Here is a 54,827-nt window from a genome sequence, read left to right as displayed (position 1 = left end):
AAGTGACAGCGTAAACCGTCTTTCCATCTTCTCTCATGCGAGAAAAGAACGTATCCGGTATTAGCTCCGGTTTCCCGAAGTTATCCCAGTCTTATAGGCAGGTTGCCCACGTGTTACTCACCCGTCCGCCGCTAATCTCAGGGAGCAAGCTCCCATCGATTCGCTCGACTTGCATGTATTAGGCACGCCGCCAGCGTTCGTCCTGAGCCAGGATCAAACTCTCCGAAGAAATGTTTGACTTGCTCATTTGCTTTTTTGATAGTGTGTGCTCACTTAAAATTTAACGTTGGCGCTTTGTTTTGTTCAGTTTTCAAAGAGCAATGTCTTTCGGAACAGCTTATTAATAATAACATTTTCATCACTCTGAGTCAACAACTTTTTAAAACTTTTTTTAAAGTTTGTAATCCGTTTGCAACTCGTTCGTAACGACAGATATAAATATAACACCATTACGGTAACTGCGCAATACCTTTTATAAAGTTTTTTTGAGATAATGTTGTTTTTCTTTCCAACCCTAGAATCCAATCAATTAAATGACATGAAATTATAATTAAAAAACAAAAACCGAATTGAACTTACCGGGATCATGAGCTACACTCCTGAATCCCAGCCGTCCGAATTCGGCCCTGCAATCATAATTACCTTATATTATTAACGGTGTCTCATTAACGGGAATAACAGCACGTCACGTATAGAAGGAGAATTGGTCAATAGCATAACCAAACGGTCAACACCAATTCCCAATCCGCCAGTTGGCGGCATTCCGTATTCTAAAGCCTCCAAGAAATCTTCATCCATTTCATGAGCCTCATCATTACCTTGCTCTCGTTCTTTTAATTGTGCTTCAAAGCGTTGACGTTGATCAATAGGGTCATTAAGTTCCGTGAAGGCATTTGCATGCTCCCTACCCACAATGAATAACTCAAAACGATCGGTAAAACGGGAATCTTCCGGGTTTTTCTTTGCTAACGGAGAGATTTCCACTGGATGTCCATAAATGAATGTAGGTTGAATTAACTTATCTTCAACCTTCTGTTCAAAGAACTCATTTACAATATGACCAAATTCCATGGATTCCTTAACTTCAATTCCGTTATCTTTAGCAAGCTGTTGGGCTTCTTCTTTACTCATTTGAGTCCAGAAGTCCACACCTGTATATTCTTTTACAGCATCAACCATGTGAAGTCTTTTCCATTCCGGTTTTAACTCTATTTCATACTCCCCATACTGAATGGTAGTCGTCCCCAGAACTTCTTGTGCTATATGGGCAATCAGGTTTTCGGTTAAACTCATGATATCTTGGTAATCAGCATATGCCTCGTATAATTCAATCAATGTGAATTCCGGATTGTGTCTTGTAGATACTCCTTCATTCCTGAAAACCCGTCCTATTTCATAAACTTTCTCTAATCCGCCAACGATTAAGCGTTTTAGATGAAGCTCGATGGCAATCCTTAAATTCAAAGACATATCCAATGCATTATGATGAGTAAGGAAAGGGCGTGCAGCAGCTCCACCAGCAACAGAGTGCAATAGAGGCGTCTCTACTTCAAGGTATCCATGATCATCAAGATATCGTCTCATGGCTTGTACAATACGACTGCGCATAATCAACGTGTTTTTACTTTCCTCATTTGTAATTAAATCAACATAACGTTTCCGATAACGCTCTTCAACATCCTTTAGACCATGAAATTTATCAGGTAATGGGCGAAGCGCTTTAGCAAGGAACACATATTCTTTAGCTTTAATGGAAAGTTCCCCGACTTTCGTTTTGAAAATTACACCAGTGACCCCTACGATATCGCCCAGATCCGTTTGGTTGAAAATTTGGTAAGCATCTTCACCTATATTATCTAAACGGACGTAGATTTGGATTTGGCCGCTAATATCCTGAATATGGGCAAATCCCGCTTTCCCTTTTCCACGCTTAGTCATTACCCGGCCAGCGATCGTAACTTCAATTTCTTTTTCTTCAAGATCTTCTTTTTCTAATTCCCCATAAGCACTAACTATCTCTTGAGTGTTATGTGTGCGCTCGAATCTGCTCCCGAATGGGTCTTGTCCATTATCAATCATGGCCTGCATTTTATCGCGTCTCACTTGCAGTTGGTCATTCAATTCTTCATGACTCACGAAAATCATCTCCATCTTTATTAATAAAAGCTTTATATAATTTATCAGAAATTCTTTTGCATACGTATTTATTCTTACATAAAGTACGAGAATTCAACAGCTTTTTATCTTAAAAACTTCTTTATGTATATATAAAAACTGCCAGGTTTAATGGCAGTTTAAGATATGCGTATTATAGGAAAACAGGAAGGCGAAGTCAACATCAGACCATTTGAATGTTCATTTCCTTCGCTTCAATCTCATCGACCATTCCATAAAGAAGGCTCACGACATCTTCCCTTGTTTCACAATCGTTAATCCCTTTACGTGCCTTGGCATTCCCTTTAACACCTTTTAGGTACCAAGAAGCATGCTTACGCATTTCACGGACAGCGACGTTTTCGTTTTTCAGTGCAATCAGACGATCCATATGAAGTACACAAACATCCATCTTTTCACGAACTGTAGGTTCATCCATCAGTTGACCCGTTTCTAAATATTTTACAGTCCGGTAAATCATCCACGGGTTACCTAGAGCTGCACGGCCAATCATGACCCCGTCAACACCCGTTTCTTTAAGCATTCTTTCCGCATCCTGCGGAGTTTCCACATCACCGTTACCTATAAGAGGGATATTAATCGATTTCTTCACTTCACGAATGATATCCCAGTTAGCTTTTCCTTCATACATTTGAACCCGGGTTCTCCCATGCATGGAAACAGCTTTACCGCCTGCGCGTTCAACAGCCTGAGCATTTTCAATCGCAAACACATGCTCTTCATCCCAGCCAATGCGCATTTTAACCGTTACCGGCTTTTCAACTGCATCAACCACCGCTGAAACCATCTCATAAATTTTGTTTGGATCGAGAAGCCACTTCGCACCAGCATCACACTTCGTGATTTTCGGAACAGGGCACCCCATGTTGATATCAATGATATCAGCATTTGTATTTTTATCTACGAATTGAGCAGCTTTGACCAAGGATTTCTTTTCACCGCCAAAGATTTGCAAGCTTAACGGCTTTTCTCTTTCATCTATATAAAGCATATTCATCGTTCTAGCATTTTGTAAAACGATTCCCTTATCACTGACCATCTCCGCACAAACAAGACCAGCACCAAATTCCTTGACGGTCAAGCGGAACGCCGAGTTACAGACTCCCGCCATCGGTGCCAGAACTACCGGATTCTTCATTTCTATATCGCCAATTTTTAACACGTTGACCTCCTATAACATGCTTTCATTTATCGTCAGGTGGCTGAAGCTCCTCAATGGAAACATGAAGAATTTCCGCCACTTCCAGTAAAAATGCCTCTGAAGGGTTGCGGTTCCCTCGTTCTATTTCTCCCAGCAAGGAAACGGAAACACCTATTTCCCTCGCAAACCCTTCCTGGGTATAACCCTTTAACTTTCGAAAAGCGCGAATACGCCTTCCCCATTTTTCACCTTCCATAATCGAACTCCTTCTTTATCCGGAATCTGTTCAAGCAAGTCGCTCAAAGGTGCATGCATGTGCGGAAGCCTAATATCAGGGTCCACTTCCATTAAAGGCACGATAACAAAAGCCCTCTCGTGCATACGAGGGTGCGGGACTGAAAGAATCTCTGTCTCAATATTTTCATGATTATATAACAAAATGTCAAGGTCTAAAGTACGGGGACCCCACCTGATTTCCCTTTTTCTCCCTAAATCGGTTTCGATTTTCATACAGGCGCGAAGTAATTCCTCTGGTTCTAAATCAGTTTTCACTTTAAGGACAGCATTTAAAAAACAGTCCTGGTCGGCATATCCTATCGGGTCTGTTTCATATAAAGAAGAGCAGGCCGCCAACTGGATATGCGGGTCCTCAGACAATAATTGGAAAGCCGTTCGGAAAGTATCAAGGCGATCCCCTAAGTTCGATCCTATAGAAAGGTAAGCAATATTTACCACAATCAGCGTCCCCTTACAATTTCTATAGCTACCGAGTCATAGTGCCCCGCTATAGGGGGATCTGGTTTATATACCTTCACGGTGCATGTCTCGATGGAAGAATATTTAGTAAGTAGTTCAGAAGCAATTTTTTCAGCAACAGCTTCCACTAACTTAAAAGGTTCTCCTTCAACAACACTTTTACACACTTCATATAACTCGCCATAGTTGATTGAGTCTTCAAGGTTGTCACTCTTCCCAGCATTGGCTAAATCAGTCTGGACGATTAAATCCACTTTAAACCGCTGACCAAGCTTCGTTTCTTCCGGAAAAACTCCATGATAACCGTAAAACTCCATTTTATTCACATATATCTTATCCATTTCATTCACCTTTTCCTAAAAGAACATCCATCATCTTTGCAGTCCGTGCCATTTCCTTCACATCATGTACGCGAACCATTTGACAGCCTTGCTGAATGCCGTGGCAGATTGTAGCGGCGGTGCCTTCCATCCGCTCACTAGGCGGCAGGTCCAGAACATGTCCAATCATGGACTTTCTTGATGTCGCAAGCAGCACAGGATAACCTAATGATACCAGCTTATCAAGATTCCTCATCATTTCCAAATTTAACTTTAAATCTTTCGCAAATCCAATGCCTGGATCGAGAATGATGTTTTCGTCCTTGACTCCCGCATCCTTTACCAACATGATGCTTTCGAATAAATCTTGAAGTACATCCCGAACAAAATGTCCATAACCCATATTATCCCTGTTATGCATCAAGATAATCGGCACCTTATATTCCGCCGCAACCTTCGCCATCAAGGAATCGGCTTTTCCTCCCCAAATATCATTTAATATATGGGCTCCTGCTTTTACTGCCTCTTCCGCAACTCTTGATTTATACGTATCGACCGATATTGGTATCTCAATATTACGGGAAATGGCCTCAATAATCGGGGCTACTCTCTCAATCTCCTCCTCATCCGATATCCTCTCATAGTTAGGACGGGTGGACTCTCCGCCTACGTCCAAAATATCCGCTCCGTCGTTGACCATCTGTTCGGCATGCTTCAAAGCAGCATCTACCCGATTATATTTCCCGCCATCCGAAAAGGAGTCCGGCGTAACATTCAAAATCCCCATAATTAAGGTTTTCTTGCTATAATCCAAATCAAATGAACCGCATGTTATTTTTGATACCTCAGCTAATGACATCCAACGTTCTCCTTCGCCTAAAAAAATCTATATATACGAGTTTACCCATTTACATAGGTATAGTGCAACCCTCCGTGAAGATTAGAAATACTTCGCAGACTTTTCTACAAAAAGAAAAGCAAAGCCCATAAGGAACTTTGCTTCTCATTTAGTATCTGGTCTCACTCAAAGTTATATAATGGTGTACTCAAGTAACGTTCACCATTACTTGGTATGATAGCAAGGACTTTTTTGCCTTTTCCCAGTTTTTCAGCCACTTTAATAGCCGCAGCAATTGCGCCTCCAGAAGAAATTCCGCCAAGAATCCCTTCCTCTTTCGCTGCTCTACGGGCGTAATCGAACGATTCTTCTGTATTGACTTGAATGATTTCGTCATAGAGATCTGTATTTAAAATACTTGGAACGAAGCCTGCACCGATTCCTTGGATTTTATGGGGCCCCGGGGTCCCACCGGATAATACAGGAGAATCCGCAGGCTCAACAGCGTAAATTTTAATGTCAGGATACTTTTCACGCAGGACTTCACCAGCACCAGTAATGGTTCCGCCAGTACCGATTCCGGCAACGAATGCATCCAGACCTTCATCACCAAAGGCTTCAACGATTTCAGGGCCAGTAGTGTTACGATGAACTTCAGGGTTGGCTTCATTCTCGAATTGCTGCGGAATAAAGTAACCTTTTTCTTTAGACAGCTCAGTTGCCTTAGCGATTGCTCCCTTCATTCCTTCTGGACCAGGTGTAAGAACTAACTCTGCCCCATAAGCGCGAAGCAAGTTACGGCGTTCCAGGCTCATTGTCTCCGGCATGACCAGGATTGATTTATAGCCTTTGGCTGCCGCTACCATCGCTAGTCCTATTCCGGTATTTCCGCTTGTAGGTTCAATGATCGTATCACCTGGCTTAAGGTTACCGTTTTTTTCTGCTGCTTCGATCATCGCAAGGGCGATACGGTCTTTTACACTACTGCCTGGGTTAAAATACTCAAGTTTCAAATAAATATCTGCACTGTTTTCATTTTGAAGCTTGTTTAACTTCACAATAGGTGTTTGTCCAATTAAATCGATTACAGAATTAGCTATACGTGCCATTTTCTCCACTCCTTATCATTTCAATACCGAGTATGTTTATTGGTTTTATTAATTAAAGTTACCAGTTTTAATAGTTCATTGTCAATGATTATATACTATATTCTAAATTTTCACACAATCCATTGACCTACTTTTGTTCTTTCAATCCATAAAACCATTCTACATTAAATTCATCCCAGAAAATCTTCCCGGAGACCGGTGCCTGAATCTGTTCAAGAGCTATTTGGCGGTGAATCTTATCTTTAACTTCTTCATATTTATACTGCTTGCCCTCTATTTTTTCATGCAGATAGATAATGGCCCAACCATCTTCCGTTTGTATTGGATCACTCCACTTTTTAGCCTTCAATTTCTCGGCAGCGGTAATGTATTCCTTGGAGACTTGCTCATTATCCTGCGATATATAACCCATGTCGCCTCCCTGATTGGCAGTGAATTCATCAAGGGATTTTTCCATCGCTAAGACATTAAAGGAGACACCTTTCTCCAGTTCACGTATGATTTGGTCCGCCTGCTTTTTTGTAGACAAGGTAATATGGGAAATATGGAAAGTAGTAGGGATTCGGTAAATATCCTTATTATTATCATAGTAATTCTGCATTGCCGTTTCGGAAACCGAAACATCCTTTGTGAGGAGCTTTTCAAGGAGTAGACTAGACTGAATTTCCTGCCTCAATTGATCCGTACTTTTATTAAGAGTCTGACCGGCAGTTCCATACATTGTTTTCATCATTTTAAGTTCCCGATCGATCTCTTCATCCGAAGTTTTCACTTTGTATTTTTCCGCTGCCTGTTTCACTACCTCTTTATCGACCATTTCCTCAAGTACATCTTCCCCATACCTTTTTTCGAGTTCATTAATCCATGCTTCCCGGGAAATATCCTTGGAACCAACCTTTGCGACTGTTTCCTGCCCAATGACGGATTTTGAAATGATCAACGGTTTTATGACAAAGATTATGATGGTCAACAGGTTCAACAATGCAAGGCCGGCAATAATCGCCCGAAGCTTTTGTTTAGGCAAAACCCTTATCCCCCGTAAATTATTTTTTGGTTTCTGCTTCTAGTTCCTCGAGATCTTCCTTCGAGAATTGGTAGGTCTGATTACAAAAATGGCATTGTGCCTCCGCTTGTCCCTCTGTCTCAATAATATCCCGGATCTCATCTTGTCCAAGGCTAATCAATGCATTGGCAATTCTTTCCCTTGAACATTGACAGGAAAATGCAACATCCATTTTCTCTAAAATATTCACATTGCCCTCACCCAAAATCTCGGTTAGGATTTCTTCAGGAGTCAGACCTTTCTGGATCATCTTAGAAACAGGAGCTATTGTGCTTAGACGACTCTCGATTTTGGAAATCGTATCATCGGATGTGCCTGGCATCAATTGAATGATAAATCCACCTGCTGCAAGTATCGAATTATCCGGATTCACCAGGACCCCCACTCCTACAGAAGAAGGCACCTGTTCGGAAGTAGCGAAGTAATAGGTGAAATCTTCACCTAATTCCCCCGATACAAGCGGTACTTGACCTGAAAAATGATCACGGAGACCAATATCTTTCACTACAGTCAACACTCCGTCTGTCCCCACCGCTTTCCTGACATCCAGCTTTCCTTGTTCATTCAAATCAAAATGGGTTTGCGGGTGGGTCACATATCCGCGGACTTCTCCCTTCGCATTGCTGTCGACCAGGATGGATCCAATCGGGCCACCACCCTCGATTTTAATCGTCAGTTTTTCTTCACCTTTTAACATTCCGCCCATCATCACACCTGCCGTCATTGCACGCCCAAGGGCAGCGGAAGCAGTAGGCCATGTATAATGACGTCGTTGAGCTTCTCCTACGGTATCAGTTGTTGAAACAGCATATGCCCGTACCTGTCCTTCATAGCCTAACGCCTTTATTAGATAATCCTTCATTTGTTATGCTCCTTCCATGCTGTATAATTACTTCTTCACTTGTTCACGATTTCGTTTATAAATCAGCTGCAATCCCTTTAAAGTTAAAAATGGCTCAACAACGTCAATCACAGTAGACTCATTAGCAATTAAGGTAGCCAGTCCGCCTGTCGCTATTACCGTTGGCTCTAGATTACTTTGCGCCTTTATTCGATTAACGATTCCTTCAACCTGTCCAACATACCCAAACAAAATACCAGCCTGCATGGCGGATACCGTATTTTTGCCAATGATTCCTTCAGGTCGGCTGATTTCTATCCTTGGAAGTTTGGCCGCTTTTGAATAAAGTGCTTCTGTAGAAATATTTATGCCCGGAGCAATGGCTCCGCCCATGTATTGTTTATCCTCATTTATGTAGCAATATGTCGTTGCCGTGCCAAAATCCACGATAATGAGAGGGCTTCCATATTCCTGAATGCCTGCAACAGCATTAACGATCCGGTCCGCTCCCACCTCACGGGGATTTTCGTATTTAATATTCAATCCAGTTTTTATTCCAGGCCCCACTATAAGCGGCTTAATGCCAAAGTATTTTTTACACATACGTTCAAGCGCAAACATAATCGGCGGAACTACCGAAGAAATAATGATTCCATCAAACTGATCAAACGAAAGACCCTCATGTTGCAGTAAAGACTTTATGACCATTCCATACTCATCTTCTGTTTTATGACGGCTAGTCTCAATTCGCCAATGATATTTTAAAATATCTTCATCGTATACGCCTAATACAGTATTCGTATTCCCAACATCCAATACAAAAATCATCGTTTCATCACTCCGGTAAATTATTCTCCAACATCATACCACACTGTTATTTCCCACGCTATTAGTCGCGCTTTTCGTAAGGTAAAAAAATCCCAGCATCTTTTTCTTACGTCCAAAGTCATTTTAAGAGTTAGAAAAGGGTATTTCCGAGGCGGAAATACCCTTTTCTTATAGTCAACTTAAGACTTTTTATTGTCATCTTCGTTCGGGAAGGAAAGCGGCTGATCTTGAGGTGTGCCTTCTTTGATTGGAGGAGTATTCAATCCTTCCTCCGTTATTTCAAGGTCCTCAGGTCCTCTCTTATCCAATGGATCTAATAGGGCCTCTTTTTCTTCCTTCTTCGTATTGATGTTCACCTTGACATTCTCATCAGTAGTTAAATTCCCATTCAAAGCGGTATAATCCCGTTCTGGCAACTTACCGTTATGGAATAAACTTTTGATTTGTTCAGCATCAAGTGTTTCCACTTCAAGCAAGGTTTTTGCAACCAAATCAAGTTTTTCACGATTTTCAGTAAGAATCGTCTTACATCTTTCGTAAGCTTCCCTGATGATGCGTTGAATTTCAAGATCAATTTCATATGCTATTGCATCTGAGTAATTTTGATCATTGTTAAAATCGCGGCCTAGGAAGACCTGACCTTGAGAATTACCGAATTGAAGAGGTCCGAGCTTACTCATACCATACTCCATAACCATGCTTCGAGCTATGCCAGTTGCACGCTGGAAGTCATTATGCGCTCCGGTACTCACTTCTCCGAATGTAACTTCTTCGGATACTCGGCCACCCAAAAGTCCTACGATTTTATCTTTCAGTTCAGGCTCCGTCATGAAGAAACGATCTTCTTTCGGCAGCATAACTGCATATCCGCCAGCTTGACCACGAGGGACAATCGTAACTTTATGAACGACTTCGGCATCATCGAGAACCAATCCAATAATGGTATGGCCAGCTTCATGCCATGCTACAATATTCCGTTCCTTTTTGGAAATGACACGATTTTTCTTAGCAGGTCCCGCAATAACGCGATCCGAAGCTTCATCCAAATCGGACATGTCGATCTTCTTCTTATCTTGACGGGCAGCGACAAGCGCCGCTTCATTCAGTAAGTTTTCAAGATCTGCACCAGAAAATCCTGGTGTACGCTGAGCGATCGCTTTCAAATCAACCGTTTCAGCTAAAGGTTTATTACGTGCATGCACTTTCAATACTTCTTCACGGCCTTTAACATCTGGGCGGCCAACCGTAATTTGACGGTCAAAACGTCCTGGACGCAATAATGCCGGATCCAATACATCAGCACGGTTAGTCGCAGCGATGATAATGATTCCTTCATTCCCACCGAAACCATCCATTTCTACAAGTAGTTGGTTCAGTGTTTGTTCACGTTCATCGTGACCGCCACCTAGACCTGCGCCACGTTGACGACCGACTGCATCAATTTCATCGATAAAGATGATACATGGTGCATTCTTCTTAGCATTTTCAAACAAATCACGAACACGGGATGCACCGACACCTACAAACATTTCAACAAAATCAGAACCACTGATCGAGAAGAAAGGAGTACCGGCTTCACCAGCTACTGCCCGTGCAAGTAAAGTTTTACCTGTACCAGGAGGCCCGACTAAAAGTACCCCTTTAGGAATACGGGCTCCAAGCTCGGCATATTTGCGAGGATCTTTTAAGAATTCAACGACCTCGACAAGTTCCTGCTTTTCTTCGTCCGCTCCGGCAACATCATTGAAGCGTACTTTTTTCTTATCATCATTATACAATTTCGCCTTACTTTTCCCGAAGTTCATGACACGGCCACCACCGCCACCTTGAGCTTGGTTAAGTAAAAAGAAGAAGAGGATAAAAATGATTACAAATGGAATGATTGAAGTGAAAAATGTCACCCAGCCACTTGTCTTTTCTGGAGGTTCAACAGTGATGATGTCTTTACCCAACTTAGTTACGGCATCATTAATTCGACTCTGCGAATATTCACTGAAAGGTACGTACGTCACAAAGTATTTGTTTTCCTCATAACCTTTGAGCTTCCCTGTGATTTCAAACACACTGCTTTCGGGCTGCATCGTTAGTGCTGTAACGTCCCCACTCTCCAAATGTTTATAGAATTCATCTTGGGTCATTTTCTCTGTTGGTTCATTGTTATTATTAAAGATGCTTACAATCCCAATGATGACCAAAAAGATCAGTAAATAAAATATGGTATTACGGAAGATCCGATTCATCCCTTACCTCCTCCCACGGGTAAACAAACTATAGTAAATACTATCATACAAAATTAATGAATTACAATAATTTAACACCGCTGTTTTTATCTGGTCTTCTCTTTCGAACAGGAACGATTAATTCGAGTAAATTTCAGGCTTCAATATGCCAATATACGGGAGATTACGATACTTTTCTGCAAAATCAAGACCATATCCGACAACAAATGCATCAGGAACGATAAATCCAGCATAGTCAGGAGTGATATCGGCTTTCCTGCCTGTTGGTTTATCCAATAGGGTAACGATTTTAATTGATTTTGCTTTTCTATAACGGAAAAGTTCCGCAAGATAGCTAAGGGTTAAGCCGCTATCGATAATATCTTCGATGATTAAAATATCCCGGCCTTCAACGGATGTATCAAGATCTTTGATGATTTTCACTTCACCGGAAGATACAGTAGAGCTACCATAGCTTGAAACATCCATAAAGTCCATTTCAAGATGTGTATCCACGCGTTTCAGTAAATCTGACATAAATGGCATGGCGCCTTTCAGCACTCCGATAGCCAGCGGGAACTTACCTTGGTAATCAGCTTCAAGCTGCGCACCCAATTCCCTGATTTTTTTTTGTAGTTCTTCCTCAGTTATTAACACTTTTTCAATGTCGTTTTGCATGGTCATAGTAATTAATTGCCCCCCATGAAGAATTAAGCTTTTTTATATTCTAAGTAGATTAAAGATTTTTCATCAGAAATTATATCCGGCTCAACATTCGATTTCTTTAAACCAGGAAGCCAAATGGCCGTTCCAGCTTGATCGATGATGACCGGCCACACATTTCTTTCTAGCATCGGGATCTTCTCATTAATAAAAATATCCTTCAACTTTTTAGTTCCACCTAATCCCTTGACTGCCATCCGTTCGCCTTCATTCCTGGTTCGGACTGTAAGCGGAAACTTCACAGCTGATTCGGGAAGTATAAAAGAATGATTTCCTTTAAGGACTGGAATTTCTTCTTTTATATAGTGCGCTTTAATCTTGTATCCATTCGGAAGAATAGTCTCACCGGGAATTTGTAATTTAAGGGAATATTTATGGCTTTTTTGCCGAAAAAATCTAAAAGTGCAAGTTTGATATGATTTTTCAGCAATAAGGCCCTCCGGAAGATGCAATTCTGCAGATGGTTGAGGATTTAAAAACAAAACTAAAAGTTGATCAATATGTAATGCCGAAAGCGATGAAGGTCTCTCCAAATAAAGATAGTTTAATATTAGTTGAATCGCTCTTCTTTGTAAAGGTTTAGGCATCGCGAGAACCTTATCAATCTGAATAACCGCTTGATCCTTATCCTGATGGATCCAAACCTCGGTCATTTTGCTTGAAACAAGGTTCTGAAAAAACTCTTCATCTTCATAAAGTTCTTCACTGAATCGTTGAAAATGCTCATGAACCTTTCTATTTTCTTTCTTTAAAAATGGAAGAACTTCATGTCTAAAGCGATTTCTTACATAGTCATCTTTTTCATTGCTCGGATCAAACCTTGGTTCAATATTATGATGGCCCGCATATTCAATAATTTGGCCTTTCGTGATTTCAAGAAATGGCCTGATCAAATGACCCGTGTGAAAACGTCTTTTTATAGGAATGCCTGCTCTTGCTTTACCTGTCGCCCCTCTTGTTAAACGCATGAGCATCGTTTCGATTTGATCATCTCCATGATGTCCCAGGACAAGAGTGGAGGCTTGATGCTTATCCATCATTTCTTCATAGAAAGCAAAGCGTGCCTTTCTTGACGTTATTTGTGAGCTTTCCCCCGTCTGTTCCATCCGGGCAGGAACATCAATCCTTCTTCCTTCAAATGCGATGCCCCACTGTTCACATATATGCTCGACATATTTATAATCTTCATATGATTCCTCACCACGAAACATATGGTCAACACTTGCAACAATCATCTCGTAATGAAAAAGTGATTGAATTTCCTTAAGGATATGGAGAAGCACCAACGAGTCCGGTCCCCCTGAAACCCCTATGAGCAACTTCGAGTTTTCCTGAATCAATTCGTTTCTATAAATGGTATTCAGAACTTTTTCCTTTAACATACAATCTTCCTTCTTTATGGACAGGTATTAGTTTATACGATTCAAACATGAAATGGTTTCAATTATTCCATGCATTCATCCATTAACTATATCATAACAACTGTTCATATATGTAAAGAACATAGAGCATCGATATTATGGCTACCAGTAAAAAGGTTTCAAAAAAGCCTCCCCTCTTATTGTTGGAATGGTTTTGGGACCTTCTGGCTTGCCTTGTTGCAGGTTGCTTTGTTGAAGGCTGCCTCGTCGCTGCCTGGCCCGGTCCCTTTTTGTTCAAATGATTTTGCTTACTTAACACAGTGACTAAATCCTCTCGCATTTGAAGGGCTGAATCATACTGCCCACGGAGTGCTTTATCCAGCATCTTTCTATATGGGTGCAATTCCTTTTTCTGTTTAATCAAGTCGTTAAGCTGTTTATACCCCTCCCCGTTCTTGTGGAAACGTTTAGGGTAGGAAGAATTGATGATAATCATCGCCACTGCGAACAAGTCATATTGCGGATCAGCCTTTCTTGATCCAAGTCCCCAGTAACCTCTGTCGAAGAACTCGGTGAATTCTTTAACAGATCGGCCAATTAAGGTGGTTCCGCCTACATCGACGCACCGCACTTTGTAGGCTGGTGAAGTCACTATCAAATTCTCAGGTTTTAAATCCCCAAACACCCAGCCATTTGTATGCAGGGCAGATAAACTGGTTAAAAGCTGAAGCATTAAGACCCCGATCCACGATGGCCCTTTCTTTTCAATGAAACGCAAAAAATCGTGTCCATGGATATATTCCATGACATAAAACGGGAGCTGCTTTCCTGCTTTGATGAAATCGTCCGCTTCCAAAAAGGAAGGTCCAAGGGTAGACCCCTGGACCTTTGAAAAGGATTTTAGGATATTCATCTCCGAAATAATGGACGTCCCATTATCACTGAGCTTTAAAGCATAATGACGATTTTCACTTTCAACCAAGTAGACGATCCCGTTCGCTCCACACCCCAATTCCTTAATTATTTTGTACTCGTTTTTATTCCATTTTCCAGTGACCAAACCGCCAGGGAGGAGGTTACATTGATTCCTCAAAGTATTGTTCATCATCATGTGATAACAATCCCCTCAATGAACGTTTTTTATTGAAATATGTTAGAGCTTCACGAATGGCTGGACCTGTCGGAGTAAGTCCCCCTGTACTAAGCTTAGGAAAAGTTGCCGTCAAGGCTTCAAGGTTCGGCGTCCAATCCAGCAACTTTTCCACATCATTTCTTTTCCCAGGAAATACGAATACTGAAAAACGGCTGTCACCCATTCTTGCATTCATACTAAGGGAAAGATCTAATAAGGAATCTTTTACAGTAGGCAATTTATGTTTCATGCTTGCACTGGTATCAACAAGTATCAGTACTTCGAGCTTGCTTGTTTCCCCAAGCTCATCGACCACCTCCATTACCTCTCCACGTTTTTCCGGCGGAAGATCCTCCATCGTTCTTGAATCTCCCAGTATTTGTTGAAGTTCACGATTGATAACTCCCTGTATAGTTTGGGTCATCGCCTTTTGGGTCACCATTTGGACGGTTTGGGACAACTGCTGGGCATAGACTATTTGACTTACGCCACCTCCTGAACCAGCAATTTTCTCGATTTCCTTAAGTCCCTTTTCATCTATCACATCATTCTCCATTACACCTATTACATTGATGGTTATGCCTTGCTCCCTTGCTAATTCAGCCATGGCAGAGGGCTCCTCACCATGATTTGAACATCCGTCGGTTATAAGCAAAATCTGCCTTAATGTTCCTGCTTTCATGTTTTGCTCTCCCTTCCTTTCAATCTGTTACCATAATTGACTAAAAAGGGGGAAATTATACGCCAAAGGCTTACGCAATCAATTCACATTCATGGAGTGGATTCATTAAATTTTTCTAAAGTCCATCTTTTTACCTTTTACCCGTCTACCAACACACCACCTCGTTTTTAGTTTTATTTATTATATATATATATGAACGGCCCCTACTGGGCCTTTTTACGTTTTGGAGAAACGGGAATGGATGCCCATTTCGGTGTATTATGTTTAATTTTGGACGTTACCACTGTCATATCATCATCTATTATCCCTTTTGTTCGGATGACCTCTTCCAATATTAAATCCGAAATTTCCTGCGGATCTTCTGTCTCCATTTCCTTGATCTTTCGTTTAAGCCAGAACTCGATATTTTCGACATGGGAGGGACCATCGAACACTCCATCGCTCATCATGATTAATATATCCCCTGCCTTCAGCTCTTCTGATACAACATCAACATCGAAATCCTGGATGATTCCCATAGGCAGGTTACTCGACTCAATTTTTATTATCCTATCACCCCTTTTAATGAAACTCGGTATCGAACAGATTTTTAGAAACTTAGCCTTTGCGTCCTGAAGATCTATCATTGCCAAATCAAGAGTTGAAAATATTTCATCGGTAGTGCGTAGAGATAATACGGAGTTTACGGATTTAATGGCTATTTTTTCTTCTATTCCCGATTGTAAAAATTTTTGAAGCAGCTTTAATGTCTCTGTACTTTCAAAATGGGCCCTTTCCCCATTTCCCATACCATCACTAATGGCTATTGCGAATTTACCGCAACCAATTTCCATGGTCGTATAACTATCTCCTGAAACAAGCCCTCCCCCCTTGGCAGCATGAGCTACACCCGTTTCGACCGTGAATTTTTTTGCTGACCTAAATATCACCTCACATTGCCCGTTTGGATATGTTGCACACTCTTCTGAATGAACGACTATCGTTTCCCCTAGAATGTCCGAAAGCATAGGGGCTATCAACTTTTCACATTCCCCTCTGCCCTGGCAGTATGGGACACTCATTTCTATATCAACATTTCCTTGTTCTAGACTGTATATTTCAACATGGCCTATATGGAGGCCAAAATCCTGGATGGCCTCCATGATGGATTCTTCATGTACATGATGATTTTTCCTTTCCCTTTGAATTTCTTTCGCAAAATCATCCATTACTGCAGAAACGCCCCTCAGCTGATCCGCAACTAGTTTCCGGCTTTCTTTCACCTGCCTTTTTAACTTTTGGTTTGCTTCAAAATAAGTAAGCTCCTGTGATATCGCCCCAATGACCTGTGGTCCGCGGCTGCAATATTTCCCCCATTCTTTCGAAGTCTTTTGAGGGAGCTGTCCATCATTTTCACTTAATTGAATCATAATTTCCTGCATACCGTCATAGGTTGTATTGAAGTTCTTGGACCAGCATTGTTCCTTTTTAAAACAGAGCTGGCACGTCTTTTCCGTTACATTACTCAAGAAGTAATCGAATTCTTTCTCATCTTCCTCCAATCTCCCCCTTTCATCCACTTGGGAAAAGCTATTTGAAAGCGCCTCAAATACATGTGAGAATTGCTCCACCCTTTGAGCCGTAACATCCCTCACTTTCCGGGCATACTGCTGCTGTTCATCAGAATTCTCGACTGTTCCCGGTATGTGTTTCGCTATTTTGTTGATTATGGATGACGGTGTTAATATAAATAAAGCCACAGCTACAAGTGATTCATAAAGGGTCACCATAATATTATTGGTGCCCTCACCATATAAACCTATCAGTAACGTAGCAATTAAGAGGCCTACGGCGACCCCTATCTTCCTTCCCTCCTTCAACAACCCGCCCAGAAGTCCGGAAAAAGCGAGAAGGCTCATTTGATAAAGACTGGCAATGCTTGCCAAGCTGAATATCAATCCAGTAACTACACCTACAGTGGAGCCTATGGCGGCCCCTCCCGCCAGCCCAAAGAGGAGGACCAGGTATCGTGAGAATATATGGTCGAGTGATAAATCGTATATCATCCAGCCTATGGTTCCAGTCATTACCGAAGCCAGTAAGATGATGAGGCTTACGATTTCCTCCGTCTTTAATGATTGGGACTTTGTCCGTATGGTTAGCAGCGGGATGGACTGTATGAAGATTAAGGTTAAAATCATGGCGAGTCCCGCTTCCACTCCTATCATCATTAAGTCGTACAGCTGAATCGTTCGAAATACCAGATATTGTTCGGCCAGGTTGACCAGGAATAGTGAAGCAAAGACGTACATCGACATCGTTTTGAATTGCCCTTCAACGGCGGGCTTCTTGATCTTATGAAATAACAGAAGCAGGAACGCCGATGCAAAGATGACCAAACTATTGGAATAATGAACGGTGAGCCCGCCTGCAATCAATCCGAATAAAGCTAGTGGAGCCCTGTCACGCCTCATGAGAAAAACTGCTGCAAAAAACGGAAGTCCAAATGGTGCCAACTGAGAAAGAATTAATGCCCGTCCTAATAAAAAACCGATAATGGCTAAAGAGATACCTTTCTTTATGAATATATCTTCCGTCTTCGTTTGCAGTTGTTGGATCCAGTTGATGGCCCCTGCCTTCGCTTCTTTTAACTGAACATCTCCAAGAGGTTCCATCATAGGTCTTTCCACTTTTTCCATTTCAACACCCCATTCATATTAGTGATTTTAATTATAAAGAGGGCTTGTTTATTTTTTTGTCAGAATTTTATAAGAGGATAAGAAAAACGTTCGACGAAATTCTTCTTGAACAATCATTTGTATACAGGTTTTTGTACCTTTTTTTTCAATACAGAAACAGGCGTTCTTTTTTTTTTGAAGAAAAGCAAAGTTTTTAGGTTATTTTTGCGGAAAATAACACGAATAAATAATAAGGAAATGGAAACCGACAAACTTTATTTTTTTTGTTGACATTTTTCCTTCACGAATGTAAGATATAACTTGTGCTTCAGTAGCACTTACCATTATGGCGGCGTAGCTCAGCTGGCTAGAGCGTACGGTTCATACCCGTGAGGTCGGGGGTTCGATCCCCTCTGCCGCTATCTTTTTCTATTAAAATCACGGCCCGTTGGTCAAGCGGTTAAGACACCGCCCTTTCACGGCGGTAACACGGGTTCGAATCCCGTACGGGTCATCATATACACCGAAAGCGCCTTGTACACTTATCCGAATAAGTGTACAGAGGCGCTTTTTATTGTCGTTTGAAGGTTTTATTACCATAAGTAAAGCCTTATATAATTAAAAGAAGACAAGCCAGCAAGCTTGCCTTTATCTACACTATGAATAATTTCACAGGAAAATTAGCTAAACTATTACTTTCAGCAGCAGTTTTTATCCGCGTCTTCCTCCTCGACCTCCCCGTTTCGTTTCGGTGCTACGTTTAAGGGTCGTTAAGCGGTCTTCACTATCTTTTAAGAATTTAGCCATTTTTTGCTCAAAGTTTTCCTTGGGTTGGAAACTGTTACCTTTCGAGCGGAAGTCTTTGGAACGGCTGTCATTCCCTCTTCCTTGGCGCGGACGTGGTGTGTATGCAGGTTTTTGCTCAGCTTCAGGACGGTCTATCGCTTTTTTTATGGACAAGCCAATCTTGCCATCTTTCACATTGATGACTTTCACCTCGACTGTATCGCCCACTTTTAAATGATCATTAATATCTTTGACATAGTTATCAGCCACTTCACTGATATGGACAAGACCGGTTGAACCTTGAGGGAGCTCTACAAATGCACCAAAATTAGTTATGCCTGTTACTTTACCTTGTAACTTGCTGCCTACTTCGATTGACATAAAAAAAATGTTCCTCCTTAGAAATGTTAAAAAATCTCTTCACTCTATATTATAACGAAAGTAAAAAAACAGTGTCAATATTAGTCACTATCTTCCTTCCCTTTTGGAAGGGTAAAAATGATTTCACCTTTTTCAGATAAGAAATAATCCCGTCTGGCTATTTTCGCTATATAGTCATCGTCATTAAGCTTTACGATTTCTTCTTTAAGAAGGGTCTCGTCCTTTTCTAATTTAGCTAACTTACCCTTCAATTCTTTCTTCTGTTGAATTTTCTCATCAAGTGCAACATTTTGCGTTAGAAGGGTGGGAACAGCCAAAATCAAAAAGACAGCGGCGAAAACTGAGTAAAGTGTCAATCTACGCATTAGACCACGCTTCTTTTTTTCTACTGTTTGTACTTTTTTCTCTTGTTGAGCGACGTAGGGATTTTCTATTTTTGCCACTTTCCTTTTACCAAGGCTACTCATGTATTATCGCTCCTCATTTCTTTTTAGTTCTCCATCTATTTAGCGTTCTATTTATAGAATTCTTTATTTTCAATAAAATCCCTTTTCCTTTATTATAAAACTTCCCGACGTTTTTCGTAACAAAAACCGGCAATAAATTCCATATATAGGTCAGAATCCATTTTAATGGCCTCCAGAAAATATTTAAAATAAAGAGAAGTATTTTCCCCGCCCATTTTAGTAATGCTAAAACGAACTTACCTATCCCGATAATAATGGCTATTACAGATACTATTAACCATTTTATCGGAAGAAATATCAGCATTTGAACCGCATCAGTTATAAATCTCGCCAACTTTATCACCAGTATTATCAAAAGCTCTAAAAAACGTTGATAGAACCCTTTGAAAAGTGCTTGATAAGCTGAAAAACCGCATAATAAGGCCAAAAATAAATAGAGGCGAAATTCTCCCTCATTCACTAAAAACAAAACATAAAAAATAAGGAGACCCTGAATGATCCAGAAAAGGAAATCATGGATGAATACAATCCACCTTTTCCTTTCTGAACGCTTCAGGAACCGGCTATACGTATCCAGGGCAGCCCCAAAGGCACTGCCCATGCCTATCATCGCAAGCAACGTATAAAATTGGGTCGTTAAGGTCATTTGAACAATTTGCCAAAGAAGCCTTTAGCCTTCTCCCCTGATTGCTCATCTAAATAAACGAGGTCGAAAATCTTTCCCTTAATGGAAACGATGCCTTTATCAACGTCTAAATTCTTCATTTGCAAGTTTTGGCCTCGGATAGATAAGAATCCCATTGATGTTTCTAGCAAAAACTCTTCATTATCAAAGCTTTCCACTTGTTTGACACCGGTAATATCAAGTAAACGGCGGCCTTTCATCGTTACATCATGCTCTTGGATCGTTCCCTTTGTGTAACCAGCATTCGGATCAATATATTGGCTCATTTTTTCATCCCTCACAGTACCACTGATTTTGTACAAGTGTATGTCCGTAAGAAGGGAATTAGAACCAAGCCTGTCCTTACTCCTCTGCTAGCTTCTCTTCCTTTATGATGGAATACATATCTGCAGCCGCTTCTTTTTTCGTCGTTTCTTGAATTTTATCGACTCGCACAGTAACCAGCTTTTGACCGAATCGTACAGTTAATTCATCACCATCTTTAACACTCGAACTTGCTTTTGCCTGTTGTCCGTTAATCGTGATTCTCCCTTTATCCGCAACTTCCTTCGCAAGTGTGCGGCGTTTGATCAACCTTGAAACTTTTAGGAATTTATCCAATCTCATCGACATTCAAATCTCTCCCTTAATTAAAGTCCTTTAGCTTTTGCCTCATCCCAATATGAATCCAGTTCTTCTAATGTATAATCCTCAAACTTTTTGTCTGCCCTTTGAATGCTCTCTTCTATATATGTAAAACGCTGGTGAAATTTCTGGTTTGCTTTGTAGACGGCTTCTTCTGCTTGTATGTCATAATATCGTGAAATGTTGACAAGCGCAAAAAAGAGGTCGCCCAGCTCTGATTTAATTCTTTCGACATCCCGATTCGGGCTTAATATTTCCTCTTCTAATTCCTGCACTTCTTCTATAACCTTTTTCCACGCTTCGGAAACCTCATCCCAATCAAATCCAACCTTCGCAGCCCTTTTTTGGTACTCTTCTGCCCGAATTAAGTTTGGCAGCGATTTCTCAATACCATCCAGAATGGAAATTGAAGCCTTTGTTTCGCTCCCTTTCTCATCTTCTTTGATTTTCTGCCAGTTCACTAATACATCTTCCTCGCCATTCACCTCAACATCCCCGAACACATGAGGGTGGCGCCGAATCATTTTTGCAGTAATGCCTTCAATCACATCATCCACCGTGAACATTCCCTCATCTTCGCCGATTTGAGAATGAAGCATCACCTGAAGGAGTACATCCCCAAGTTCACCAACCATGCCCTCATCGTCCTCTTCATCTATGGAATCAATAAGCTCGTATGCCTCTTCTATTAAATATTTCTTCAAGCTTTCATGAGTCTGTTTCTTATCCCAAGGGCATCCGCCAGGACCTCTAAGTTCTGCAATGACCTGCCGCAATTTAGAAAACTCCCGATACCGTAACGCTTCTTCTCTAACAGGCGGGACATAAACACTCGTCAAGTTACTTAACTCCATCTGACGGTCGAGTTCGAACAGTGCGCACTTTGTCACTTTTTCCTGACTGCTGCCTGCCGCTGTGACGATATATACCTCGTAGTCATCCGGAAGCTTTTCCATTAAAGTCAACTTCACATTGGACGCGCTGAAAGCATCATACACCTGCCCGATTATCATGTGCTGGGTAATGTGCAAATCATCCGGAGAAAGATCTGTACCATCCAAAAGCTGGAACCCTTCAATCGGATCGATCTGAACAGCCTGAAACAAGGGATCAAGAAAACTTTGACCGCCTTCTAGCTTAATGGCTATTCCAAGAGACGGACCCTCTTCGAGCAAAAGCTGAACCGTTTTTTCCGCAACCATTGGATGCCCCGGAACCGCGTAAAGAACGGAACGGCTTGAAGCCTCCTGTAATAGTGTTTCAGCAATCTCTTCATATACCGCTTCAAATTGGTCGTGCTTTTCATATATCTCGTCAAATGCCGTGAAATTGATGCCTTCCCTTTTCAAATCCCCGATTACAGGATGATCTATCGTTCTGACGAAGCATTGTTCAGTTTGTGTCAATTTTTTATAAATCCCTAGCGGAAGCTGATCTAAATCTCCTGCACCAAGGCCTATTATCGTAATCTCATTCATCTCGTATACTCCTATTCGTTATTATAAATCGTTTAAGCTTTGATCCAGCAGGTATAAGTGAAAGTTCTTCTTCACCAAATAAACCTGCACGAATGGCGGTCATCACAAAAACGGCTGCACCGATCCCTACACCGATCAGTGCTTGGATCGTAGCTAACATTCGGCTCTCACCTGAAAACATCAATTGGAATAAGGCATTGAATAAAAGAACCGCCGTACCCATGTAAACCGTACTCTTCAAAATTATTAACAGGTACTTCCTTTCAATTAATGTCTTTTTAATATGTACTCTCAATACCGTATAAAATAATGCAGTCATGATCATAAATGCAAGTACGGTTGCCGAGGCTGCTCCCGCGGTTTTGTAATGGGGCACAAGAACAAGGTTCAAAGCCCACTTGCTACCCACCCCTATAATCGTAATGATCACCGGCACAAACGAGTAACCTAAACTTTGAAGCACTGCCGCTTCTGCCATTATGATGGATGTGAATAAAATCGATAAGGAGAAAATTGCTAAAGTAATTGTTCCTTTGGCATCCGTGAACAGCATTTGATTGACCGGCTTAATCGTTACTAACAGTCCAATCGCAGCAGCAAGTCCAATTGTCGTACTTACACGCAGCGCCAATTTAATCTTATTGAGTAATTCTTGTTCACTTTTCTTCTTAACAAATCCAGATATTACAGGTACAAGCGCCAATGCAAAAGAATTAGCCACGACTGTCCCTAGCTGAAGCAATGGCTGTCCACGGTCATATACCCCTTTCCATTCTTTAGCTTCCTTTTCCCCCATCCCCGTATCCCTTAGTAGCGAATACAGGTGCAGTGAATCAACAAACTGAAACAAGATAAGGATCAAGCCAGTTATGCAAAATGCCAACCCTTGAAAAACCAGGACTTTGGAAATCTTGATGAAATTTACCGGTTTGATATTCATTCGTAAAAAAAGCTTCCATTCTTCTTTTAAAATTACGAAAACAATAAGCAGTACCAGGCCAGTTATGCCGCCAGTAATCGAACCGAAAACCGCCCCCTTACCGACCACATAATGAGAGTAGCCCTGATTCACGAATATTGTGGAAAGCACCAGTATCGTCAATACACGGATACATTGTTCAGCGACCTGCGAACTCGCCGTAGGTATCATGTCGTTTATTCCTTGAAAATACCCTCTTAATACGGATGAAATCGGCATTAATAAATAGGAATAGGCAGTGATTCTTAGCAGACTGGCTAAATTCGGATCCTTCATCCATCCGGCAATCCAATCTGCGCCAAGAAACAGTGCAGCAAACATCATGATTCCTATCGAACTTAAGACGACGAATGAGGTGACTAAAATGTCCTTGACCGCAAAATCATTTTTTGAGGACTCCCGCTCTGCGATCAATTTGGATATGACAACAGGGAAGCCAAGTGTTGATAATGTAAAAGCAACACCGTAGAAGGGATATACCTGCTGATAGATATAAAACCCGATGTCGCCTGCTATGTTCTGATAAGGTATGCGATATGCCGCGCTCAAAACTTTAACGATAATAGCTGCTACGCTCAGGATCAGCGCACCTCGAAAAAGTTCATTTGAAGTTTTATTAGGCTTTTCAGCCATTCTTTTTCCCCTTTTCACTCATATGTGGTAGTTATTATAGCATAATTCAAGTGGTTAATTTTCATTTGTAACCATACTGTTAATTAATTCCCATATTCACCTCGAGAAAATACTCCTCCTTTTTATTGTCCTCCCCAATCCGTTTAATAAAGAGCAAAAAGGGCAGCGATTGCTGCCCTTTCCACATCTAAAAATATAATGGCATGTCCAAACTTACTGTTCCATTTGTCTAGCTAGAAAACTTGCTGCTGTTTCAACCGATTTCTGTTCCACTTCTCCAATTGTACCTTCTTTAGAGAAAATCAAGACGGCACCAATCGGGTCGCCACTCGCAATGATCGGAGCTGCAGTATATGATTGGACCTCTTCGTCATTTGAATCAACGAAGGATATTTGTCCATTCGGAGATTCCAAAACAGGATTTCTTTCTTCCATGATTTTTTCCACTAGTTCACTAACGCTTTTATTTAAGTATTCTTTTTTGGAGCCACCTGCCACTGCAATGTAAGTATCCCTGTCACAAATCATAACTGGGTTTCCAAGGCTATCATAAAGTGCTTCTGCATATTCTCTTGCAAAATCGCCTAATTCACTAATAGGAGAATATTTCTTTAAGATGACTTCTCCGTCTCTGTCTACAAAGATTTCCAATGGATCCCCTTCACGAATACGGAGGGTCCTTCGAATTTCTTTCGGGATGACGACTCTTCCTAAATCATCAATTCGGCGAACGATACCAGTTGCTTTCATCTAATGTTGCCTCACTTTCATCTAATTGATTTGATAAATCCTCTTTTTGTAGCAAAATCATCACCAGCTATTGTACTTAGTATTTTTCTAATGGTAAGTTCTATGCACTTTGAAAAAATTTTTCTTTTCGTTGCACTCTTTTACCATGGTATCTCAAAAAACATTTCTTCAAGAGGATAATCATTCACTTTTAGTTCTTTGTGGCTTGAGTCTCTTTTTTTACATGCTGTAAGCCCTTGGCCATCTCAAATAGGATATTAAGCCATTTGCTTTGTTCTACGCCTTTTATGTGCAGGACCAGCTTCATTCGATTGCCGTCCATGCCAAAGCCAACCATACGGCCATACTTCGATCCCAGCTCAAACACCTTTTGTCCATCCACATCGCTGCTTGCCTTTTCCCTAATAAGAATGCTGATTTCCTGCTTCAATTGTTTAATGCTTTCAATTCCAGCTTTTTCAGCATATACCTTCATCTCGGCGATCATGAATAGATAGGCGACTTCTTCGGGATACTCTCCGAAACGATCGAGCATTTCATCTTGTAATTCTTCCACTTCTTCAAGTGAGGTAATGCCCCTGAACCTTTTATACATTTCTATTTTCTGATGTCCATCCATTATGTAGGCATCAGGTATATATGCATCCACTTCAACGTCAATTTCAAGGGTGTTCTTTTCTTCGACTGGTTGATCATTACGTTTTGCATCCACCGCTTCTTTCAACATTTGTGAGTACAAATCAAAACCAACCGAATCGATGAAGCCGTGTTGTTGAGCCCCTAGAATATTTCCAGCTCCCCTGATGGATAAATCACGCATCGCAATTTTGAACCCTGAACCCAATTCTGTAAATTCCTTAATGGATTGGAGACGTTTTTCTGCGACTTCCGTCAATACTTTATCTTTCCTATAAGTAAAGAATGCATATGCCACCCGATTGGATCGCCCTACACGGCCACGTAGCTGATAGAGCTGCGAAAGTCCCATTCTATCTGCTTCATTCACTATTAGTGTATTTACATTCGGGATATCGACACCTGTCTCAATAATGGTTGTACTTACCAAAACATCGTATTCACCCTCTAAAAAGCCAAACATGACGGCTTCCAGCTCTTGCTCTGACATTTGCCCATGAGCAAATGTCACACGGGCATCGGGTACTAACATGGAAATTTCTTCTGCTTTTCTTGCTATATCCTCTACCCGATTGTATAGGAAATAAACCTGGCCATCCCTGGCCAACTCCCGTTCTATCGCTTCCGTTACCAACGAGCCATTATACTCCATCACATAAGTTTGAATCGGGAAGCGATTCTCAGGAGGTGTTTCGATAACGGACAAGTCCCTCACGCCCAACATGGACATATGAAGGGTCCTTGGAATCGGCGTCGCAGTCAAAGTCAGTACATCCACATTTGTTTTTAACCGTTTGATCTTCTCCTTATGTGTAACGCCAAAGCGCTGTTCTTCATCTATGATAAGCAATCCCAAATCGCGGTACACGATATCTTTGGATAAAATCCTATGCGTGCCTACCACAATATCCACCGTGCCGGCCTTCAATCCTTTAATCGTCTCCGTTTGCTGTTTTTTACTCCGGAAACGGCTCATATGACCAATCGAAATGGGATAATCCTGAAAACGCTCCCTTAATGTTTCATAATGCTGCTGGGCGAGGATTGTGGTCGGAACAAGAAAGGCAACTTGCTTGCCATCCATAATGGCCTTAAAAGCGGCACGGATGGCCACCTCAGTCTTCCCATATCCGACATCGCCGCATAATAAACGATCCATCGGCCGTTCCCGTTCCATATCCTTTTTGATTTCGACTATAGAACGTAATTGATCTTCCGTTTCATTATAAGCAAATGAAGTTTCGAACTCTCTCTGCATATCACCATCAGGTGAAAAAGCATAGCCCTTTGCCGCTTCCCTTTCTGCATATAACTTGATTAAATCATCAGCAATGTTTTCAACTGATGATTGAACCTTGCTTTTGACACGTTTCCATTCCGTTCCGCCTAGCTTATATAGCTTCGGTTCTTTCCCTTCTGAACCGACATATTTTTGGACAAGATCAATTTGGTCAACAGGAACATACAATTTGTCATCCGCTTGATAACGAATATTCAGGTAATCTTTATGGACCCCATTTATCGTAAGGGTTTCAATCCCTAAATATTTCCCGATACCATGGTTAACATGAACGACATAGTCACCGATCTTAAGTTCGGAATAACTCTTGATTCGCTCCGCATTCGATAGTTTCTGTCTCCGTGTCGATTTCTTTGACTTCTTATTAAACAATTCCGTTTCCGTAATGATACAGAATTTCTGCATGGGTAATTCAAAGCCGCTATTTAAACTGCCGCGTAAAATCTGTACTTTACCTGGAAGAATGCTGTTCGCATCAAACAGTTCTGCGGCCTCTATATCATAATCGGCTAAAACCGAATGCAGTTTTTTTACCCGTTCATCATCCTGTCCAAGTATGACGACTGTAAATTTCCCTTTTTTCCACCGTTCCAGTTCAGCTTTGAACACATTCATCTGGCCGTGGAAATTTTGCATTTGTTTACTGGCAAAATTCAGGATATTCTGAGGATTCGTATGCGGTACATGCCGTAAAAATAATGAAAGGTATACAAACGGCCTGCTGGATTTCATTATTAATTCCTGCATGGGATGAGCCAACTTTATGTCATGGATAATCTGTCCCTGACTTAAAAGGTCAGTGTACCAACCAGCCTCTTCCTTTTCCAAAGAATCATTGATTTCCTGGATTCGACTGATTTCATCTAAGAAAACCAAACCATTTACAGGTAAATAATCTATTAAACTAGCTGGATCTTCATAAGCTAAACTTAAGTATTTAAAAATTTGGTCTGGTTTATTTCCCATTTTCAGCTGCTCAAGTTCATAGCTGATCGTTTGAACCAGTTGTTCCTTGGTTTTCTCATCTTTAAGCTTCTTCAAGCTTTTACTTAATCCACTCTCAAGCCTTGTTATGATTCTTTCGATGTGCTCTGTCTCTAGTAAAGCCTCACTGACGGGACCGATCGTCACTTTCTTGAGTTTCTCGATGGATCGCTGATCTTCGCTTGAAAAGGTCCTTATTGAATCTATTTCGGTATCGAATAATTCAATTCGTATTGGATTAGGTTCCGTGATCGGATAAATATCGATTATACCGCCCCGGATACTGAATTCACCTGGAGAAGCAACCATTTCAGACCGGTTATACCCCATAGCAATGAATTTATTAAGCGTTGGTTCGAGCCCGATGTCTTCCCCTAAATTGAACGTAAGCTGATGCCTCTTCCAAATATCCTTTGAAGGAAGCACACGACGGACCCCGGGAATCGGCGCAATGACAATCCCTTTCTTCCCCTCCGCCCAAAAATTCAATGCCTCTATACGTTGGGCCCTTAATTCCGGACTGGCCACACTCAAATCAGCCGCAATCAATTCATTGGCTGGATATATATATAATTCTTCCTCGGGAATGAAACTGGATAAGTCCTCATGGAATTTTTGTGCTTGCAATAAATTATGGGTAACTAATAAAATCGGCCTATTCGTCTTTTCATATACGGAAGCCAGCAAAAGTGATCTCGAGGAACCTGTCAGACCAGAGACGATTTGTTCCTTAAGCCCTTCATCAATGCCGGCTATTAACGAATGAACATCATCTTGTTTGGAGAACAAGTTTTGCAATCCATTCATTTTCTTTCCCCCCCTCTATAACGTGCGAAAACCATTTGAAACTCTTGTATTTAAACTTGGCCATTAAAACCAAGCGTCCTCTTTATTAACGGTAATTTTCTCATTTTATATGCCCTTGTAAACCAGACAAACGGAAAAATGCTTTGGATTTTGTCCAAAGCCCTCTCCCGCTAATGAATAATATAATCGTTTTCATATAATTCAGGGTTTCTCTGCAGCGATTCATGACAATCTTCACATATCGCCCTTACATGCATATCCCCTTCAGAATCATAAACGATCATCTCTTGTCGCTCTTCATCGGTAAGTTGATTAAAACCTAACTGCTCCGTACTCAGTGAGTGTGCCTCGATTGAGCCCAGTTTAGTTCCGCAATGTCGGCATCGATAATGGAGAGCCATTTCGGTAACCCCCTATTTAAGTAATAGTGTTAGTATGTACAAAAGTAGAGGGGATTTATTCAGCGAAACAGGAAGAATTATTCTTTACTTATATCTACTCTTTGCCTATTGGTTATATTCGTTCATGACCTGTATAAATGGTTTTTCCATCCAGGCTTCACAAGAAGCTGCGCTTTTTTCGATTGTTGCCCCTACATGATCCCATTCCTCAGGAGTAAAACGCCCTAATACATAATCAGGTACTGGAATACGGCCTATCGGGCGGCCAATGCCTATTCTGATTCGATTGAATTCTTGGGTACCCAAATGGGCAATTGAAGATTTTATCCCATTATGACCGCCTGCACTTCCTTTTTGACGAAGGCGAAGCTTCCCTGGAGGCAAATCAAGGTCATCATATATAATGACTACATCCGCGATATCCACCTTAAAGAAATGCATGACTGCCGAAATGGATTCTCCTGATAAATTCATGTAGGTTAAGGGTTTAAGCAATAAAACTTTCTCTCCCTTTACCATTCCCACACCATAGATCCCCTTATGTTTTGCTTGGTCGAGTGGGATCGACCATTTTCTGGATAACTCATCTATTACTTCAAATCCGACGTTATGCCGGGTTTTTTCGTATTGTTTACCTGGGTTCCCTAACCCTACAATAATTTTCATGATTCACACTCCGTCATTACGGTTATTTAGGGAGTTACGTTGGGACGAAGTTTTTTCCAAGATCATTGACCTTAGAAAAATAGTACCCTAATTTCAAGCTGGACTGCAAGCGACCGGAGAACTAATTAGAAATAAACACTAATTAAAGGAATCAATTCCTAAAAATGGCACAGTTTGAATAAACGCATCCAGAGATTGAAAAGACGTAACTCATTAAGAGCTACGCCTATTATATCATGATTCACTTGTTTAATCCCGGCATCATGACTCTGGTGACGCTTTTGTCTCCCTGCCCTCTGCATTTTCAGGGATACCTCCATCTTGCTGTTCACCTGTACCTATTTCCTCTTCCTGACGAGGAGCCAAAACAGATGCAACAACTTCTTCACCATCATTGTCGATAGTAACTTGCTGATTCGTTTCGATATCAGATATGTAGATTGTATCCCCTACCTGTAGTTCGGTAACGTCAACGTCGATGGATTCAGGAATGTCATTAGGTTTAGCCGTCACCGTCACTTCATGAAGAGACTGCTGAAGGACACCACCGTCTTTAACGCCTTTACAAACACCGACAAGGTTAATGCGAACTTGTGCCTGTAATTGAGCGGACATATCTACAATTAAAAAGTCTGCATGATAAATGAAGTTCTTTATAGGATCCTTTTGATAGTCAGAGAGCATAACTTTATAACTCGTTCCTTCCAAGTCCAAAGAAATGATACCATTACGGCCTATTTCCTTTATTGTCTTTTGAAGTTCAATATTATTGACCGAAATGGCTGTACTGTCATTTTGATTGCCATATACTATCGCAGGGATTTCGCCGCTTTCCCTCAAATTCCTTAAATTGGACTGTTTTAAATCCGTACGTTCCTTTGCAGCTAATAAATTACTCATACATCCTCCGCCTTCCTAATTATAAATTACAAGTTTCTCTATATTTAACATTTCCCTAAATGGCGGGGCATTAAACATGAAAGGTAGAAACTGAAGGCTACAATAACAGTATAAACATATGGTAAACAAAGGAATTTCCTGTAAAAAACTTTTTCATTCTTTTTTTTTGGTTTAAGCGTGAATCGCTTTGTTTTCCATTTTGCCCCTAACTTGCATGACTCTGTTAAGTATTTGGACAGCTACTCTTGAATATTGTCGTTTGCCGTGGTCTCGGCAGATTGATTTCCTTATTCATGACCCCTTTTCCGATTAATAGGACTAGGTCTTAAAAGCAGTACGGCTTCTGCAGTATTTGTAACAAGCGAGGCAGTCAAGTAGTCCTTTTTCCTCTATCGTTCTTCAATCAGCTTTAGATGCCAATCCTCGTCAAAGCATACCAAGAGGTGAGAGCAGTTTCCTCCAAAGCTTTTGACGAACATCAAAGCCTTTATTCAAACCAACCTTCTTCCCCTTAATCTTTCACATTTTTTAATGGGTGATTCTTTTGCACGACGATAGCCTCTCCTGAAGGGTTTGCTGGCTGTTTAGCCATATAGACAAGTGAAGCTTTGGCTGCCTGTCCAAATATCGGTGGCGCCTCCCCTGTAAGCCCAAAATCAGGCTGGACATTCAAGGTTTCAAGTAGCCGGGGTTCTGCTGGAGTCCAATCGACGGTATATCCCATATGTTTTAAATGCGTTTCCAGTTCCCCTGTTGATTTTTAAAGATTAACGACCCGAATTTTTGATAACCGATTCGAATGGCATTATCCGACCCTTTCGTTTTTTGGAACTGTTTTTTCCTCCCCGCATATGCACTTAATATCAGCATGAGGATGCTCGCCACACATTTCATTCACACCCTTCTTGAACTATTTATCTAAAATAAAAGGCTCCTTTTCTTCACCAATATGACAGTAGGGCAAAAAACGCCTAATGTTCCATGGGAATTGAAAAGGAGCCTTCGGTAGTCCGGTCGGCGTTCAGTTGTATGACCTACTTAACTATGAATTAATTATTTTCGAAAGAATGGTTTGAACCAAAACACGACGAGCCCAAAGGCCCGCCGTGTTTTGGTTACTTTATTGTTATCAATCGAATAATGTGCTGACTGATTGTTCCTCATGGACACGAATAATTGCCTCTGCAATCAACGGTGCTACAGAAAGTCCCACAATTTTATCGATTTTCTTATCTTCGGATAGGGCAATCGAGTTAGTTACGACCAATTCCTTGATTGTTGAATTTTGAATCCTTTCGATGGCAGGACCTGAAAGGACCGGATGTGTACAACAAGCATAAACTGCTTTAGCACCATTCTCTACAAGTGCATTGGCCGCTAGTGTAATAGTACCTGCAGTATCGATGATGTCATCAATCAGGATAGCTGTCTTCCCTTCAATATTACCTATGATGTTCATGACTTCAGCCACGTTCGGTCTTGGGCGGCGCTTATCGATAATGGCAATCGGTGCTTTTAGGCGATCTGCCATTTTACGTGCACGTGTTACACCACCATGATCAGGAGAAACGATGACGATATCACTTAAATCTTTTTCTTTGAAGAAATCCGCTAAGATCGGAACAGCTACAAGGTGATCAATCAGAATATCGAAGAAACCTTGAATTTGTGGCGCGTGAAGATCTAATGTAATTACACGGTGGGCACCAGCTGTCTCTAAAAGATTAGCAACTAGTTTAGCTGTAATTGGTTCACGCGCACGCGCTTTACGATCTTGTCGGGCATAACCGTAATATGGCATTACGATATTGATCGTTTTAGCTGAAGCACGTTTAAGAGCATCGATCATAATTAAAAGTTCCATTAAATTTTCATTGACTGGCTGACTTGTTGATTGGATTACGTAAACGTCACAGCCACGAATACTTTCTTCAATATTAATCTGAACTTCACCGTCACTGAAACTTGTTACGCTACATTTTCCAAGCTCAACACCGATTGCAGCAGCAATTTCTTGAGCTAAATCGAAGTTTGAATTTAAAGAGAATACTTTTAAATTAGGATCTAAATACTGATTTGACATGTTGACCTCCGTCGGTTATTTATTAAATTTCAATTTCTTGACATAATCTTCTTTATTAACTTGACGAGCCCGAGCAACGGATAGAGCTTCCTGCGGTACATCTTGAGTGATGGTTGACCCTGCAGCTACATATGCACCTTCTCCTATCGTCACAGGTGCAACAAGATTAGAATTGCAGCCTATGAAGACATTGTCTTCAATCTTCGTCAAATGTTTATTTTCCCCGTCATAATTCACGGTAATAGATCCGCAGCCTATATTAACATTCTCCCCAACCTCTGCATCGCCAATATAACTCAAATGGGAGGCCTTGCTTCCTTTGCCAAAAACGGTCTTTTTAATTTCTACAAAATTACCGATTTTAACGAAATCCTGAATATCTGATTGAGGTCTAACATGTGCAAAAGGACCGATTTTAACAGAACTTCCAATACTGCTTTCGTGTACAACCGATTGGAGGATTTCCGTTCCATCACCAATTTCACAATTTTTGATTTCCGTATTCGGGCCAATCAAACAATCCTGCCCGATAATACTATTTCCTTTTATGCATGACCCAGGATTAATGACCGTATCCTGTCCGATCTGCACATCCGCTTCAATGAACGTAGTAAGAGGATCGATGATTGTTACGCCATTCCTCATATGCGATTCATTGATGCGTTTCCGTAAAATTTGCTCAGCCTGCGATAAAGCCACTCGGTCATTTACACCTAATGTCTCCTCGAAGTCACTTGATTGGAAGGCCGTCACCACTTCGCCTTCTTGTTTTAAAATTTCAATAACATCCGGTAAGTAATATTCTCCCTGGACATTTTCATTTGAAACTTTTTTCAGCGCGCTAAATAATGCTTGGTTATCGAAGCAATATGTTCCGGTATTTATTTCCTTAACATATTTTTCTTCATCAGTGGCATCCTTATGCTCGACGATTTTTTCTACAAGTCCGCCTCCACCGCGAAGGACCCTTCCATAGCCAGCAGGGTTATCTGCATATGCTGTTAAGATTGTTGCTTTCGCCTGACTCTGCTCATGCAATGCTATAAGCTCTTTCATCGTTTCTGCTTTGATCAAAGGCGTATCACCACAAATAACAAGGGTCGTTCCACTTTTATCGGATAAAACGCTTTCCGCTTGCATTACAGCATGTGCCGTACCTAATTGCTGATCTTGTAAGGCATACTCGCATGAATCACCAAGTTGTTCTTGAACTTTTTCAGCTCCATGGCCGATAACTGTTACAATATCTTCTATTTGAAGTTGATTGACTTGATCGATGACATGTTGTACCATTGGTTTTCCGCAAACAGGGTGTAAAACCTTATAAAGCTTAGATTTCATCCTAGTACCTTGCCCAGCGGCCAATATTATTGCATAGCGATTACTCATAACAGGCCTCCATTTTCACCTTTTTATCCACTGAAAATATTATCTCAAATAGTGATTCTTTTCAAGGTAACAATTAAAAGTACATATAATTGTCAACCGCAAAGGTAAATTTTCGCAGCCTTAAAAACGTTTTTATTGGTCCTTTTAGTCTTCTTTTAAATCATTCAAGTAAGAATAATATGCCTGATTCATGTTAAATTCATTATTGGCATAATACAGAAACCATGTCTTCTCCCCTTTATAACACAAGCTACCCTCATTATCCCAAAACACTACCCTGATCGCATTATGCCCTATGTACATGCCTTTAGGAACCACTGCATCCTTTGTTAATGCCCATTCCGAAACTCAGTTACAGATCCATTTCATATTCAGGTTATTAGAGGTATAGTAAACTCCGTTAATGCAATTCTGTCCATCCCGCTTTTTTGGGGAGGCAATATAAGGATAAATAAAAAAGGTTTAAAAAATAAAAAAGTCGGGTACTTAAACCTTTGAAGATAGCACCGTGATCATTACACTATCTGCCAAATTAAACAGATTCCTGTCTGAAAAGGGGATAAGTTCTAAACTTATCATTTCCGAATAAAATAAAAAAGAGCACTACTTATGAAGTAGGCTCTAGGTGCACGAATTATAAATTTAAAGTTTTAAGGCAAGGTTAATTAAGAAGCTCCTGCTCCAGCTTCCTCTAATTCAGTTTCAAGTTCTCCCAATCGATGATATTCTGTCAAGACAGCTTCTTGAATTTTCCCGCGTGTCGAGGAATTGATTGGATGAGCGATATCCCGGAATTCTCCATCTGGAGTTCGTTTACTTGGCATAGCTACAAATAAACCATTGTTTCCGTCGATTACACGAATATCATGAACCACAAATTCATTATCCAGTGTAATTGATGCGATAGCTCTCATACGACCATCCGTATTCACACGGCGTAATCTTACGTCAGTTACTTCCATTTAAGCTCACCATCCCTTTTTGTTGTTGTTAAAACTTAAAGTACATATTCAACAAAAAAACGTGAACTCCTTCTATTATCTGTAAGTTTTTTAGAAAATTCAGCCTAGTTTTCAAAAATACTAAAAATCACCCTTATATTACAGGGAAATTGCCCATTGAAAATTCCCTTTAAAAAAATTCACAAAAAAACGCCCGTTTATTTAACGAGCGCAACCACTTCTATTTCCACTAGTGCATCTTTAGGAAGCCTGGCAACCTCTACACAAGAGCGAGCAGGTTTGTGACTTGAAAAATATTCTCCGTATATTTCATTAATCGAACCGAAATCGTCCATGCTTTTAATGAATACCGTAGCTTTAATGACAGTTTCCAATGAGGCTCCCGCTTCTTTCAATACAGCTTGGAGATTTTTAAAGACCTGGTGTGTCTGTTCCTTAACATTCCCTGTTACCATCTCACCAGAAGCAGTAAGAGGGATTTGTCCTGAACTGAAAAATAACTTATCCACGATCACGCCTTGTGAATATGGGCCGATCGCTGCCGGTGCTTCATCCGTATGTATCGTTTTCATGAAATGATTCCCCCTATTCCTTTTGCGAAAAATAATTCCCACGACTGACATTGATTTTTTTGTCTCTTTCGACCACCTGGGTCAACTTGATCAGTGAAACATAGTCCTCGACAAGACATTCTTCAGTATGTTCGGATTCGACCAGCACCGCAATTCCGGCAACTGTTGCCTTAAATTCATCCAATAAACTGACCATACCATTAATGGTACCCCCAGCCTTCATGAAATCATCTACAATTAATACATTCGAACCCTCAACCAAGCTTCTTTTAGAGAGTACCATCGTCTGAATCCTCTTTGAAGAGCCTGAAACATAATTGATGCTCACTGTAGAACCTTCCGTTACTTTATTATTCCTACTTACAATGACAACTGGAACATTCAAATAATTTGCCACGGCGTATGCTAATGATATCCCTTTAGTTGCCATTGTCATAATGACAGAGACATTTTTCTTGGCATACATTGAAGCGATTATCCTTCCAACCTTATTCACGGTTTGTGGATGACCTAATATGTCTGTCATATATAGATAGCCGCCAGGAAGTAACCTTTCGGGACTAGCGATCGTATCGCATAATCCGTCAATGAAGGTATTGACTTCAGCTTCCTTGATGGAAACAATATACTTCACTCCACCTGCTGCACCTGGAACAGTTGTTAAAGAACCTATCCCGCGTTGTTCAAAGGTATCTTTGATGATTGTCAAATCTTCACTGATCGAGGATTTTGCCGAACTATACCTTTCAGCAAAATAAGTCAGCGAAACAAGTTCCCCTGGATGTTCTAATAAATAATTGGTCATATCGACTAGCCTCTCGCTGCGACGAAATTTCATTGAGACACCCCCTTTGTGAATTCCGAATATTATATAGCAACTATACCACTAATGTACGTTTCTATTCAAGATTGTTTCGATCACCTAATAAGCGGACCGCATAGACTTGATCACAAAATCCCCGAAGTCCATTATAAATTCTTTGCATCCGCGAATCATGCTCCACCAAACCAAAAACGGTCGGACCACTTCCGCTCATCAAGACCGAATCTGCTCCAAATGTTTTCATTTGATCTTTAATATTCGCAACCTCTGGGTATAACTGCAATGTCACTTGTTCTAGAACATTGCCCAAACCCTGACATACATCGTGATAATTATTTTCCTTAATAGCCGAAATCATTCCAGGTACATCTGGGTGATCCATTTTAGCAATTTGGAGCCTTTTGTATATATCAGCAGTCGAAACGCCGATTGTCGGTTTGGCCAAGATGACCCAGCATTTTGGCGGTGCAGGGAGATGCGTGATTTTTTCGCCGCGCCCTCTTGCCAATGCCGTTCCTCCATACACACAAAATGAAACATCAGAGCCAATTTCAGCTCCTATTTCCGCAAGTTCATCCATGGAAAGACCAAGCTTCCACAGTCTATTTAAGCCTCTCAAGGTAGCTGCAGCATCACTGCTTCCACCAGCAAGTCCAGCAGCTACAGGTATATTTTTCTCTATGGTTATAGAAACACCTTTATTGATACCAAAACGTTCCTTTAGAATAAATGCGGCTTGATAAGCTAAATTCCGGTGATCATCCGGAACAAATCGATTATGGGATAGAATTTGAATATGATTTCCCTTAATTTCCTTTAGTTCAATTCTATCGGCAAGGTCGACTGTCGTCATGATCATTTCCACCTCATGATACCCATCAGGCCGTTTGAAAAGCACATCCAAAGCCAAATTGATTTTAGCCGGGGCTTTTTCCATAAGCTTCAATATGTCCACCTACTTTAACGTTCTTAAAAGTTCTTGTCCTATTCTATCATATTTGTTTATATTCTAAAGGTTTTTTCACCGTAATTTCAATGTAATGAGGCTAAGATGACCTTTAGAGGAGAATAGACACATGTAGGTACATGGGAGATCAACTCATTCCTGCTTCCCAAAAGACTTGCTACATATCCATATATAGCATTTACCGATACATAAAAAAACCAGACTCCTTATCTACAATGTAAGCAAAAATGAATAGGGCTATACATTGTATAAAGAGTCTGGCTTCTTTCAGTATGACAGCATGATACAATTAAGTGTTTATCTTACTCTTTGTTCACCAATTGACGTTGCGCTTTTTCGATCGCAAGTTTCACCATGTTTCCTGCGTCCCTGGCCCGGATTCCTCCCCAGCCTTCTTTCTGGACAACATCGTAAAATCCAAGTTCTTTTGCCAATTCCTCTTTAAGATCGGTTGACATAATCCCTTTTTTCCTGCCCAAGCGAAACAACCCCTTTCACATGCTGTCACATGCCTAGTGTTTGCATCATACGCTATTTCATTACATCCTTTTTAAGCCTTTATTGGAGCTCACAGGATATTTTTAAAAAACAAAAAGCAGCAAACAAAAATTGTTCGCTGCCTCGTCTAAGTTAAATCTCTTGTTGTTTGTTTAAAAATGTTAGTTCTACGGTTTCCGTTAAAACATCCGCATAGCTGTAAGATACTCTTTCAAACGCATTTTCGTCTTGGTCGAGCTCAATTACAAAAACAGCCGGATAAGTTTCCGCCAAAGTTCCAAAACGTTCTACAGTCTTTCTTCTTCCACCGTTTGCTTTTAAGAGCAATCTTTTACCTAGGTTTGAATCAAGTGCAGTTTTAATATCAGCTAGAGTTTTTGGCATTTTCGGTCCACCTCACTAAGTTAAGTATATCACAAATTACAAATATACGCAAACAAAATAATAAATTATATCAGCACTTAAAAATGTAGTCAATATATTTTTATCTGAAATCCGGCAAAATCGCGAACAATTTTATTATATCCTGGGAAATGAAAAATTATGTAAACGAACTATTTCATTATTTATTAAGCCGAATTTTCGTAATTTAATCCTCACCTAGTTGCATCACTCAACAAAAACCCTGGTTTTTGTTGAAAATATCCGAATTCTGACACGATAAAAGCAAGCTGCATTCTTTCAAAATGCAGCCCGTTCATTCTTCCTGAAATGGCTTGAAAGGCAACCCTGTCCGCAACACCCCTTTTGTCTCAACTCCCCCTAAGCCCTTCTCTCCCGTTAATGTATTCCGAAGGACATCCCATACATGAAGATGCTCAGAAAAAGGCGTAAAGCTTATCTTTCCGACTATATATACTGGATCGAGAGCATGAATATTTACACGGGAAGGGGAACTTGCAAAATTTGCCCCAGCTTGGATCAGCGATTCAAAGTGAGATTGACATGCCCCGGCAAAGATAATAAGTTGATCTAAATGTGAAACCTTCCTTCTCGCTTCTCTAACTGTCAGTACAAAGTCCTTAGAGTGACGGTAGGCATTGATATCGGACATTGGTCCTTTTGATTTTGAATAAGCATCATGACCGGTGACAACAAGGATATCCGGCCGATAATGGTCCAGTAAACCCCCGATTCTTTGGGGCATTTCCTTTTCATTGCAATAGATGCCGTTGACCGGAATACCGAATTTCTGATATAGATCCATGCATTTCCTTAAGTAAGATGCATCCCCATCAACATGGAGGACCCTACCTGGTATCTGAAAATATTCACCGCTATAACGATAGCCATTACTGGATTGATAGCCGTTTTTTTGTTGTTGCAGCTCCAGATCTTGTGTTAATAAGCGGTCTGATTGTTCTTGAAGTACCTCATTCGACCTTTGCCTATCATTTCTTTCATTATCATTTATGATCATTAAATCTTGAAAAGGTGCATCTGCAATCAGCCGGATATCTTCCCCATAAAGAATTGCTTCACGTCTTCCATTAATATCGCGGATATCGATTACCCGGAACAACACGTCGCATTTATAAGAAACCCGACCAACAATATCGTTTATTTGAATATTCATGGCCCCACCCCATGAGAAGACTTATTTTCAGCCCGCCCTAGTTTATTTTCATTCTTAAGTTATGCGAACCATTCTTGAATGGTGAAAGATGGGGATTGACTACATTTTTGGGTACGTTCCATTCATGTTAGGCCAATTTCAAAAGAAAAAAGCCGGAAGCTGGGAGTGATCCCATTTCCGACTTGAATTTTTACATTTGATTTATTTGAAATTTGGCAATAACGCATCACTCAAGCGTCCAAACTCTTTGATGCTCAGTGTTTCTCCCCGTCTTGACGGATCCACTTCCGAGGCTTCGAGAGCGGCAAGTATTAGTTCTTTTTTCGATTTACCATCTGGAAGCTGACTGGTTAAGTTGTTTAAAATCGTTTTCCGACGCTGTGCAAAGCTCGCCCGGGTCACAATGAAGAAGAAATCCTCATCAAGGACCTCGACGATCGGCTTAACCCGCCTAGTAAGGCGTATTACAGCTGAATCAACATTAGGTTGAGGCATGAATACCGTTTTGGGTACAATCATCACTGTTTCCGCTTCAGTATAATATTGAATGGCGATGGATAAAGAACCGTATTCCTTTGTCCCAGGTTTAGCGGCAATTCGATCAGCCACTTCTTTTTGCAGCATGCATACGATGCCTCTAATGGGCAGGTCCTCAGACAATAGCTTTAAAATGATGGGCGTCGTGACATAGTAAGGCAGATTTGCAACCACCATTAGGTCCGAGAAGCCAGCAAATTCTTCTTCGATGACCTTCTTAACATCAGCTTTTAGTACATCCCCGTGAATGATGTTAACATTGTTATAAGGAGACAGTGTATCCGATAGGATGGGCAATAAACGCTGATCAATCTCAAAGGCCGTAACCTTTTTGCTGCTTTTTGCTAGTTGTTCAGTCAAGGCGCCGATCCCTGGCCCAATTTCGATGGCGCCGCTTTCCTCTGTTAAATTTGCATGTTCGACAATACGTTTCAGGATATTCGTATCGATTAAAAAGTTCTGACCTAAGCTCTTTTTAAAGGAGAATCCGTACTTCTTCAATATATCTTTCGTTCTGACAGGGGTTGCAATATCCTTATTCATTTTTTTCCTCCTGGTTTATCTGTACGATCGCTTCAGCAAAAGCCTCAGTTGATATTTGGAACATTTTTAGCCTTTTATATAACTGTTTACCATTGGTAAACCCGATTTTCAAAATAAATCCAAGTTTTTCCCTTCGCTCCTTGGCACCGGATCCTCCAATTAAACCTGCATCTATTAAATCCTGCTGTGAAATCTCTTCCGAAGCCTCTTCATCCATTAATTGGGCTTCCTTTAAAGCATTACGAATTGCCTCAGGAGAAGCATGTTCCACACCTATCCCTTTCCCTGACTTAGGAAGGGCTTCCTTCTTCGTTAAAAAGGCGTGTTTACAGCCTTTTACTTGTTCTGAAATTATATTCCTGATTTTTTGACCAGGAAAATCAGGGTCTGTGAAAATGATGGCTCCACGTGTCTTTTGTGCCAGCCTCACCTGCTCAATACAGGAATCATTCACAGCGGAACCGTTCGTTTCGATTGTATCAGCATTTACTGCCCTTTTAATCGCTACCGTATCGTCTTTACCCTCTACAACAATAATTTCTTTAATCTTTTTCATGTTTTCCTCCATACAGAAAAGCGCAAGCGCTTTGCTTAGCTCTTGATAAACGCGTTGGACACCCACCCTTTTTCTTTTTAATTTCCAGGATAGGAGTGAATCCAGGTCAACATCTTTATGAAAGTTTAAACGCTTATAATGAAATCTTATGGAATATTAAGTCGTCTATCTTATTAAAACAGTTTTACATGGGCTTTTTCAAGAAGTGGAAAAATAAAACGTCAAAAAGCAGGAGACGAATTCATCTCCTGCGAGAGAAACCTTATTAATCCAATACCCGAATCTTAACTTTCTTTGCACCCCAGCGATAGGCATCACTTTTTGAGGAAAAGAAGACGTCAATTCTATTTCCCTTTATTGCCCCGCCTTTGTCAGCAGCTACTGCATAGCCATAGCCCTCTACATATACTTTCGACCCCATAGGGATTACGCTTGGATCGACAGCAATGATTTTCGCACCCGGACTACTCTTTAGATCTATGCCTGTTGACGTGACACCGGAACAGCCCTTACAACTGGCAGTATAAGCAGTTGATGATACGTATATTTCTTTTCCACTAGTAGAACTAACGTTAGTTAGTCCGCGGGAAGCCTGGGCAACCGTTGTTTTAGTTCCGACCGTTACAACTTTATCCTGCTTTTTATTAACAACTTTTTCTGAAAGTAATTCTCTTTTGACCTCTTTGCCATTCTCTTTAATAACTTCATATTCCTTAGAAATGAGTCCGTCTTTTCCTTCTTTAACAATTTTCTCTTTCCCTTTTGATAAGGAGTCATCTTTTTTAGTTATGACAGCAAAGTCAACTGGTTCTTCCACTACATCGGTGACTTTTTCAATTCGAATTACGTTTACCGTATTCTCAGCTTCAACTTTTTCGGCTAATTCTGGCTCAACCCGATCCAAATCATTGAGTTTTACTCCTTGTTGCTTTAAAAAGTCAGCGACAGTAGTCGAAGTTGACCATACCTTCTTTTCGTCTCCAGCTACCACTAATTTCAGTGAAAAGGCTTTGTCTATGGAAACTTCCATATTGGCATTCAGCTTCGTATTTTTTGAAGGCGTAATCTTATCCTGTTCCTTCACACTCAGATCTTGTTCTTTTAAAAGTTCGTCTACCGTATCGGCAGTGGACCAAACTTTCTCCGCCTTACCATCTTGTACCAAGACAATTTTTTGTGCAGGCTTCCAAACCACCTCTAAATCATCATCAACCGCCGTGTCTCTTGATGGGTGGACATAGTCTGCCGCTTTAACGGTAATCTCTAAATCTTTCAACATATCATTTACAGTAGCAGCGTGTGTCCGCACTACCTCTTTTTTTCCGTCTAGCATTATTGTGACTGTATGCTTTGTTCCTTGATAGATAAGTATTCCCAATGCTGTAGAAACAAGAATCGCACTGCATATGGCAATTGCCATTCTCTTCTTCCCAAAAGGTTTGGGAATAAGGTTTTTCATAGTTTTTAATAGAATGAAAAACTCCTCCTTCCTCCCGGTGATTATATAGACATAGTTATCAAGCTGTCAACCCATTCACTTCTCATTTAGGAAATTACTACCTATTATGCATATCTTATGGTGAAAAGGAAAGGGCGAATTCTCGACATAATAAGCCTAAAATAGGTGTAAGATTTGTAGAAATCTAAAAAAATGCGATTTTGGCTAGCGAATCCCGGGAGATATTGTAAAAAAAGCTGTCAGTTAATGCCGAATAATTTCTTGGCATTTTCGGTTGTTGCCTGGGAAACTTCCTCTATCGTGAGTTGTTTTATTTCTGCGATTTGTTCAGCAACAAGCTTCACATAGGAAGGTTCATTACGCTTTCCTCTATATGGATGTGGAGCCAAGTATGGACAATCAGTTTCAATCAGTAAACGCTCTAAAGGTACGGCCGCCGCTACCTCTTTTGGCTTTTTTGCATTCTTGAAGGTCACAGGGCCACCCAATGAAATATAAAAATTCATATTGATGCATTCCAAAGCTGTTTCTGCACTTCCGCTAAAGCAATGCATGATGCCTCCCACCTCTGATGCCGCTTCCTCCTTTAATATGTTCACGATATCCGCGGTCGCTTCCCGATTATGGATGATGATGGGCAGCCCCACTTTTTTCGCCAATCGGATTTGCTTCCTGAATACCTCCATTTGAACATCTTTAGGTGATTTATCCCAATGATAATCAAGACCCATTTCACCAATAGCTACAACCTTTGGATGATTGGATAACTCCTCGATCCATTGTAAGTCCTTCTCGGTCATATCTATAGCGTCCACTGGATGCCATCCGATTGCGGCATACATGAAATCATAAGTTTCTATTAATTCCATTGCCCTTATAATGGTAGGCTGGTCAAAACCAACAACTACCATATTATTCACTCCTGCTTCCTTAGCTCGTTCTATGACATCATCGAGATCCTCGTTGAATTGTTCTGCATTAACATGTACATGTGTGTCAAATAACATTATTTTTCTTCCTTTCTAGCACTATTTTATAAAAAAATAAAAGTTTTATGTTTCACATTTAGGTAACAAAAAGATTACAAAGGAGCCTATATGCCCAACAAGTAAAAATAGACCTAATAATCAAAACCTGTATAATTTACTTTCTCCAAAAACATAAAGAAAAAAACATAAAAATGTTTCATATGAAACACCTTTATGTTTTCGTGGGTTTATTTCACCTTTGAACCATTTGGAATCGATGAATCTATTGTAGCGACTGAGAGCACACCATCCTTGCTGCCCGCCAATATCATCCCTTGAGAGAGCTCTCCACGAAGTTTAACAGGTTTCAAATTCGTTACGCATATCACTTTTTTGCCTACTAAATCTTCAGGTTTATAGTGCTGAGCAATGCCTGATACGACTTGCCGTTTCTCATAACCTAAATCAAGCTGCAGTTTAAGAAGCTTATCCGCTTTCTTTACCGGCTCCACTTCCATGACCTGAGCAACACGAAGCTCTACTTTTGTAAAGTCATCAATGGTGATTTCATCAACCTCTGGAATCGTCTCTTCCACTTTTTCCTCGGCCTCAGGAGCTCCACCCTGCATTTGTTCTTTAATATATAAAACTTCCTCTTCCATATCCAAACGGGGGAAGATCGGCTCACCCTTCAAAACTTTTGTTTCAGCAGGAATTTGACCGAACTCAGCTAAGCTATCCCATGATTTTAAAGCATTATCTTTGATGCTAAGCTGAGCAAAGATTTTTTCCGGTGTTTGCGTCAAGAAAGGCTTTAAGAGAATGGCCGTCCTGCGTAATGACTCCGCCAAATGAACCATGACACTGGCAAGGTCTTCTTTCCTTGATTCATCTTTAGCAAGAGTCCATGGTTGGGTTTCATCAATGAATTTATTAGTTCTGCTCACGAGTTGCCAAATGGATGTGAGTGCAACTGAAAATTCCATGTTTTCCATGGCTTCCTCATACTTGCCTACCGTGCTTTGGTTCATTTCAACCAAAGCTTTTTCGAATTCGCCATTTGATCCTTCGTAACTTGGAATAACACCATCAAAGTACTTATTGACCATTGCCACTGTTCTATTTAATAAATTCCCTAAATCATTTGCAAGGTCAAAATTGATCCGTTCTACAAACCCTTCCGGTGTAAATACTCCATCAGAACCAAATGGGACTTCACGCAATAAGTAATACCGTAAAGAATCCAAACCATAACGATCAATCAATGTAACGGGATCCACTACATTCCCTTTTGATTTGGACATTTTACCATCTTTCATGAGAAGCCAGCCATGTGCAAAGACTTTCTTAGGAAGCGGTACGTCAAGAGCCATTAACATAATCGGCCAATAAATTGTATGGAAACGGACAATTTCCTTTCCGACAAGATGTACATCCGCAGGCCAATAATTCAGGTATTTAGAGTCATTATCCGTTCCATACCCTAATGCCGTTATATAGTTAGTCAATGCATCAATCCATACATAAATAACGTGCTTTGGATCTCCTGGCACCTTGATGCCCCAATCGAAAGTAGTACGTGAAACGGCCAAATCTTCCAATCCAGGTTTGATGAAGTTATTGATCATTTCGTTTTTGCGGGATTCCGGTTGAATGAAATCCGGATTTTCCTCATAAAACTTCAGTAATCGATCCGCATATTTACTCATCTTAAAGAAATAAGACTCTTCTTTCACCTTTTCAACAGGTCTGCCGCAATCTGGACAGTTTCCATTGCTTTCTTCCACCTGACGATCCGTGAAGAAAGATTCACAAGGTGTACAATACCATCCTTCATATTGATCCAAGTATATATCACCCTGGTCCAATAGCCTTTTAAAGATCTTGGCTACAACCTCTTTATGGCGATCTTCTGTCGTCCTAATGAAATCATCATAAGAAATATCAAGTTTTTCCCAGAGCTCTTTAATCCCTGATACGATATTATCTACATATTGCTGTGGAGTGATTCCTTCTTCAGCTGCTTTACGCTGGATTTTTTGACCATGTTCATCAGTGCCTGTTAAATACATGACATCAAAACCACGCATCCTTTTATAACGAGCCATGGCATCACCTGCCACTGTCGTATATGCGTGCCCTATATGTAAATTACCACTCGGATAATATATGGGTGTCGTGATATAGAATGTTTTTAATTTTTCTTGCACTTCGTTCCCTCCTCATCTTTTGCAAAACCGCTTTAGGACTGCCCAAAGCCATAAGACTATATATTTAAGCTATTATCTCTATTTTAACGCTATATACGATTCTACGCGACAATAATCACTAATCAACATGTTAATAGAATAAAAAATAATATAAGTAAATGTCATTTTAAAAATAAGGGTTCATGATGTGAGCTTCCCTTATGTCAGCATTACCTCTTACCTCAACAAAATATACCTAAAATTCTTTTTTTGTGCAACAACTCACAAATTTGAAAATATTCCTGGAAAATTATCCTTAATTCAGAACTTTTGTTTTGAAACTAAATTGCATTTAATCATATAATAAAGATGGAGAGATACATGCACACTTTGTCGAATCGTGGTGAATTGAGTAATTATTTGCAGCCTATTTATTTCTTGAATTATAAAGACATAAACATTTTTTTCTCTTTAAAAGTCTTTTTTTCATCGGAATGCAGCCGCTTTCTTTTTTACAAAAAAATGAAAATAAATCATTGACGGATTTGGGAATGGCTGGTATTATAAATTTATAAAAAAATTTGTCGAATATTGGCGAAAAAAATAGAAATAGGGTACTAGATTGTAACTGAGAGGAGAATTTTAAAATGAAATCTACAGGTATTGTTCGTAAAGTTGATGAGTTAGGCCGGGTGGTTATTCCAATCGAACTTCGTCGTACATTGGGTATCGCTGAGAAAGATGCTCTTGAGATCTATGTTGATGACGAACGCATCATCTTGAAAAAATACAAACCAAACATGACTTGCCAAGTTACAGGTGAAGTTTCCGATAATAACCTTACACTTGCTAATGGTAAATTGATTCTTAGTCGTGAAGGTGCTGAATTACTTATCCAAGAAATTCAACAAAACTTCACTGCTTCTAAATAAATGATATAAATAAAAAAACTTCCGATCTCCGGAAGTTTTTTTATGCTTATTTATCGTTATAATTTTTATTGTACATCAATGTGATACGCTTGATATACATCGCGTTTTTGTATATTGCGATCTTTTGCGACCTGCTTGATTGCGTCCTTTGAATTGAGCTGCTTGTTTTCTATATAATGATTAACATGACCGACTAAATCAAGTGCCGCCCACCAAGCTTCCTCAGATTCATCCTCAGTCAATTGTCCACCTTCTATTATTAAACAGAACTCACCGCGAATCTCGGATTCCATCGCCCACGTCAATGCTTCACTTACCGTCCCTCGAATGAACTCTTCAAATTTCTTAGTTAATTCGCGACATAATACTATTCGACGGTCACCTAAAATTTCATGCATATGTTTCAATGTTTCTTTTAATCGATGTGGCGATTCATAAACGATCCATGTGGATTCCATTTTTTTTAACTTTTCCAGCTCCTGCTTTTTTTCTTTTGCTCCCCGTTGTAAAAAGCCATAAAAGTAAAAAGGCTGTGGAATGAGCCCAGATGCAATCAATGCAGTTAATGCAGCATTGGCACCTGGCAACGGAATGACTTTAAACTGTTCAGCAATGGCATCTTTGACCAGTTCATATCCCGGATCGGATATCGTTGGCAAGCCCGCATCACTTACCAATGCGATGACCTCTCCTGATCGAAGCCGCTCGAGCATCTGTTTCCCGCTATATTCTTTATTATGTTCATGGTAACTGACGATAGGTGTCGAAATTTCAAAGTAGTTGCATAATTTCTTCGTATTTCGTGTGTCCTCAGCTGCAATGACATCCGCTTCCTTTAAGATTCTTAAAGCCCGAAAGCTCATATCTTCAAGGTTTCCTATCGGTGTAGGAACGAGATATAGAGCTGGCTCCAATCCTTCTTTTTCAAAACTCTTTTGTTGCCACATATCATGCATCCTCCTTTGCCATCCACTTTTGCTTTTGTTTTCTTGTTAATTGCTTAAACTTATATTCAGCCCGCATGGCCAATGTCTGTGTTTCAAATATTTCATGATGAATCAGTTCAACCGGGGTCCGTCCTCGGGTATACTTTGCCCCCCTGCCTTGATTATGAGCATCAATCCTACGATCCAAGTCATTTGTATACCCAGCATAATAGCTGCCGTCCTTGCATTTTAAAACATAAAAATAGTGCTTATTCCTCTCCATATAAAATCCTTTTTATTTCCGGATTATAATCATTTTGGTCGTTATACACAACAAGAGGAGGTAAAATCTTCAAGTCAGGGTTGCCGTCCTTTATCCCTTCAATTAGAATCGTATTTGCTTCTTTCGAACTTTTTGGATAAACGAATTGCAATCGCTTCGGTTCAATCCTGTACATCCTCATTAATCGCAGGATATCCATCAGACGGCCCGGCCTATGAACGAATGCCGCTTTTCCACCTTGACGCAGCAACTGGCTTGAAATACGCATGACGTCCTCAAGATTACACATTATTTCATGACGGGCAATTGCAAAATGCTCATTTTTATTCATTTCCTCAATTGATGGCGTCGGGAAATAGGGTGGATTGCAAGTAACCACGTCATACTTGCTGTATCCTATCTGCTTCGGAATCTCTTTTATATCCCCATGAATCATTTCAATCCGGGAGGATACGCCATTATAGTCCATGCTCCTCTTGGCCATGTCATATAACCGCTCTTGAATCTCAACACCCGTAATGGTCCCTTTCGTTCTTGTACTCAGCAGCAAGGGGATGACCCCATTCCCTGAGCAAAGATCTACGATTTTCCCTTTTTGGATCGGGACATTTACGAACCTTGATAATAAAACGGCATCTAATGAAAAAGAGAATACTGATGGGCTCTGGATGATCCTTAAATTCTCAGCCAATAGATAATCCAGGCGTTCATCTCCTTTAAGTTCTACCATTGCTGTTACCCTCCTAATTATGTATGGAAAACGCATGTTTAGGGTCCATGCTTCGACATTCGTATCGTAAAAAAAGGGATCTGACTCATAGTATGCGTCAGACCCCGAATCACTATATATTGTAAACGGTCTATCTATCACGTAAAAGAGATGGAACATCTTTTATATTATTCCATTATCACTTTTTGTTTAAAAAAGATAAACAGAACAGGCAATCTCCTTCTTTTCGTAAACTGCCAAAATGCAGATTGCAAATATGGAAGCCTTCTTGATAGATACGGGCTAGATTATCATAGCCTTCCCCGATATCCATAACCTTGTCCGTACTAGCAGTACGGTTTTTCACTTTTTGTTTAACCTTCACTGCAGCAGGCGCACTTTCGACTTCCACAAGGCCTAACCGATGACGCAAGTGTTCGTTCTCCAGCTTGAGCGACTGATTTTCCTCAAGGATTTCAGCTAAGTTCTGCTTCAATTCTCCAAGCTGCTTATATAATTGGCCTATCTGGGTTTCCATATTGGTCACCGACTCAAAAATATCTTTCTTATCCACGCTCTCCCACCACCTTAATAATCTGTGGCTTGAATAGAAACGGCTCCCTCTTTTAGAATCTCATCAAGAGTATACTCTAATACTCTTTCCTGCTCGATTAGTTCAATCTGAAGTACGCGTTCTAGAATATTAAGCCCCACTACCTTGCCTTTGCCACCAGGCGTATTAATCATTTCACCTAAATCAGGAAGCATTTCCTTCGCACTTTCATACTCGTCATTTTCATATTTCAGACAGCACATCAATCGACCGCATAATCCTGAGATTTTTGTAGGGTTCAATGATAAATTCTGATCCTTCGCCATTTTGATGGAAACCGGTTCAAAATCTCCAAGAAATGTGGAGCAACAAAGCATTCTGCCACAAGGTCCAATGCCACCAAGCATCTTGGCCTCATCCCTTACCCCAATTTGGCGCAGTTCTATCCGAGTTCTGAATATGGCAGCTAAATCTTTGACTAAATCACGGAAATCCACGCGACCATCCGCTGTAAAGTAAAACACGACCTTATTTCTGTCGAAAGTATATGACACATCAACCAGCTTCATATCCAGCTTATGCTCAACAACCTTTTGGCAACATATAGAGTAGGCCTCTTCTGCAGCCGCCTTGTTCTCATCAACAATCAGCTTATCTTTTGCATCAGCGACCCGAAGTACTTTTTTTAACGGCAGGACAACATCGTTTTCATCTACTTGTTTACGGGCTGTAACAACTTTACCGAATTCAACACCGCGGACAGTCTCCACTATTACAAAATCGTCCTTAGGAATAGCGAATTCACCCGGATCAAAGTAGTATATTTTGCCCGCCTTTTTAAAACGGACACCTACAACATCATACAAATCATGATCCCTCCTGCAAATTCAGCACAAGCTGTTCCATCAACAGCTGTGGATTCGTGTTGGACATCAGCTTCCGTTTTGCTTCCAAAATACAACCCATATTTTCAGCAAGGCGTCTTGGGGAAAGATGAAGAGCGTGAGTTTCAAATTCCTTCAGTTTATTTTGGAATACAACGAAGTCCTTTTTGTCCAACTGAATGTATAATAAATCCTTATATATAAGAAGTAACAAATCAAGACCTCTGTCAACCTGTTCTCTTTCTTTAAAGTGTGAAAACCAATCCGTCTGCAGGTACAACAATGCCTTCAAGGAATTAAGTTTTAACACTTCATATAATTTTACCACTATTTTTTGAGCTTGTACAAACCATTCATCATTGCTAAGCTCGATTCCAGCTTCCACATTCTGTGTTATATGTGCGATAACCGAGGCAAGCTGCGGTTCTAAATCCTGTTCTATCAGCTTCCGTTTCACATTCTCCGGGGATAATGGCTTGAACGAAATCACTTGGCATCTTGATAAAATGGTCGGCAGAATCCTTTGAAGCTGTTCGGTCATCAATATTGCTACGGTATCGGCCGAAGGTTCTTCTAAAAATTTCAATAGACTGTTGGCTGCCCCCACTGACATTTTGTCCGCATCGGCAATCATATAAACCTTTCGATCCGCCTCTACGCTTTTTTTCGAAAATTCTTCTTGGAGCCCCTTAATTTGTTCTTTCTTTATTGAAAGACCGTCTCTTTCTATTAAATGGACATCAGGATGGTTCCCACTGGAAATCCGTTTGCAATTTCGGCAAAGTTCGCATGGCTTATAACCCGCTTTTGGTGCTTCACATAATAAGCTTTTGGCAAAGGTTTTGCTTATATCTTGCTTACCCGTCCCTTTTTCCCCTTCAAATAAATACGCATGAGCCACCCTGTTCTTCATTATGCTATTTTGCAGCATCATCATTACCTGCGGCTGAATTTGATTCATGTCCTGCCATGTTTTATCCAAAACCATCAACTCACTTAAGTATATAAATTAATCAGAAGACCTTTAATTTCACCTATCATTTCCAATATTTCAAGCGAGCTTTTCTCTTTATTAAGAATTTCCTCGCTTAACTCCACTAATCTTGCATCTATCGTTTCCACGGTTTTCAACGGCCGGCTCTGTCCATATTGGTTCCAGCTAGTGGATTGCTTCAGTTCCAGTCCATATTCAACCGCTTCTTTAACAAACCGTTTCACTAATGCTTTATATTTTGCCAGTTCCCTAAAAGTACGTGACCTTACTAAACGCTGTCCCGCCCCTTCTATATCGCCTATCAAACGGTTTAATGTTTGGATTTGCATTTTTTGATCCTGTGTCTGGACCATTTGTTGAAATCTTCCATTCCCGATTTGAAACTGTTTGGCATCCTGGCGCGATTTATCCAGCTTAATAGGAGTATCATGGTTGATTTTCATAATGAACCTCCCTGCGGCTAACCGTTAGAATTGTAAAAAGTTTTCAACCGGCAGAACAAAAATGGTCGCACCGCCTACTTGAATCTCCACTGGGTAAGGTACATAGGACTCGGCATTCCCACCCATCGGAGAAACCGGTGATACTAACTGGGATCGTGACTGGCAATTCTGTTTGATGATCTGGATGGCTTGGTCAACACGTTCATCCTCTGTGCCAATCATAAAAGTCGTATTACCTGATTTTAAAAACCCGCCAGTGCTGGCTAGCTTGGTTGTTCCGAAATTATTTTCAACTAATTCATTTAGCAGGCGATGACTATCCTTGTCTTGAACGACAGCAATGATCATTTTCATTCTCATCATCCTCCGGTTACTCTGAATTTTTCCTAACTCCATTATAGCAACTAGTCTTTGCTTGGAATAGTATTCGGGTTGAATAATATGGAAACCTAATATTTAATTCCCTGTTTTCTCCAGATAATTAAACAAACTGGCTTTCGCTTCTTCAAAAACTTCATCAACTGTCCGTCCTGCATCAATGATAATAAAACGGTCTTCCCATCTATTTATAATGGACTGATACCCCTCACAAACTTTTTTATGAAAATCCAGGGCTTCAAGATCCAGCCGGTTCACTTCACGTTCCCCATTGGCCTGGATACGTCTCAATCCTTCTTCTGGATCTATATCAAAAAAGAAAGTGGCATCGGGCATCATATCTCCAATTGCGAATTTATTGATACTGTAAACCTCTTCAATATCCAAACCCCTTGCATGGCCTTGGTAGGCTAACGAGCTATCTATAAATCGGTCACAGAGGACAATTCCCCCTCGTTCCAACTCCGGCATGACCACTTCCACTAAATGCTGACGTCTAGCCGCTGCATATAATAAGGCCTCTGTTCTCGAGTCCATAGCTGTATTATCCTTATTAAGGATCACTTCCCTAATCTGCTCCGAAATGGGGACTCCCCCTGGCTCACGCGTTAATAGGACTTTGTAGCCTTCTTGTTGCAGAGCCTTGCCAAGCATTTGGGTAATTGTTGTTTTCCCGGCACCCTCGGGCCCTTCCATTGTAATAAAAATACCACGTTTCATCGATGTACCTCCAAGGTTCTTTGTTTGTAGTATATCATTTTAACCAGCATGCCCGCTTTCATAAACGATCAACTCTCCGTTTGAAAGGGAGGAACCTCCATGAAACCTTGATCCCAGTTCAAGCAGTCTCTTCAAATTGGTAATATGATCTGCCGTAATCATTTCCCCGGACATAATTAATGGAATTCCTGGCGGATAAGGGATGACCATCTCGGCAGATACCTCTCCTACGGCTTCTCTCAATACAACCGGTCTCGATTTACTATGCTTCATGACGGAGTAAGTAATTTCCAGAGCCGTAATCGAACTTCCAGCAAACCAGCTACCCACTTGATTCGCTTCGGCGCTTCCAGTTCTGTCTTTAGTCGCACTCTTTATATTTTGAACGATTTCTTGAAAGGGAAAATCGATACTCATTTTTAATAAAGGTAAAATCATTAATAAATTATTAGGATCAGCTAATTCTGTAAAAATGCCTTCGGCTTCACATAGCTGCTGTAACTCAAACCCGCTTAAGCCATTTGTTGATTGAATGACTACTTTCAACGGGTCTGCTGAAGTACCTGGTGGCGCCTCTAACACCCTTACTGTTTGTAGGGCGCCCAATTCCCGTCTGAAATCTGATATCTTTTTAATAAGGGATTTTTTATCTTCTGATGTAAAAGTGGCTAAGTATGCTCTGGCTAAGTCGAGCGATCCCATAATTGGGTAAGACGGGCTGCTAGACTGAAGCATTTGTAAATAGAATGATACTTGCCCCACATCAACTAAGGATGAATTGACATGAAGATATGACCCCATCGTCATAGCCGGCAGTGTTTTATGTGCTGAATGGACAACGGCATCTGCCCCTGCGAAAATAGCTGATTTAGGAAACGGACTTCCTAACTGAAAGTGAGCGCCATGTGCTTCGTCCACCAGCACCGGGATTCCCTTTTGATGTGCAAGTCTCACCAATTCCGTCAAGTCTTCACCAAGACCATAATAATTCGGGTAGGTTACAACGATGGCTTTAACATCTGGATTGGCACTCAAAGCTTCTTCAATTAATTTTGATCCTACACCACCAGCAATGCCCCATTCCTCATAAAAATCCGGCTGTAAAAAAATCGGCTGTACATTCGCTAACATCAACCCATGCAAAATTGATTTATGGCAATTTCTTTGGACAAGCACTTTATCACCTTCACGGCAGGTAGCAAGAATCATCGCAATGTTGCCTACGGTTGACCCATTAACCAGAAAGTAACTGTTCTTTACCCCATATAAATCAGCGAGCAGTTGCTGGGACTTTAAAATGGCGCCCTCTGGAGCATGAAGGTCATCTAAACCGCTTATCTCCGTGGCATCTATGCCAAGCAGGGGGTTATATATTGCTTCGCCCTTTTTACTAAAGACCCATCCATTTTTATGTCCTGGCACATGCAGGGATATTGGTCTTTTTTTATAAAGGGCACTCATTGCATCGAACAATGGTGTCTGTGATTGATTCATTTTTCTCTTCCCTCAAATCATAGTATTTTTTCATTTTATCAAATAAGTTCATATTTATCTCTTATTGCTCGACAGAAAGGCAATTATGTATCTTCGAACACTCTGTTTAGATACAGAAACGCAGCTTGTTACCAAGCATTCTTCTAAAGTACCAAAAAAAGAGTCAGAGAATAAAGAAACACTCCATTTCTTCATTCTCTGACTCTTTAACTTTTCACAAACTGCTTATTCATGAAAATATTTCAGGATTATTGATTTTTCTTAATTGCTTTAAGTAATATTTGTACTTTGGATCGTTCGTATCCGTCCCGATCATATCCCTTTCACATTCCTCACAAATAAAAGTCGTATATAGATGTATTCCCATCCCTTTTATTTGTTCACAAACCACGCACGATTCCCCTGCCGTTGTTTTGGTTGTTGTTGTCCCCAACATCTCCACCTCCATACCTGCATTCTCCCCAAAAACCATTGTTCACATACATTAATTTAAATAGTTTAAGAGAACCGGGGATGCTTTTAACAATGTATGATGAAGTTTTTCAATACGTGTATGTCTTTATAAAAGTTTCCATAATTGATAAACCCTTTATATCTAATGATCTTTCTTTTCATTCAACAAAAAAGACCAGCCGGATGGCTGATCTTTTAAATGGCTTGGCGGCGTCCTACTCTCACAGGGGGAAACCCCCAACTACCATCGGCGCTGAAGAGCTTAACTGCCGTGTTCGGAATGGGAACGGGTGTGACCTCTTCGCTATCGCCACCAAACATATCAGGAACGTTGTTCCTTCAAAACTAGATAATAAGAAGGTATTTCATTTTTTAAAAAGCTTTGGTTAAGTCCTCGATCTATTAGTATCAGTCAGCTCCACATGTCGCCACGCTTCCACCTCTGACCTATCAACCTGATCATCTTTCAGGGATCTTACTAGCTTGCGCCATGGGAAATCTCATCTTGAGGGGGGCTTCATGCTTAGATGCTTTCAGCACTTATCCCGTCCGCACGTAGCTACCCAGCTATGCCTTTGGCAAGACAACTGGTACACCAGCGGTGCGTCCATCCC

The 54,827-nt window shown here is 40.6% G+C and carries 56 protein-coding genes, 2 tRNA genes and 3 rRNA genes; 3 read left to right on the top strand and 58 right to left on the bottom strand.

What is annotated here, in order from left to right; all coding sequences use genetic code 11:
- From AC1DVK_RS18625 to spoIIE, 17 genes are all read right to left on the bottom strand, one after another.
- Positions 1-229: ribosomal RNA gene (locus AC1DVK_RS18625) — 16S ribosomal RNA — on the bottom strand; the annotation flags it as partial.
- Between the two features lie 422 nt (positions 230-651).
- On the bottom strand, positions 652-2,151 hold the full coding sequence (gene lysS, locus AC1DVK_RS18620) for a lysine--tRNA ligase (RefSeq protein ID WP_284469083.1): 1,500 nt from the start codon (positions 2,149-2,151) through the stop codon (positions 652-654).
- Between the two features lie 187 nt (positions 2,152-2,338).
- Positions 2,339-3,337: a tRNA dihydrouridine synthase DusB gene (gene dusB, locus AC1DVK_RS18615; protein ID WP_410863111.1), complete on the bottom strand. Its 999-nt coding sequence runs from the start codon at positions 3,335-3,337 to the stop codon at positions 2,339-2,341.
- Positions 3,338-3,359: 22 nt separating this feature from the next.
- Complete coding sequence (locus AC1DVK_RS18610) at positions 3,360-3,572, bottom strand: helix-turn-helix domain-containing protein (protein ID WP_410863112.1); 213 nt, start codon at positions 3,570-3,572, stop codon at positions 3,360-3,362.
- Positions 3,524-4,051: a 2-amino-4-hydroxy-6-hydroxymethyldihydropteridine diphosphokinase gene (folK, locus tag AC1DVK_RS18605; RefSeq protein WP_410863114.1), complete on the bottom strand. Its 528-nt coding sequence runs from the start codon at positions 4,049-4,051 to the stop codon at positions 3,524-3,526. Before folK ends, AC1DVK_RS18610 begins: the two co-directional genes overlap by 49 nt.
- A 2-nt stretch (positions 4,052-4,053) precedes the next feature.
- Positions 4,054-4,413 (bottom strand): dihydroneopterin aldolase, encoded by a 360-nt coding sequence (folB, locus tag AC1DVK_RS18600; protein ID WP_410863116.1) that lies wholly within the window; start codon positions 4,411-4,413, stop codon positions 4,054-4,056.
- A 1-nt stretch (position 4,414) separates the two neighbouring features.
- Complete coding sequence (gene folP / locus AC1DVK_RS18595; RefSeq protein ID WP_089364288.1) at positions 4,415-5,251, bottom strand: dihydropteroate synthase; 837 nt, start codon at positions 5,249-5,251, stop codon at positions 4,415-4,417.
- A 161-nt stretch (positions 5,252-5,412) separates the two neighbouring features.
- Positions 5,413-6,339 carry a cysteine synthase A gene (gene cysK, locus AC1DVK_RS18590; protein ID WP_061440348.1) on the bottom strand — a complete coding sequence of 309 codons (927 nt, stop codon included), beginning with the start codon at positions 6,337-6,339 and terminating at the stop codon, positions 5,413-5,415.
- A gap of 127 nt (positions 6,340-6,466) precedes the next feature.
- Positions 6,467-7,363, bottom strand: coding sequence for a peptidyl-prolyl cis-trans isomerase (locus AC1DVK_RS18585; protein ID WP_061440347.1), 897 nt, complete (start codon positions 7,361-7,363; stop codon positions 6,467-6,469).
- 19 nt (positions 7,364-7,382) lie between these two features.
- The gene (gene hslO, locus AC1DVK_RS18580) at positions 7,383-8,264 is read right to left on the bottom strand and encodes an Hsp33 family molecular chaperone HslO (RefSeq protein WP_061440346.1); all 882 of its coding nucleotides are present in this window, start codon (positions 8,262-8,264) and stop codon (positions 7,383-7,385) included.
- 27 nt (positions 8,265-8,291) lie between these two features.
- Entirely contained in the window at positions 8,292-9,071 is a 780-nt protein-coding gene (locus AC1DVK_RS18575) for a type III pantothenate kinase (protein WP_061440345.1), read from the bottom strand.
- A 179-nt stretch (positions 9,072-9,250) separates the two neighbouring features.
- Positions 9,251-11,311, bottom strand: a complete 2,061-nt coding sequence (gene ftsH, locus AC1DVK_RS18570; protein WP_081108653.1) for an ATP-dependent zinc metalloprotease FtsH — start codon at positions 11,309-11,311, stop codon at positions 9,251-9,253.
- Between the two features lie 117 nt (positions 11,312-11,428).
- Positions 11,429-11,968, bottom strand: a complete 540-nt coding sequence (gene hpt / locus AC1DVK_RS18565) for a hypoxanthine phosphoribosyltransferase (RefSeq protein WP_089364294.1) — start codon at positions 11,966-11,968, stop codon at positions 11,429-11,431.
- Between the two features lie 32 nt (positions 11,969-12,000).
- Entirely contained in the window at positions 12,001-13,395 is a 1,395-nt protein-coding gene (gene tilS, locus AC1DVK_RS18560) for a tRNA lysidine(34) synthetase TilS (protein WP_410863120.1), read from the bottom strand.
- A 91-nt stretch (positions 13,396-13,486) separates the two neighbouring features.
- Positions 13,487-14,485, bottom strand: a complete 999-nt coding sequence (locus AC1DVK_RS18555; protein WP_318686137.1) for a protein kinase domain-containing protein — start codon at positions 14,483-14,485, stop codon at positions 13,487-13,489.
- A complete protein-coding gene (locus tag AC1DVK_RS18550; protein ID WP_089364284.1) occupies positions 14,451-15,188 on the bottom strand; it encodes a VWA domain-containing protein in 738 nt (245 codons plus the stop codon). Before AC1DVK_RS18550 ends, AC1DVK_RS18555 begins: the two co-directional genes overlap by 35 nt.
- A 203-nt stretch (positions 15,189-15,391) precedes the next feature.
- Positions 15,392-17,866, bottom strand: a complete 2,475-nt coding sequence (gene spoIIE, locus AC1DVK_RS18545; RefSeq protein ID WP_061440342.1) for a stage II sporulation protein E — start codon at positions 17,864-17,866, stop codon at positions 15,392-15,394.
- A gap of 327 nt (positions 17,867-18,193) precedes the next feature.
- On the opposite strand from spoIIE, the gene AC1DVK_RS18540 reads away from it, so the two are divergent.
- Both AC1DVK_RS18540 and AC1DVK_RS18535 read left to right on the top strand, forming a co-directional pair.
- Positions 18,194-18,267 (top strand) — tRNA-Met (locus tag AC1DVK_RS18540).
- 20 nt (positions 18,268-18,287) lie between these two features.
- Positions 18,288-18,359 (top strand) — tRNA-Glu (locus AC1DVK_RS18535).
- 197 nt (positions 18,360-18,556) lie between these two features.
- On the opposite strand, the gene AC1DVK_RS18530 is transcribed toward AC1DVK_RS18535, so the two are convergent.
- The 28 genes from AC1DVK_RS18530 to metG form a co-directional block, all read right to left on the bottom strand.
- Positions 18,557-19,012 carry a S1 domain-containing RNA-binding protein gene (locus tag AC1DVK_RS18530; protein ID WP_061440341.1) on the bottom strand — a complete coding sequence of 152 codons (456 nt, stop codon included), beginning with the start codon at positions 19,010-19,012 and terminating at the stop codon, positions 18,557-18,559.
- Between the two features lie 80 nt (positions 19,013-19,092).
- Positions 19,093-19,479: an FtsB family cell division protein gene (locus tag AC1DVK_RS18525; protein WP_061440340.1), complete on the bottom strand. Its 387-nt coding sequence runs from the start codon at positions 19,477-19,479 to the stop codon at positions 19,093-19,095.
- Between the two features lie 13 nt (positions 19,480-19,492).
- The gene (yabQ, locus tag AC1DVK_RS18520) at positions 19,493-20,125 is read right to left on the bottom strand and encodes a spore cortex biosynthesis protein YabQ (protein WP_284469088.1); all 633 of its coding nucleotides are present in this window, start codon (positions 20,123-20,125) and stop codon (positions 19,493-19,495) included.
- Positions 20,122-20,430 (bottom strand): sporulation protein YabP, encoded by a 309-nt coding sequence (gene yabP, locus AC1DVK_RS18515; protein ID WP_053348985.1) that lies wholly within the window; start codon positions 20,428-20,430, stop codon positions 20,122-20,124. The genes yabQ and yabP overlap by 4 nt, the downstream gene beginning before the upstream one ends.
- A 76-nt stretch (positions 20,431-20,506) precedes the next feature.
- Positions 20,507-20,770, bottom strand: coding sequence for an RNA-binding S4 domain-containing protein (locus AC1DVK_RS18510; RefSeq protein WP_061465928.1), 264 nt, complete (start codon positions 20,768-20,770; stop codon positions 20,507-20,509).
- Between the two features lie 23 nt (positions 20,771-20,793).
- Positions 20,794-22,266, bottom strand: coding sequence for a bifunctional methyltransferase/pyrophosphohydrolase YabN (gene yabN / locus AC1DVK_RS18505; RefSeq protein WP_410863124.1), 1,473 nt, complete (start codon positions 22,264-22,266; stop codon positions 20,794-20,796).
- The gene (locus AC1DVK_RS18500) at positions 22,259-23,878 is read right to left on the bottom strand and encodes a putative polysaccharide biosynthesis protein (protein ID WP_410863125.1); all 1,620 of its coding nucleotides are present in this window, start codon (positions 23,876-23,878) and stop codon (positions 22,259-22,261) included. The genes yabN and AC1DVK_RS18500 overlap by 8 nt, the downstream gene beginning before the upstream one ends.
- A 213-nt stretch (positions 23,879-24,091) precedes the next feature.
- A complete protein-coding gene (spoVT, locus tag AC1DVK_RS18495; RefSeq protein WP_061144055.1) occupies positions 24,092-24,628 on the bottom strand; it encodes a stage V sporulation protein T in 537 nt (178 codons plus the stop codon).
- Between the two features lie 190 nt (positions 24,629-24,818).
- Positions 24,819-28,355 (bottom strand): transcription-repair coupling factor, encoded by a 3,537-nt coding sequence (mfd, locus tag AC1DVK_RS18490; protein WP_477627090.1) that lies wholly within the window; start codon positions 28,353-28,355, stop codon positions 24,819-24,821.
- Positions 28,356-28,525: 170 nt separating this feature from the next.
- A complete protein-coding gene (locus tag AC1DVK_RS18485) occupies positions 28,526-28,756 on the bottom strand; it encodes an anti-sigma-F factor Fin family protein (protein ID WP_061440335.1) in 231 nt (76 codons plus the stop codon).
- Positions 28,757-28,861: 105 nt separating this feature from the next.
- Positions 28,862-29,422: an aminoacyl-tRNA hydrolase gene (gene pth / locus AC1DVK_RS18480; RefSeq protein ID WP_061440334.1), complete on the bottom strand. Its 561-nt coding sequence runs from the start codon at positions 29,420-29,422 to the stop codon at positions 28,862-28,864.
- A gap of 261 nt (positions 29,423-29,683) precedes the next feature.
- Positions 29,684-30,322 (bottom strand): 50S ribosomal protein L25/general stress protein Ctc, encoded by a 639-nt coding sequence (locus tag AC1DVK_RS18475; RefSeq protein WP_061440333.1) that lies wholly within the window; start codon positions 30,320-30,322, stop codon positions 29,684-29,686.
- A 511-nt stretch (positions 30,323-30,833) separates the two neighbouring features.
- On the bottom strand, positions 30,834-31,046 hold the full coding sequence (locus tag AC1DVK_RS18470) for a type 2 periplasmic-binding domain-containing protein (RefSeq protein WP_410863130.1): 213 nt from the start codon (positions 31,044-31,046) through the stop codon (positions 30,834-30,836).
- A 5-nt stretch (positions 31,047-31,051) separates the two neighbouring features.
- Complete coding sequence (locus AC1DVK_RS18465) at positions 31,052-31,216, bottom strand: hypothetical protein (protein ID WP_176432011.1); 165 nt, start codon at positions 31,214-31,216, stop codon at positions 31,052-31,054.
- A 235-nt stretch (positions 31,217-31,451) separates the two neighbouring features.
- The gene (locus AC1DVK_RS18460; RefSeq protein WP_061440331.1) at positions 31,452-32,405 is read right to left on the bottom strand and encodes a ribose-phosphate diphosphokinase; all 954 of its coding nucleotides are present in this window, start codon (positions 32,403-32,405) and stop codon (positions 31,452-31,454) included.
- 15 nt (positions 32,406-32,420) lie between these two features.
- Positions 32,421-33,794, bottom strand: coding sequence for a bifunctional UDP-N-acetylglucosamine diphosphorylase/glucosamine-1-phosphate N-acetyltransferase GlmU (gene glmU, locus AC1DVK_RS18455; RefSeq protein WP_477627089.1), 1,374 nt, complete (start codon positions 33,792-33,794; stop codon positions 32,421-32,423).
- A 665-nt stretch (positions 33,795-34,459) separates the two neighbouring features.
- Positions 34,460-34,756, bottom strand: coding sequence for a septation regulator SpoVG (spoVG, locus tag AC1DVK_RS18450; RefSeq protein WP_034316332.1), 297 nt, complete (start codon positions 34,754-34,756; stop codon positions 34,460-34,462).
- Positions 34,757-34,953: 197 nt separating this feature from the next.
- Complete coding sequence (locus tag AC1DVK_RS18445; RefSeq protein WP_061440329.1) at positions 34,954-35,328, bottom strand: RidA family protein; 375 nt, start codon at positions 35,326-35,328, stop codon at positions 34,954-34,956.
- 13 nt (positions 35,329-35,341) lie between these two features.
- On the bottom strand, positions 35,342-36,166 hold the full coding sequence (gene purR, locus AC1DVK_RS18440) for a pur operon repressor (protein WP_061440328.1): 825 nt from the start codon (positions 36,164-36,166) through the stop codon (positions 35,342-35,344).
- 61 nt (positions 36,167-36,227) lie between these two features.
- On the bottom strand, positions 36,228-37,097 hold the full coding sequence (ispE, locus tag AC1DVK_RS18435; RefSeq protein WP_477627088.1) for a 4-(cytidine 5'-diphospho)-2-C-methyl-D-erythritol kinase: 870 nt from the start codon (positions 37,095-37,097) through the stop codon (positions 36,228-36,230).
- Positions 37,098-37,420: 323 nt separating this feature from the next.
- Positions 37,421-37,597, bottom strand: coding sequence for a small, acid-soluble spore protein, alpha/beta type (locus AC1DVK_RS18430; protein ID WP_477627087.1), 177 nt, complete (start codon positions 37,595-37,597; stop codon positions 37,421-37,423).
- A 151-nt stretch (positions 37,598-37,748) separates the two neighbouring features.
- Positions 37,749-38,000 carry a biofilm formation stimulator Veg gene (gene veg / locus AC1DVK_RS18425; RefSeq protein ID WP_061440325.1) on the bottom strand — a complete coding sequence of 84 codons (252 nt, stop codon included), beginning with the start codon at positions 37,998-38,000 and terminating at the stop codon, positions 37,749-37,751.
- A gap of 313 nt (positions 38,001-38,313) precedes the next feature.
- A complete protein-coding gene (gene yabG, locus AC1DVK_RS18420; RefSeq protein ID WP_410863135.1) occupies positions 38,314-39,192 on the bottom strand; it encodes a sporulation peptidase YabG in 879 nt (292 codons plus the stop codon).
- 201 nt (positions 39,193-39,393) lie between these two features.
- A complete protein-coding gene (gene rsmA, locus AC1DVK_RS18415; protein WP_061440323.1) occupies positions 39,394-40,272 on the bottom strand; it encodes a 16S rRNA (adenine(1518)-N(6)/adenine(1519)-N(6))-dimethyltransferase RsmA in 879 nt (292 codons plus the stop codon).
- Positions 40,265-40,828 carry a ribonuclease M5 gene (gene rnmV, locus AC1DVK_RS18410; protein WP_061440322.1) on the bottom strand — a complete coding sequence of 188 codons (564 nt, stop codon included), beginning with the start codon at positions 40,826-40,828 and terminating at the stop codon, positions 40,265-40,267. The genes rsmA and rnmV overlap by 8 nt, the downstream gene beginning before the upstream one ends.
- Positions 40,829-41,093: 265 nt before the next feature.
- Entirely contained in the window at positions 41,094-42,287 is a 1,194-nt protein-coding gene (locus tag AC1DVK_RS18405) for a ubiquitin-like domain-containing protein (protein WP_477627086.1), read from the bottom strand.
- A 239-nt stretch (positions 42,288-42,526) separates the two neighbouring features.
- Complete coding sequence (locus AC1DVK_RS18400; protein ID WP_089364273.1) at positions 42,527-43,294, bottom strand: TatD family hydrolase; 768 nt, start codon at positions 43,292-43,294, stop codon at positions 42,527-42,529.
- 209 nt (positions 43,295-43,503) lie between these two features.
- Positions 43,504-45,465 (bottom strand): methionine--tRNA ligase, encoded by a 1,962-nt coding sequence (metG, locus tag AC1DVK_RS18395; RefSeq protein WP_477627085.1) that lies wholly within the window; start codon positions 45,463-45,465, stop codon positions 43,504-43,506.
- Positions 45,466-46,091: 626 nt separating this feature from the next.
- Here metG and AC1DVK_RS18390 point away from each other — a divergent pair.
- A complete protein-coding gene (locus tag AC1DVK_RS18390) occupies positions 46,092-46,376 on the top strand; it encodes an AbrB/MazE/SpoVT family DNA-binding domain-containing protein (protein WP_048689982.1) in 285 nt (94 codons plus the stop codon).
- 65 nt (positions 46,377-46,441) lie between these two features.
- On the opposite strand, the gene rsmI is transcribed toward AC1DVK_RS18390, so the two are convergent.
- The 13 genes from rsmI to AC1DVK_RS18325 form a co-directional block, all read right to left on the bottom strand.
- Positions 46,442-47,323, bottom strand: a complete 882-nt coding sequence (gene rsmI, locus AC1DVK_RS18385; protein ID WP_089364271.1) for a 16S rRNA (cytidine(1402)-2'-O)-methyltransferase — start codon at positions 47,321-47,323, stop codon at positions 46,442-46,444.
- Between the two features lies 1 nt (position 47,324).
- A complete protein-coding gene (locus AC1DVK_RS18380) occupies positions 47,325-47,585 on the bottom strand; it encodes a GIY-YIG nuclease family protein (protein ID WP_061440317.1) in 261 nt (86 codons plus the stop codon).
- Entirely contained in the window at positions 47,572-48,315 is a 744-nt protein-coding gene (locus tag AC1DVK_RS18375; RefSeq protein ID WP_317778945.1) for a tRNA1(Val) (adenine(37)-N6)-methyltransferase, read from the bottom strand. The genes AC1DVK_RS18380 and AC1DVK_RS18375 overlap by 14 nt, the downstream gene beginning before the upstream one ends.
- Positions 48,316-48,493: 178 nt before the next feature.
- Positions 48,494-48,832, bottom strand: coding sequence for a DNA replication initiation control protein YabA (gene yabA, locus AC1DVK_RS18370; protein ID WP_375166265.1), 339 nt, complete (start codon positions 48,830-48,832; stop codon positions 48,494-48,496).
- Positions 48,833-48,882: 50 nt separating this feature from the next.
- Entirely contained in the window at positions 48,883-49,713 is an 831-nt protein-coding gene (locus tag AC1DVK_RS18365) for a PSP1 domain-containing protein (RefSeq protein WP_061440314.1), read from the bottom strand.
- Position 49,714: 1 nt separating this feature from the next.
- The gene (gene holB, locus AC1DVK_RS18360) at positions 49,715-50,719 is read right to left on the bottom strand and encodes a DNA polymerase III subunit delta' (RefSeq protein ID WP_141133688.1); all 1,005 of its coding nucleotides are present in this window, start codon (positions 50,717-50,719) and stop codon (positions 49,715-49,717) included.
- A gap of 8 nt (positions 50,720-50,727) precedes the next feature.
- Positions 50,728-51,168: a YaaR family protein gene (locus tag AC1DVK_RS18355; protein ID WP_318686181.1), complete on the bottom strand. Its 441-nt coding sequence runs from the start codon at positions 51,166-51,168 to the stop codon at positions 50,728-50,730.
- A gap of 24 nt (positions 51,169-51,192) precedes the next feature.
- A complete protein-coding gene (locus AC1DVK_RS18350; protein ID WP_061440312.1) occupies positions 51,193-51,522 on the bottom strand; it encodes a cyclic-di-AMP receptor in 330 nt (109 codons plus the stop codon).
- A gap of 102 nt (positions 51,523-51,624) precedes the next feature.
- Positions 51,625-52,266 carry a dTMP kinase gene (gene tmk / locus AC1DVK_RS18345; RefSeq protein ID WP_061440311.1) on the bottom strand — a complete coding sequence of 214 codons (642 nt, stop codon included), beginning with the start codon at positions 52,264-52,266 and terminating at the stop codon, positions 51,625-51,627.
- Between the two features lie 39 nt (positions 52,267-52,305).
- Entirely contained in the window at positions 52,306-53,760 is a 1,455-nt protein-coding gene (locus tag AC1DVK_RS18340; RefSeq protein WP_477627084.1) for an aminotransferase class I/II-fold pyridoxal phosphate-dependent enzyme, read from the bottom strand.
- Between the two features lie 229 nt (positions 53,761-53,989).
- Positions 53,990-54,208, bottom strand: coding sequence for a sigma factor G inhibitor Gin (locus tag AC1DVK_RS18335; RefSeq protein ID WP_081108652.1), 219 nt, complete (start codon positions 54,206-54,208; stop codon positions 53,990-53,992).
- A gap of 207 nt (positions 54,209-54,415) precedes the next feature.
- Positions 54,416-54,531 (bottom strand): 5S ribosomal RNA (gene rrf, locus AC1DVK_RS18330).
- Between the two features lie 64 nt (positions 54,532-54,595).
- Positions 54,596-54,827: ribosomal RNA gene (locus tag AC1DVK_RS18325) — 23S ribosomal RNA — on the bottom strand; the annotation flags it as partial.

It is taken from the genome of Peribacillus sp. P4_B1, assembly GCF_056402395.1.
The sequence above is the reverse complement of the archived record's forward strand: the minus strand, read 5'-3'. Positions and strand labels throughout refer to the sequence as shown.

Excerpts from the sequence above, each read along its gene's own strand:
- purR (WP_061440328.1), bottom strand. The coding sequence starts at position 36,166 with ATGAAATTTCGTCGCAGCGAGAGGCTAGTCGATATGACCAATTATTTA.
- AC1DVK_RS18610 (WP_410863112.1), bottom strand. The coding sequence starts at position 3,572 with ATGGAAGGTGAAAAATGGGGAAGGCGTATTCGCGCTTTTCGAAAGTTA.
- glmU (WP_477627089.1), bottom strand. The coding sequence starts at position 33,794 with ATGAGTAATCGCTATGCAATAATATTGGCCGCTGGGCAAGGTACTAGG.
- spoVT (WP_061144055.1), bottom strand. The coding sequence starts at position 24,628 with ATGAAAGCAACTGGTATCGTTCGCCGAATTGATGATTTAGGAAGAGTC.
- rsmA (WP_061440323.1), bottom strand. The coding sequence starts at position 40,272 with ATGAATAAGGATATTGCAACCCCTGTCAGAACGAAAGATATATTGAAG.
- tilS (WP_410863120.1), bottom strand. The coding sequence starts at position 13,395 with ATGTTAAAGGAAAAAGTTCTGAATACCATTTATAGAAACGAATTGATT.
- AC1DVK_RS18475 (WP_061440333.1), bottom strand. The coding sequence starts at position 30,322 with ATGAGTAATTTATTAGCTGCAAAGGAACGTACGGATTTAAAACAGTCC.
- AC1DVK_RS18555 (WP_318686137.1), bottom strand. The coding sequence starts at position 14,485 with ATGATGATGAACAATACTTTGAGGAATCAATGTAACCTCCTCCCTGGC.
- pth (WP_061440334.1), bottom strand. The coding sequence starts at position 29,422 with ATGAAAATTATTGTAGGGTTAGGGAACCCAGGTAAACAATACGAAAAA.
- AC1DVK_RS18575 (WP_061440345.1), bottom strand. The coding sequence starts at position 9,071 with ATGATTTTTGTATTGGATGTTGGGAATACGAATACTGTATTAGGCGTA.
- AC1DVK_RS18500 (WP_410863125.1), bottom strand. The coding sequence starts at position 23,878 with ATGGCTGAAAAGCCTAATAAAACTTCAAATGAACTTTTTCGAGGTGCG.
- AC1DVK_RS18400 (WP_089364273.1), bottom strand. The coding sequence starts at position 43,294 with ATGTTATTTGACACACATGTACATGTTAATGCAGAACAATTCAACGAG.
- AC1DVK_RS18380 (WP_061440317.1), bottom strand. The coding sequence starts at position 47,585 with ATGGAGAGGAATAAGCACTATTTTTATGTTTTAAAATGCAAGGACGGC.
- folB (WP_410863116.1), bottom strand. The coding sequence starts at position 4,413 with ATGGATAAGATATATGTGAATAAAATGGAGTTTTACGGTTATCATGGA.
- AC1DVK_RS18375 (WP_317778945.1), bottom strand. The coding sequence starts at position 48,315 with ATGGTAGAACTTAAAGGAGATGAACGCCTGGATTATCTATTGGCTGAG.
- lysS (WP_284469083.1), bottom strand. The coding sequence starts at position 2,151 with ATGGAGATGATTTTCGTGAGTCATGAAGAATTGAATGACCAACTGCAA.
- yabQ (WP_284469088.1), bottom strand. The coding sequence starts at position 20,125 with ATGACCTTAACGACCCAATTTTATACGTTGCTTGCGATGATAGGCATG.
- AC1DVK_RS18550 (WP_089364284.1), bottom strand. The coding sequence starts at position 15,188 with ATGAAAGCAGGAACATTAAGGCAGATTTTGCTTATAACCGACGGATGT.
- cysK (WP_061440348.1), bottom strand. The coding sequence starts at position 6,339 with ATGGCACGTATAGCTAATTCTGTAATCGATTTAATTGGACAAACACCT.
- rnmV (WP_061440322.1), bottom strand. The coding sequence starts at position 40,828 with ATGAAAAAGATTAAAGAAATTATTGTTGTAGAGGGTAAAGACGATACG.
- yabP (WP_053348985.1), bottom strand. The coding sequence starts at position 20,430 with ATGAGCCAATATATTGATCCGAATGCTGGTTACACAAAGGGAACGATC.
- spoIIE (WP_061440342.1), bottom strand. The coding sequence starts at position 17,866 with ATGGAAAAAGTGGAAAGACCTATGATGGAACCTCTTGGAGATGTTCAG.
- AC1DVK_RS18485 (WP_061440335.1), bottom strand. The coding sequence starts at position 28,756 with ATGGCTCTCCATTATCGATGCCGACATTGCGGAACTAAACTGGGCTCA.
- folP (WP_089364288.1), bottom strand. The coding sequence starts at position 5,251 with ATGTCATTAGCTGAGGTATCAAAAATAACATGCGGTTCATTTGATTTG.
- rsmI (WP_089364271.1), bottom strand. The coding sequence starts at position 47,323 with ATGTGGCAACAAAAGAGTTTTGAAAAAGAAGGATTGGAGCCAGCTCTA.
- hpt (WP_089364294.1), bottom strand. The coding sequence starts at position 11,968 with ATGCAAAACGACATTGAAAAAGTGTTAATAACTGAGGAAGAACTACAA.
- yabN (WP_410863124.1), bottom strand. The coding sequence starts at position 22,266 with ATGAATGAGATTACGATAATAGGCCTTGGTGCAGGAGATTTAGATCAG.
- AC1DVK_RS18470 (WP_410863130.1), bottom strand. The coding sequence starts at position 31,046 with ATGGGATATACCGTCGATTGGACTCCAGCAGAACCCCGGCTACTTGAA.
- yabG (WP_410863135.1), bottom strand. The coding sequence starts at position 39,192 with ATGAATATTCAAATAAACGATATTGTTGGTCGGGTTTCTTATAAATGC.
- AC1DVK_RS18390 (WP_048689982.1), top strand. The coding sequence starts at position 46,092 with ATGAAATCTACAGGTATTGTTCGTAAAGTTGATGAGTTAGGCCGGGTG.
- tmk (WP_061440311.1), bottom strand. The coding sequence starts at position 52,266 with ATGAAACGTGGTATTTTTATTACAATGGAAGGGCCCGAGGGTGCCGGG.
- AC1DVK_RS18355 (WP_318686181.1), bottom strand. The coding sequence starts at position 51,168 with ATGAAAATCAACCATGATACTCCTATTAAGCTGGATAAATCGCGCCAG.
- spoVG (WP_034316332.1), bottom strand. The coding sequence starts at position 34,756 with ATGGAAGTAACTGACGTAAGATTACGCCGTGTGAATACGGATGGTCGT.
- AC1DVK_RS18445 (WP_061440329.1), bottom strand. The coding sequence starts at position 35,328 with ATGAAAACGATACATACGGATGAAGCACCGGCAGCGATCGGCCCATAT.
- AC1DVK_RS18335 (WP_081108652.1), bottom strand. The coding sequence starts at position 54,208 with ATGGAGGTGGAGATGTTGGGGACAACAACAACCAAAACAACGGCAGGG.
- yabA (WP_375166265.1), bottom strand. The coding sequence starts at position 48,832 with ATGGAAACCCAGATAGGCCAATTATATAAGCAGCTTGGAGAATTGAAG.
- holB (WP_141133688.1), bottom strand. The coding sequence starts at position 50,719 with ATGGTTTTGGATAAAACATGGCAGGACATGAATCAAATTCAGCCGCAG.
- AC1DVK_RS18405 (WP_477627086.1), bottom strand. The coding sequence starts at position 42,287 with ATGAAAAACCTTATTCCCAAACCTTTTGGGAAGAAGAGAATGGCAATT.
- AC1DVK_RS18465 (WP_176432011.1), bottom strand. The coding sequence starts at position 31,216 with ATGAAATGTGTGGCGAGCATCCTCATGCTGATATTAAGTGCATATGCG.
- hslO (WP_061440346.1), bottom strand. The coding sequence starts at position 8,264 with ATGAAGGATTATCTAATAAAGGCGTTAGGCTATGAAGGACAGGTACGG.
- ftsH (WP_081108653.1), bottom strand. The coding sequence starts at position 11,311 with ATGAATCGGATCTTCCGTAATACCATATTTTATTTACTGATCTTTTTG.
- veg (WP_061440325.1), bottom strand. The coding sequence starts at position 38,000 with ATGCCAAAAACTCTAGCTGATATTAAAACTGCACTTGATTCAAACCTA.
- AC1DVK_RS18525 (WP_061440340.1), bottom strand. The coding sequence starts at position 19,479 with ATGAGTAGCCTTGGTAAAAGGAAAGTGGCAAAAATAGAAAATCCCTAC.
- AC1DVK_RS18350 (WP_061440312.1), bottom strand. The coding sequence starts at position 51,522 with ATGAAAATGATCATTGCTGTCGTTCAAGACAAGGATAGTCATCGCCTG.
- mfd (WP_477627090.1), bottom strand. The coding sequence starts at position 28,355 with ATGAATGGATTGCAAAACTTGTTCTCCAAACAAGATGATGTTCATTCG.
- AC1DVK_RS18460 (WP_061440331.1), bottom strand. The coding sequence starts at position 32,405 with ATGTCAAATCAGTATTTAGATCCTAATTTAAAAGTATTCTCTTTAAAT.
- AC1DVK_RS18340 (WP_477627084.1), bottom strand. The coding sequence starts at position 53,760 with ATGAATCAATCACAGACACCATTGTTCGATGCAATGAGTGCCCTTTAT.
- AC1DVK_RS18510 (WP_061465928.1), bottom strand. The coding sequence starts at position 20,770 with ATGAGATTGGATAAATTCCTAAAAGTTTCAAGGTTGATCAAACGCCGC.
- AC1DVK_RS18530 (WP_061440341.1), bottom strand. The coding sequence starts at position 19,012 with ATGTCAATCGAAGTAGGCAGCAAGTTACAAGGTAAAGTAACAGGCATA.